This window comes from Streptococcus sp. 2579, from assembly GCF_013277195.1.
In the GTDB taxonomy this organism is placed as follows: domain Bacteria; phylum Bacillota; class Bacilli; order Lactobacillales; family Streptococcaceae; genus Streptococcus.
The window spans coordinates 1-56,776 of record NZ_VMMM01000024.1 but is presented as its reverse complement, the minus strand read 5'-3'; the positions used below and the strand labels follow the sequence as shown (position 1 = coordinate 56,776).

The 56,776-nt window shown below is 40.2% G+C and carries 40 protein-coding genes, 1 tRNA gene and 1 pseudogene; 9 read left to right on the top strand and 33 right to left on the bottom strand.

Annotated elements, in window-relative coordinates; all coding sequences use genetic code 11:
* Positions 1 to 269: 269 nt before the first annotated feature.
* The 4 genes from HT725_RS09820 to HT725_RS09805 are packed head-to-tail and all read right to left on the bottom strand — an operon-like array spanning position 270 to position 4,080.
* Positions 270 to 2,324 carry a sodium:proton antiporter gene (locus HT725_RS09820; protein WP_173233643.1) on the bottom strand — a complete coding sequence of 685 codons (2,055 nt, stop codon included), beginning with the start codon at positions 2,322 to 2,324 and terminating at the stop codon, positions 270 to 272.
* An 11-nt stretch (positions 2,325 to 2,335) separates the two neighbouring features.
* On the bottom strand, positions 2,336 to 2,590 hold the full coding sequence (locus HT725_RS09815; protein WP_000361085.1) for a hypothetical protein: 255 nt from the start codon (positions 2,588 to 2,590) through the stop codon (positions 2,336 to 2,338).
* Entirely contained in the window at positions 2,583 to 3,140 is a 558-nt protein-coding gene (locus HT725_RS09810) for a class I SAM-dependent methyltransferase (RefSeq protein WP_173253527.1), read from the bottom strand. The genes HT725_RS09815 and HT725_RS09810 overlap by 8 nt, the downstream gene beginning before the upstream one ends.
* Entirely contained in the window at positions 3,124 to 4,080 is a 957-nt protein-coding gene (locus HT725_RS09805) for a TIGR01212 family radical SAM protein (RefSeq protein ID WP_173253526.1), read from the bottom strand. The genes HT725_RS09810 and HT725_RS09805 overlap by 17 nt, the downstream gene beginning before the upstream one ends.
* Positions 4,081 to 4,171: 91 nt before the next feature.
* Between HT725_RS09805 and HT725_RS09800 the strand changes: the two genes are divergently transcribed.
* Positions 4,172 to 4,531 carry a DUF3397 domain-containing protein gene (locus HT725_RS09800; RefSeq protein WP_173253525.1) on the top strand — a complete coding sequence of 120 codons (360 nt, stop codon included), beginning with the start codon at positions 4,172 to 4,174 and terminating at the stop codon, positions 4,529 to 4,531.
* Between the two features lie 145 nt (positions 4,532 to 4,676).
* On the opposite strand, the gene HT725_RS09795 is transcribed toward HT725_RS09800, so the two are convergent.
* The 6 genes from HT725_RS09795 to HT725_RS09770 all read right to left on the bottom strand — a co-directional run bounded on the left by HT725_RS09795 (position 4,677) and on the right by HT725_RS09770 (position 15,728).
* Positions 4,677 to 5,021, bottom strand: a complete 345-nt coding sequence (locus tag HT725_RS09795; protein WP_173253524.1) for a hypothetical protein — start codon at positions 5,019 to 5,021, stop codon at positions 4,677 to 4,679.
* A 492-nt stretch (positions 5,022 to 5,513) separates the two neighbouring features.
* Positions 5,514 to 12,191 carry a S8 family serine peptidase gene (locus HT725_RS09790; RefSeq protein WP_173253523.1) on the bottom strand — a complete coding sequence of 2,226 codons (6,678 nt, stop codon included), beginning with the start codon at positions 12,189 to 12,191 and terminating at the stop codon, positions 5,514 to 5,516.
* 764 nt (positions 12,192 to 12,955) lie between these two features.
* Positions 12,956 to 13,028: transfer RNA gene (locus tag HT725_RS09785), tRNA-Thr, on the bottom strand.
* A 100-nt stretch (positions 13,029 to 13,128) separates the two neighbouring features.
* Complete coding sequence (locus HT725_RS09780; RefSeq protein ID WP_173235024.1) at positions 13,129 to 13,914, bottom strand: ABC transporter permease; 786 nt, start codon at positions 13,912 to 13,914, stop codon at positions 13,129 to 13,131.
* A 1-nt stretch (position 13,915) separates the two neighbouring features.
* Positions 13,916 to 14,734 carry an ABC-2 family transporter protein gene (locus tag HT725_RS09775; protein WP_173253522.1) on the bottom strand — a complete coding sequence of 273 codons (819 nt, stop codon included), beginning with the start codon at positions 14,732 to 14,734 and terminating at the stop codon, positions 13,916 to 13,918.
* 1 nt (position 14,735) lies between these two features.
* Entirely contained in the window at positions 14,736 to 15,728 is a 993-nt protein-coding gene (locus HT725_RS09770; RefSeq protein WP_173253521.1) for an ATP-binding cassette domain-containing protein, read from the bottom strand.
* Between the two features lie 325 nt (positions 15,729 to 16,053).
* On the opposite strand from HT725_RS09770, the gene HT725_RS09765 reads away from it, so the two are divergent.
* Positions 16,054 to 16,341: a type II toxin-antitoxin system RelB/DinJ family antitoxin gene (locus tag HT725_RS09765; RefSeq protein ID WP_173253520.1), complete on the top strand. Its 288-nt coding sequence runs from the start codon at positions 16,054 to 16,056 to the stop codon at positions 16,339 to 16,341.
* Complete coding sequence (locus HT725_RS09760) at positions 16,331 to 16,672, top strand: type II toxin-antitoxin system RelE/ParE family toxin (protein ID WP_173253519.1); 342 nt, start codon at positions 16,331 to 16,333, stop codon at positions 16,670 to 16,672. The genes HT725_RS09765 and HT725_RS09760 overlap by 11 nt, the downstream gene beginning before the upstream one ends.
* 523 nt (positions 16,673 to 17,195) lie before the next feature.
* Here the strand turns inward: HT725_RS09760 and HT725_RS09755 are convergent.
* From HT725_RS09755 to HT725_RS09705, 11 genes are all read right to left on the bottom strand, one after another.
* Positions 17,196 to 24,050: a YSIRK-type signal peptide-containing protein gene (locus tag HT725_RS09755; RefSeq protein WP_173253518.1), complete on the bottom strand. Its 6,855-nt coding sequence runs from the start codon at positions 24,048 to 24,050 to the stop codon at positions 17,196 to 17,198.
* A gap of 532 nt (positions 24,051 to 24,582) precedes the next feature.
* Complete coding sequence (gene rplA, locus HT725_RS09750) at positions 24,583 to 25,272, bottom strand: 50S ribosomal protein L1 (protein ID WP_001085675.1); 690 nt, start codon at positions 25,270 to 25,272, stop codon at positions 24,583 to 24,585.
* 206 nt (positions 25,273 to 25,478) lie between these two features.
* The gene (gene rplK, locus HT725_RS09745) at positions 25,479 to 25,904 is read right to left on the bottom strand and encodes a 50S ribosomal protein L11 (RefSeq protein ID WP_001085807.1); all 426 of its coding nucleotides are present in this window, start codon (positions 25,902 to 25,904) and stop codon (positions 25,479 to 25,481) included.
* 122 nt (positions 25,905 to 26,026) lie between these two features.
* A complete protein-coding gene (ldcB, locus tag HT725_RS09740) occupies positions 26,027 to 26,743 on the bottom strand; it encodes an LD-carboxypeptidase LdcB/DacB (RefSeq protein WP_112445097.1) in 717 nt (238 codons plus the stop codon).
* A 2-nt stretch (positions 26,744 to 26,745) separates the two neighbouring features.
* The gene (locus tag HT725_RS09735) at positions 26,746 to 27,216 is read right to left on the bottom strand and encodes an HIT family protein (RefSeq protein ID WP_173253517.1); all 471 of its coding nucleotides are present in this window, start codon (positions 27,214 to 27,216) and stop codon (positions 26,746 to 26,748) included.
* A 1-nt stretch (position 27,217) separates the two neighbouring features.
* On the bottom strand, positions 27,218 to 28,255 hold the full coding sequence (locus tag HT725_RS09730) for a M42 family metallopeptidase (protein WP_173253516.1): 1,038 nt from the start codon (positions 28,253 to 28,255) through the stop codon (positions 27,218 to 27,220).
* Positions 28,256 to 28,457: 202 nt separating this feature from the next.
* Positions 28,458 to 29,783: a branched-chain amino acid transport system II carrier protein gene (gene brnQ / locus HT725_RS09725; RefSeq protein WP_173253515.1), complete on the bottom strand. Its 1,326-nt coding sequence runs from the start codon at positions 29,781 to 29,783 to the stop codon at positions 28,458 to 28,460.
* A 171-nt stretch (positions 29,784 to 29,954) separates the two neighbouring features.
* Complete coding sequence (locus HT725_RS09720; RefSeq protein WP_173253514.1) at positions 29,955 to 30,242, bottom strand: rhodanese-like domain-containing protein; 288 nt, start codon at positions 30,240 to 30,242, stop codon at positions 29,955 to 29,957.
* 113 nt (positions 30,243 to 30,355) lie between these two features.
* Positions 30,356 to 30,934: a uracil-DNA glycosylase family protein gene (locus HT725_RS09715; protein WP_173253513.1), complete on the bottom strand. Its 579-nt coding sequence runs from the start codon at positions 30,932 to 30,934 to the stop codon at positions 30,356 to 30,358.
* Between the two features lie 53 nt (positions 30,935 to 30,987).
* Complete coding sequence (pepV, locus tag HT725_RS09710; RefSeq protein ID WP_173253512.1) at positions 30,988 to 32,388, bottom strand: dipeptidase PepV; 1,401 nt, start codon at positions 32,386 to 32,388, stop codon at positions 30,988 to 30,990.
* 12 nt (positions 32,389 to 32,400) lie between these two features.
* Positions 32,401 to 33,006, bottom strand: coding sequence for a nitroreductase family protein (locus HT725_RS09705; protein ID WP_173253511.1), 606 nt, complete (start codon positions 33,004 to 33,006; stop codon positions 32,401 to 32,403).
* Between the two features lie 170 nt (positions 33,007 to 33,176).
* On the opposite strand from HT725_RS09705, the gene HT725_RS09700 reads away from it, so the two are divergent.
* On the top strand, positions 33,177 to 33,977 hold the full coding sequence (locus tag HT725_RS09700) for an amino acid ABC transporter substrate-binding protein (protein ID WP_173253510.1): 801 nt from the start codon (positions 33,177 to 33,179) through the stop codon (positions 33,975 to 33,977).
* Positions 33,978 to 34,042: 65 nt separating this feature from the next.
* Here the strand turns inward: HT725_RS09700 and HT725_RS09695 are convergent, their stop codons facing one another.
* The 8 genes from HT725_RS09695 to recJ form a co-directional block, all read right to left on the bottom strand.
* Entirely contained in the window at positions 34,043 to 34,876 is an 834-nt protein-coding gene (locus tag HT725_RS09695) for a metallophosphoesterase family protein (RefSeq protein ID WP_173253509.1), read from the bottom strand.
* Entirely contained in the window at positions 34,866 to 36,713 is a 1,848-nt protein-coding gene (gene uvrC / locus HT725_RS09690) for an excinuclease ABC subunit UvrC (RefSeq protein WP_173253508.1), read from the bottom strand. The genes HT725_RS09695 and uvrC overlap by 11 nt, the downstream gene beginning before the upstream one ends.
* 38 nt (positions 36,714 to 36,751) lie before the next feature.
* Positions 36,752 to 37,453 (bottom strand): M57 family metalloprotease, encoded by a 702-nt coding sequence (locus HT725_RS09685; protein ID WP_119943001.1) that lies wholly within the window; start codon positions 37,451 to 37,453, stop codon positions 36,752 to 36,754.
* Positions 37,454 to 37,531: 78 nt separating this feature from the next.
* Complete coding sequence (gene murN, locus HT725_RS09680; RefSeq protein ID WP_173253507.1) at positions 37,532 to 38,764, bottom strand: peptidoglycan bridge formation alanyltransferase MurN; 1,233 nt, start codon at positions 38,762 to 38,764, stop codon at positions 37,532 to 37,534.
* Between the two features lie 4 nt (positions 38,765 to 38,768).
* The gene (locus HT725_RS09675; protein ID WP_173253506.1) at positions 38,769 to 39,989 is read right to left on the bottom strand and encodes an aminoacyltransferase; all 1,221 of its coding nucleotides are present in this window, start codon (positions 39,987 to 39,989) and stop codon (positions 38,769 to 38,771) included.
* Between the two features lie 111 nt (positions 39,990 to 40,100).
* A complete protein-coding gene (locus tag HT725_RS09670; RefSeq protein ID WP_173253505.1) occupies positions 40,101 to 40,880 on the bottom strand; it encodes an alpha/beta hydrolase family protein in 780 nt (259 codons plus the stop codon).
* Positions 40,881 to 40,947: 67 nt separating this feature from the next.
* On the bottom strand, positions 40,948 to 42,609 hold the full coding sequence (locus tag HT725_RS09665) for a ribonuclease J (RefSeq protein ID WP_000065626.1): 1,662 nt from the start codon (positions 42,607 to 42,609) through the stop codon (positions 40,948 to 40,950).
* Between the two features lie 173 nt (positions 42,610 to 42,782).
* A complete protein-coding gene (gene recJ / locus HT725_RS09660; protein WP_173253504.1) occupies positions 42,783 to 45,005 on the bottom strand; it encodes a single-stranded-DNA-specific exonuclease RecJ in 2,223 nt (740 codons plus the stop codon).
* Positions 45,006 to 45,181: 176 nt separating this feature from the next.
* On the opposite strand from recJ, the gene HT725_RS09655 reads away from it, so the two are divergent.
* The 5 genes and pseudogenes from HT725_RS09655 (at position 45,182) to HT725_RS09635 (ending at position 49,430) form a co-directional block, all read left to right on the top strand.
* On the top strand, positions 45,182 to 45,940 hold the full coding sequence (locus HT725_RS09655; protein WP_061439634.1) for an amino acid ABC transporter ATP-binding protein: 759 nt from the start codon (positions 45,182 to 45,184) through the stop codon (positions 45,938 to 45,940).
* A 10-nt stretch (positions 45,941 to 45,950) separates the two neighbouring features.
* Positions 45,951 to 46,745 (top strand): transporter substrate-binding domain-containing protein, encoded by a 795-nt coding sequence (locus HT725_RS09650; RefSeq protein WP_173253503.1) that lies wholly within the window; start codon positions 45,951 to 45,953, stop codon positions 46,743 to 46,745.
* Positions 46,746 to 46,757: 12 nt separating this feature from the next.
* Positions 46,758 to 47,435 (top strand): amino acid ABC transporter permease, encoded by a 678-nt coding sequence (locus HT725_RS09645; RefSeq protein ID WP_000131137.1) that lies wholly within the window; start codon positions 46,758 to 46,760, stop codon positions 47,433 to 47,435.
* 9 nt (positions 47,436 to 47,444) lie between these two features.
* Positions 47,445 to 48,104, top strand: coding sequence for an amino acid ABC transporter permease (locus HT725_RS09640; RefSeq protein WP_000443889.1), 660 nt, complete (start codon positions 47,445 to 47,447; stop codon positions 48,102 to 48,104).
* 146 nt (positions 48,105 to 48,250) lie between these two features.
* A pseudogene (locus tag HT725_RS09635) lies at positions 48,251 to 49,430 on the top strand (oxidoreductase).
* A gap of 321 nt (positions 49,431 to 49,751) precedes the next feature.
* Here the strand turns inward: HT725_RS09635 and HT725_RS09630 are convergent.
* The 4 genes from HT725_RS09630 to HT725_RS10335 form a co-directional block, all read right to left on the bottom strand.
* A complete protein-coding gene (locus HT725_RS09630; RefSeq protein ID WP_033684898.1) occupies positions 49,752 to 50,633 on the bottom strand; it encodes a class II fructose-bisphosphate aldolase in 882 nt (293 codons plus the stop codon).
* A gap of 140 nt (positions 50,634 to 50,773) precedes the next feature.
* Complete coding sequence (gene vncS / locus HT725_RS09625; protein ID WP_173253502.1) at positions 50,774 to 52,102, bottom strand: sensor histidine kinase VncS; 1,329 nt, start codon at positions 52,100 to 52,102, stop codon at positions 50,774 to 50,776.
* A complete protein-coding gene (gene vncR, locus HT725_RS09620) occupies positions 52,099 to 52,755 on the bottom strand; it encodes a response regulator transcription factor VncR (protein ID WP_173253501.1) in 657 nt (218 codons plus the stop codon). Before vncR ends, vncS begins: the two co-directional genes overlap by 4 nt.
* A 367-nt stretch (positions 52,756 to 53,122) precedes the next feature.
* Positions 53,123 to 56,776 (bottom strand): hypothetical protein (locus HT725_RS10335; RefSeq protein WP_240149624.1); only part of this gene is annotated, 3,654 nt, incomplete at its 5' end.

Genomic DNA, 56,776 nt, shown 5'->3' with positions numbered 1-56,776 from the left:
CGTATCGGAACATTTTAAGAGACCTAAGAGGCCGAGAATCACCAATCTCAGCCTCTTCTTCTATCGTGAGAATATGATTATTCACTATCCAGTTTGATTAAGATAGAAACAAAGTTATACTCAATGAAAATCAAAGAGCAAACTAGGAAGCTAGCCGCAGGTTGCTCAAAGCACTGCTTTGAGGTTGTAGATGAAACTGACGAAGTCAGTCACATATATAATCCAAGGCGACGCTGACGTGGTTTGAAGAGATTTTCGAAGAGTATTAACTAATTTCTTCTTACCAATTCCACCATATCATAAGGCAGGGTATTGGCAGCTTCCTTCAGAGAATAGTTCTCTAAGTTATTGACATTTTGTCGTAATTTCTTGGCATACTTGGTCGTAATCAATCGTTTCTCTTCATATTCAAAAATCAACTTGCGCTCCAAATAATAGCCCCTCAGCATCTCATCAATATTATTAGGTTTGATACGTGTAATAACCCGTTCGACAAAGGCACCACTGCTGATAATAGCTGTTTCACGAAGACGAGACTCCTGCATAAAACTAATCAAAGAGCGTCTATATACTCCCTTCAGGTTTTCCAAACTTTCAATAATCATCTCTGTATTGGCAAGATAGAGCTCTGCAATTTGGTCATAATCAAGAGCACGGAGACGGCTTTTCTCCTTGTCCTTCCAGCTACGGAAGGTCTTTCCGAGAGTAAAAACTTCATGAAGGAGAAAACGTAAAATCCGCAAAGAAACAAGGAAATAATAGGTCAATCGTGATGCAAATTTACGATTGATGCCTCGTTCTATATTTTTCAGATAACGTTGGTAAACTCGGTAAGCACGATTGCTAATGTTTCCCTCTTCATAGGCCTGTTCCAATCCATCACTTTCAATACTAAGAATCAAGAGTTTCAAAGCAGCCCAGTCTTCTTGAGCTCCCTTATTTTCTTGACTCAGGATGAGATTTTCAATACGTCCATGGTAATTGTCAATGGCTGCATAGAGAGGAAGCTTATTTCTGGTATCTTCCAACTCTTTTTCCAACTCTAGCGTTACTTCATTCAAAATGGCGATATGCATGAGATAATCCTTGCTTTCCTCCTGTTCATCAGAAAGATGAGGCAAGACCACGAGGCCTGTTAAAAAGCTGACAAGCGTCACACCTGCAACAAGGAAAAGCAAGAGAGGATACTCCTGCTCTAAATTACTTGGTATCAGAAGAATCGTAGCAATCGACACCGTTCCCTTGACACCTGAGAAGGTCAAGAGAAGCATGTCCTTCATATACTTATTTAGCTTTTTCTTGAGACGTCTAGTCCTATAGGCATAATAGCCATAGATCATGACAAAACGAATAGCAAAGAGGACAAAGGTCAGGGCGACAAGAGATCCCAATAAAAGTAAGGGATTATAGATTGGATTGGTTAAGATAGGCTCTGCTATCATTTCCAGCTCCATCCCTAAAATCATAAAGACAGAACCGTTGAGCATAAAGTTGACTGTGTGCCAGACCGTCTCGGTCACCGTATCCACTTGGGCTTCGAGGAGCGTAATTTTCTTAAAACGGCTTGCCTTTAAAATCCCAGCAACTACGACGGCAATAATCCCTGAAACATGGACTTCTTCTGCCAGGAAGAAGGTCACCAGAGGCAAACTCAATTCTAATAAAAGCTCACTAGCAATATCCGTTGCGCGCACACTTAGCAAGAAGCTATGGAGGAAACGGTTGGTCATGGCTGTTAAAAATCCAATTAAAAAACCACCTAGGATTGAAAAGATGAGCGAACTACTAGCTTGCCCAAGAGAAAAAGCTCCAGTTGTCCAAGCTGTCAAAGCTACCTGAAAAGCCACCAAACCAGAAGCATCATTCAAGAGTCCTTCACCTTTAAGAATATTGGACACGCGCTTAGGAAAGCTAAAGCGCTCAGAAAGAGAGGCAAAGGCAACCAAGTCCGTAGGGCCAAGGGCCGCCCCAACAGCCAAACAAGCTGCCAAAGGAAGGCTGAACCAAAGAAGGTGGGCCAAGCCACCCAAACTCAGAGTCGAGATAAAAATCACTGGAAATATGAGATAGATAATAATTCGCCAGTGTTTTAAAATAGCTGTAATATCCGCTTCTTCGGACTCTCGGAAAAGCAAGGGCCCGATAACCAGTGCCAAAAACAACTCCGTATTGAGGTGAAAGTCGGTATTGGGTAAAAAGAGACCAATCACAATTCCCAAAAGAATTTGCACCAAAGGGAGAGGCAAAAAGGGCAGGAGCTTATTGGTTGTACTTGAAACAATCAAGACCAGTAAAAACAGGATGAGGTAAATCAGTAATTCCACGCACGTCCTCCTTAATCTTTTTTACAACAGGATTCAAAAATCTCCTTCTGCTCTTTGATTTTTTGGTCAATCTTGGAACAATCCTTGTGCTCAATTTTTCTCTGGCACCGTTCCATTTCAAGAGCAACTAATTTTTTCTTGATTTTAAGCATTTTTTTGCTCATATGCGCTTGGTCTAGCACTCCCACTGCTCGTTCGTGGTGGGTTGATTCAACAAAATTCTGGCGCATGGCATCCAGCTTTTCACGTAGGTATTGTTTATCCATGTCTATATCTCTCTAATTTTTCAATCATTACTAAAAATGGTGGGTTGTTGACTTGGTTTAAAGTTCGGTAAATGGCAGCTGTGTACTCTTGTTGGTTCAACTGGCTAACAAAATCCAAGACAGCATCTCTCTCGAGGTCGCCTCCTTCATGACCATAGTAGATCATAATGGCAATCCGTCCACCTTTGACCAGCAAATGACATAGCTTTTCTAGTGCCTCAATCGTTGTCCGGGGTCGGGTGATGACAGACTTATCAGCTGACGGTAAATAGCCCAGATTAAAAATCCCTGCCTTGGCTTCTGTCACAAACTGGTCCAGTGTCTCATGGCCTTGCAAGATTAACTGGGCATTTGTGTAACCAGCCTGGTCCAAACGCTCTTGCGTCTTTTCCAAGGCTTGTTCCTGAATATCAAAGGCATAGACTTTCTTGGCTAGTTTGGCTAAAAAAAGCGTGTCATGACCATTTCCCATAGTCGCATCCACTACGATATCCTCTTTTGTCACTATTTCAGCCAAAAAATCATGTGCCATCTCAAGTGGTCTTTTCATTTTCAAACTCCTGCTTTACAGCCTTGCATCCTTGAACACTTCCACGACGTCGCATTTCAGTTTCAATAGCATTTAGCACTTCCCATTTATTGAGGCTCCACATAGGCCCAATCAGCATATCCCTAGGTGCATCTCCCGTGATTCGATGGATGACGATATGTTTGGGAATGATTTCCAGTTGGTCACAGATGACCTTGACATACTCGTCCTGACTCATCAACTGTAAACGTCCCTCGTGGTAATCTCGTTGCATACGCGTATTTGTCATAAGATGGAGCAAGTGCAGTTTAATCCCTTGAATATCGTTATCCGTGACACAGCGGCGGACATTTTCAATCATCATCTCATGGGTTTCACCAGGAAGTCCATTGATCAGATGGGAAACAATCTCAATCTTGGGATACTTTCTCAAACGCTTAACCGTCTCCACGTACAATTCATAGGAGTGGGCACGGTTAATCAGATCAGAGGTTGCCTCATAAGTGGTCTGCAAGCCCAATTCAACCGTCACATGCATGCGTTTCGACAACTCAGCCAAATATTCGATGGTTTCGTCGGGTAAACAGTCTGGGCGCGTTCCAATATTGATTCCTACTACACCTGGCTCATTGATAGCCTGCTCATAGCGCTCTCGGATGACTTCCACCTTTTCATGGGTGTTGGTAAAATTTTGAAAATAAACCAGATACTTCTGAACATCTGGCCATTTACGATGCATAAAGTCAATTTCCTTATAAAATTGCTCACGGATAGGCGCATCTGGTGCTACAATAGCATCTCCAGAACCTGAAACCGTACAAAAAGTACAACCTCCATGAGCTACAGTCCCATCACGATTGGGACAGTCAAATCCCGCATCAATAGGGACTTTAAAGGTCTTTTCTCCAAAGAGTTTTCGATAATAATCATTCAAGGTATTATAAGATTTCATAACTTTCATTATAACAAAAATCACCCACAATCTCAAAAGCCTGACTTTCCTATAAATTCCTCTGTTTCTCGTTTTCATTAGCCATTTTTTATGATACAATATGGGTATGATTTTAATGAAATTAGCGTCTATTTTATTATTGATACTGACCTTAGTCGTCTGCATTATCCTAACCAAACTTTTTAGATTAAAAAAACTAGGACGAAACTTTGCGGATTTGGCTTTTCCAGTCTTGGTATTTGAGTATTACTTGATTACAGCTAAAACCTTTACCCATAATTTCCTCCCTAGACTGGGGCTAGCCCTCTCGATCCTAGCCATTATTCTCGTCTTTTTCTTCCTTTTGAAAAAACGCAGCTTTTACTATCCTAAATTTATCAAATTCTTCTGGCGTGCAGGATTCTTATTAACCCTTATCATGTATATAGAAATGATTACTGAGCTTTTAGTTCAAAAATAAAATCTTAAATCGAAAACACCTCAATCAAGCTGAAATACAGTGATTGAAGTGTTTTTTCTTTATATCTTTTTTAATAATTCTTATACTCAATGAAAATCAAAAAGCAAACTAGGAAGCTAGCCGCAGGTTGCTAAAAGCACTGCTTTTAGGTTGTAGATAGAACTGACNNNGATTTTCGAAGAGTATTACTCTCTTTATCAGGAAATAGATAACCAATACCTACACAAGCCAGCACACCTGCTCCAATTACCCAGCCACTTAAAATTGGTAACAGGTCCAAAATTGCATTTGCGACGATAAAGGCAATAATTAAACACATCAGACTAGCCTTGTAGTCTTTTTTCAAAAGATTATCTAGGGCAAAATAGAGGAACAGGCCTACCGGAATCAATAACCAGAGGTTGACATCTAAACTAGGCCAGCCAACAGAACCAAAATACACTACTGTCGCTGCTGCTACTAAAAATACAATCCCTAATAATTTTTTCATTTCTTTATCTCCAATTTCTTTTTTAAGAACTTGAGTTCTCTGATAGTGATGCCTCCCGTCCCTTACAAAAATCATTATAGCAGAGGTCAGCTTCAAGAACAAGTTCTTTTGCCTATCTGGTCTCTATATCAGTCTAAGTGGTTAAATAATGGCGATAAAATAAGGAAGCAGGTGAAAAACTTCCTTCCAAATAAAAAGGAATTAAGCAACCAAACGCTACTTAATTCCTTGAAATTATCTCATCACCTCTATTAGCCTTTAAATTTTGATAGACTCTATTTTCTAATCAATGTGACCAATATTGTCAATACTAACCCTTTCAATCAATTCATTAGTTGTCGAAACTAAGTCTATTAATAAATCCAAAAAGAGTATCAATAGTAAAGTAAACTAAATAATTGAGTTATAAATGGCTATTTTCACAAAACTGTTTCATCATCACACTATCTCAGTACATAAACCATTTTTTCATCTATAGCTTTTGTCTTCATCTTAATCTTTTTTCTTTAATCCAAGAAATGTGCCTACGGTAAACAGTATTCCAGCAACGAATAATGTAAAGACTCCGCTAACTGTTCCGGTTTTTGGTGACTTATTAAGATTGTTAGTAGTTAATTTGCTATCGATATTGGTGTCTTTATTGGCTATGTTCTCTGGTTCATTAGGATAAACTTCAGTCTTATTTTCAAAGTTTTTATCATTTCTACCAGGAACTGTAGCTTTGACATCCTTAGTTAAATCAGATCTTTGACTTTCATCTAATTGACTATAATTTACTTGTACAGGAACTGTAGCTGTGACACCCTCAGTTGAATCAGATTTGTGTGAATGATTTTCTCTTTGGAAATCCTCTTTTCTGTGACTTTCATCTAATTGATTATGATTTACTTGTACAGGAACTGTAGCTTTGACACCTTCAGTTGAATCAGATTTATGGGGATGATTTTCCCTTTGTAAATCCTCTTTTCTGTGACTTTCATCTAATTGATTATGATTTACTTGCACCTTATTTTTCTTTTTGGATACATCAAAAGTAGGTTTATTTTCTTCCTCCTTTTTCTCCTCTATTTTCTTGAATACAGGTTTTATAAAGGTATCTTTTGATAAATTAAGAACATAGCCAGCATCTTTTTTCCCTTCGAAACCAGAAATTTCCCAGCCATCAAATTGATATCCTTTTTCTAATTCACCCTCATAGACAGGTAAAATGAAATCTTCTTCCGACACTATCTTAGAACTCATTTCTTTTCCATTTTGCATGGTCACAGTTACCGTATGAGGTTTTAGTTCTCTTACCTCTCCCGTATCTTTGTTTAAAATGAATTCTTTTACAGTTGTATTTCTTGCAAAATCTTTTACAAGAATCTTAATGTTTAGTGTCTTATCTGTTAGTTGTTTAATATCATCAAATGATGTGTATTCTTTTCCATTTACATAAATATGTTTGTCTTGAATCTCACCATTGAATCCATTATCTCTTTTATCATTGATATTAAAGACTACAGATTTTCCATCAGCATATTCGATACTAGTATTTCCCTTAGGATCAATGTTTACTTCGGGTTTAACATTATCATATAAAAACTGATAGTGGACTCCAACTGCTTTCGCATTCAAATCGCTATAGCCAGTTTGAAGATAAACATTTCCATCCATATCTGTTACCTTATCTGGAAATCCGTTTGCTTTATAGTCTTTCATTCCCCAGTCCATGATGTCACCGTCTTTAACATTAAGCTTAACGTTAAAATCTCTAGTGTTATCAATGTGTAAATCTCCGTAGATTAAATAATTATCTACAACCGATTCATTAACTCTCAATTCCCAGTTAAAACCACCCTTATCAGAAATCTTACCTCTTAAATAAAATTCTGGATTTCGTACATAAATTTTATTAGATTTAGATGGATTAAAGTAGTTCTTATCCATTGAAAGGTTTACTGGTTTGGTATCAATAAATAACATGGAGCCATCTTCTTTTATAGCTTCTACATTAGAATATTCCTCCCCATGATACTCTTTATCATCTTTACCAAATAATACAAGTTTAGAGGAATCTGTCACAAGATTTCCATCTTTATCGATTGCCTCCCCTTTATCGTTCATTTTAAATCTAAACACTTGAAACCTTACAATGTTAAAGCCGTCCAAAGCCGACATTAATACAGCTTGAGTACTTCTTCCATCTTCAACATTTCTACTGTCAGAATAAATTATTTTTTCTGAAAGGGCTCTTAGATTAGGATTGGAATTTTGTATTTTTGCTATATCTTCCTTGCTATAGACTCCATTTCCTTCTAACATATCCGTTTTTCCAGGATTATAGGTAGTCACTTTTAGTGCATAGCCTTTTCTCAGAATGATATTATCCTTTAATAGATATTGTTGTTTTTCTGAATCAGAATAGATTTTACCAGATTCCATTTCAGTTAAATTGTTTGGTTTGTTCTTTGAAAGATCTCCTTCTCCTAATTCGATTACATTCCCATAACTTGATGCATAGGGATATTCTGTTTTAGTTTCCTTATTTTTTTCAGGCATTCTAATTTTAGTTTTAGCTTTTGTTTCACCCTTATCTTTTACAAGGATATTCATATCACCCGTAAAGGATAGACCATCGACTACATCATTTGTGTTTGCAAATAAGTCAAAGGTTAGAGTTTTAGTTTGTGGGTCGTATTTACTTGCCTTAATTTCTATTAATTTGAAGTCATTGCCATAGTAAGCCTTGGCATTTTTAGACACATTACGTATCTTTCCAAGAATTTCAAAGTGTCCATCTTTAGACGGGCTTAGAACACCATAAATTTTTGATTTGATTTCGTCAAGTTTCTCAGTTTCATATTCTAAGGCGCTACCATCGTCATAGGCAGCTATATTTCCTTTATCGTCATATCGATAATCAAGTTCTACTGTTCTTGTACCACCATTTACAAAGTCCTCTTCTTCCCTATATTTCTTTTTAATGAGTTTCTTTAGGTCTTTATTTTCAAAGTTTCTAATTGTTGAAATAGTTTTATTTATTTCAAGGCTAGCTTCTCCCTCAACTGAACTTTCTTCATCTGGTTTTGAATCTTCATCCTTAGCTTGATTATTATTGGTATTTTCCTTTGGGCTCTTTGCATTTTTGAGTTTATCTTCAGAAATTTCACCAAGTTTTTCATATTTAGAAGCATCTTTGTCAGGATCTACTAGGTAATAAGAAATCATTCCTTTTTCATCAGCTTGGTCATCAAATTTAATTCTATGGATTTTGGTGAAGTTGCTTGCACCATCTAGGGCGATTACTTCGATGATTTTTCCTCTTAAATCTCCTGCTCCGCTAATTTCGTAGATAGTATTTCCATCTTTATCAAGCTTCCTATTTCTTCCCTCACCCTCTCCGGCGTAAGTTACATCAAGACTTTTCTCAACATCTCCATACTTATCGACAAGAGCTGCACCTGCGTACCATACTTCGTTGGCTACTTCTTCAAATTTCTCAGGATGTTCTTTTTGGTCTCTAGCAAACAAGGTTTCGTGTTTGTACTCATCCTTTACCTTGTGGTAGGTATCTTTTGCGATCAATTTAATTTTATCTGGATTAGAAAAATCAATTGAAATAATTTTTGGAGCTGTATTATCAATTTTTACTGGTATATAAGAAACTTGCCATGGATAATCCTTGGTTAATCTATATTTGAATTTGTAGAAATATTGACCCTCAGCTATTGATTCAAATTGTCCTCTTATCCTAGTAGCTGGATCTTGGTTATCCTTACTTTCTGGTTCATTTTCTTCTCTACCTCTAGGGTTATAGATGAGTCCATCCCACTTCAAATCACCCCAAACTTTTAGTTTAGATGATTTGATTCCCTTTGCATCATTGCTTTTAGAATTTAAAATTCCTCTAATAAAGTGTTCTCTCGAAATGACTTTTAAGTCTCTTTGATTTTCTCCCTCTTTATTTGTATTTACTATTGAAATCAATCCTTCTTCTGCACTTCTTAATACAAGTGGAGAAGGGGTTAATCCTCTTTCTAGTGAAACACTTTGTGGTTCTCCCTTTGAGTCAAGTGGATATACCCTAGCAACATTAGATCCACTAGTGGATTCTGCATGAATACCTTGGTTGTTAAAGGCAAATAAGTCTGGGTCTTGGTCTAGTGATGTAATATTTTTATCTTTTCTGTTTTGAATAATAGCTGCTGGATTAAATTTATCTATACCATGTTCTCCACCAATACCCTTGTTCAAGGTTCCAGGAATTTTCGGTTTACCATCATCATCATAACCTTCCATTGTTTTTGATTTTGAACCCTCTTCCCAGGCCCATTTATCAAGGATTGGTTCGTGGTTCCAATTCCCAGCAAATCCCATTAGAGGCATCGACAAAGAAGGTTGGAAGTTTATTTTCTTCCCGTTAGAGTTTAGAGCTTCCATTTCTTCCACTGACTCAAAATGAATAAATGATTCTACAAATTTATTTTTGTCTTTAGCCTCTCCAACATTTATAACCGCATTCAAATCAAAGCTAGAATTTGCGCCTATAGTGAAAGTATCATGCTCAAATGTGATATTTGCTCCTTTGATTTTTTCTGGATGGATTTCTGGAACAATTTGCTTCCCATCTGGAGATTTTTCATCTTTATATGTTTCATCCAGTTTTAATCTGTCAGTTAGAGAATCTGTAGTTATCGCTGATGCTGAAACTTTAAAGGTTAAAGGTCTGTCTGATGTATTGTGAAGCTTAACTGTAAAATATTTTTCTTCTCCTTTTATTTCTTTAAGAGAAATAGAACCATAAGAGTTTACCAAACCTTTAGAATCCTTGTTTTTGAAAGTCGCTACAACTTCATTTCTCAAAGCATTGGCAACATTAATTAGCCCTGCTCCCTGTTGTCTAGGTGATGCAAAGTATTGGCTTTTTTCTTTCCAAGACGTTGCGTCCATCATAGGTCGCGCAGTATTTTGTAAAGCAATTTTTGTAAGACTTGTAAGGTCTATTTTGTCATCTCCCTCAAGATTTTTCAATACAGGTCTTTCAAGCATTTCCTTTAACTTCGGTCTAATCAAAACAGTAGAAGCTGCTACGATTGGAGTTGCCATACTAGTTCCTGACATATAGCCATAAGTTGATTTCCCATTAATGACATTGAGAGTAGATTTAATGTTTTTACCAGGTGCTGAAACATCGGGTTTTAAAAGTAAATCTATTCTTGGCCCCCAAGATGTGGATCCTGCTGGAACGATGACATCTTCTTTATAGAGTTCTTTGTCTGTGTCAGGTGCAAACTTAAAGTCAATCTCTTTTTCGTCACCTACATTCGGTTTGTTGGAATTAAAACTTTCCATATCAATTGGATAGTATTGCTCCAATTTATCTTTAAAATCTTCTTTATTATTCCTTTTAATCTCAGTTTTTTTATCAGGATTAATCATGTTCCATAGCTTTACACCATCATCTCCTGAAATTGAAAACACTTGACTTTTAGTACCTTCATCCGCTTCATATCCCATAGCTGGAAGTTCTGTCCAATTATCTCTATTGTAGTAATTGACAGTATTTACAACCATAATGGCGCGTGCTCCCTTATTCGTTGCTCTTTTAAAAGCATCTTTTAAATCCTTGGTATAAATTCGATCCATTACTGCAATTTTGCCCTTAAGATCCAAACCTATCAACTCTTGGTCTTGGCCTTTGCCTATATATACAAATTTCAATTTATCAGGAGCTTTTGAACCATCTTCATTTGTTGTGATTTTATTCTTATCGAAAAAGGCTCCTATATTTCTGTATTTAAAACTTTTTCCTCCAATCTTAACTTTATCAAACTCAACTGTTTGATTTTTAGCAGATGCAACCGCTATCGCATCTTCATGTGCTGCTGTTCGCGTTACATTTCCAGTGTCGGTCATTTTCAGATGATTATTTGCCACTAAATCCCAAGAAGAACTTGAAGCAGAAGTCGCATAGTTACCCGTAGCTACAACCATTGGAATGCCTGCTTTTCTTAATGCTCTAATAGCTTGCCAATATTTCTCACCTACAAGACCTGTTCCTGTAAAGCCAGATGATACCGAAACAACATCGACATTGTGTTTGATCGAATCTTCAATAGCATGAAACATTGTTTCATCTCCTGCGAAGCCAGATCCTGCGTCAGAGTACATTTTATAAGAGAATATCTGTGCATTAGGAGCAATTCCATCTATTCCATTAAAGTTCTTGATGTCTTTTTCAGTATCATTTCCCGCAAGAATCCCTGCAATATGCATTCCATGTGGATCAAAATAATCACTTCCATCATCAGCTTTTTCTACAGTTATTTTACCACCATTATAATAATTGAAAGCATGAGGAATCTTATCACTCAACCAGAAATTTTTATCAGTACCTTTTAAGTCTTCTTTTTTAAATCTCATTGAGTCTTTAGCATCATCATCAATCCTCATGGCCTTATGCCTATAATCTGTCCCGGTATCGATATTTGAAATGACCATACCTCTACCATCAAAGTTTTTCCCAAATTGAGCATTAATGGCCTTTAGGTAATCGATAGCCTCCTCAACTCCAATTTCCTTTCGGGCATGATTCATCATGGGTTGGAGTTTTTGTGACCGTTCAACCGATGAAATACCTTCTATTAGTTTAATTTTATCCAGATTATCTGGAGTTGTTTCTATTGAAACACCATTAAAAATCGTATTATAGGTATATAAAACGTTTGTATCCTTAAGATTGGATAATTCCTTGATTGCTTTTTCTCCAGATTCTTTATCTTTAAATTCAGCAATATAGACAAGTTTATCCTCTTTTTTGGGACTTTCTGGGTCTTTACTTGCAGACGAGTCCGCTTTATCTTCTTTGGATTGATTGGAATCTTCTTTGATTGTTGCTTCTTCATTGCTAGTTTTGTTATCTATCACAGATTCTTTACTAACAACTTCTTTTTCCTCAATAACCGTTGTTTTCTTCTCTTCAGTATCCTTGGAAGTTTCTATATCATTATGAATATTTTCATGTTTTTCTTTATTTTCTGCTTCCTTATCTACTACTACTTTTTCTGTATCAGAGATAGTTAAAGCATCTTCAGAGCTAGATGTGTCTGCTAAGACTACCTCATTAGGGGCATAGGCTGCTAAAATAACTGCAGCTGTGGTTAATGACAATACTGTACTTTTTTTCATTTTAATTCCTTACATATTTATTTAACTTCCAATAGATAGAAAACTTTAACTTTGCTAGCCTTTGTTATAAAAAGTTTTACTAAGTATTATCTAGGAAATAGAGTAGTACATTTATATATAATTGTTAGCTCTCCATAAAAATAGTATATCATTTAAAAAATTTAAGTCAAGAAAAATTAAGGCTGGTTAATTTTATTTTTAACGCATGTTAATAAATGATGCAAAAGTTTCGTACTTAACGGGGATACATTATAAGCACATTCATACCATCAAAAATAGTAGCAATCAAATTGAACCACTACCAAAATCACAAAGTCAAACATCATTGATGAAATATCAGCGCTATTAAACAATATAAATAACCGCTAAGAATAAGGCTTAACGGTTATTTATACATATCTATTTTTTCAAATCTTCAGTCATATGTTCACCTGTGACCTAGGCTTTACGAGTGCCTTGCTCTAGCAACTAATACTCAATGAAAATCAAAAAGCAAACTAGGAAACTAGCCGTAGGCTGCTCAAAACACTGTTTTGAGGTTGCAGATAAGACTGACGAAGTCAGTCACATATAAACGGCAAGGTGAAGCTGACTTTGTTTGAAGAGATTTTCGAAGAGTATGAATACTCACGTCCCTTACAACAATCATTATAGCAGAGGAGTTTCTCAAGAACAAGTTCTTTTGCCTATCTGGTCTCTATATCAGTCTAAGTGGTCTGATTTTCTTTAAAAAGAAAAAGAAGCCTGATGAGACTTCTTCACTTTGCCGATTGCAGGGATCGAACCTGTGACCTAGGCTTTACGAGTGCCTTGCTCTACCAACTGAGCTAAATCGGCTATTACACTTACAGTATAGCACTCTGAGAATAGATGTCAAGGAATTTTCATCTCTATTAGAAAAAGCCTGTCTTGAGACAAGGCTTTGAGTTTCTTCATCTTAGGACCCAGCACTTTCGTAAGAATCCAAGCCCCTGTCCCATAGTTTCAAGGAAATAGCAAAGAAAGCGAGGGAAATCAACATCAAACCTCCGATGTTAAAGATTACACCCTTGTCCTGCAAGAAATAGCTGGCAGGATAGTAGGCCGTAAAGGCAAAAGGTACAATAAAACTGATTAACCACCGAAGAAGAGAATTGTAAATCGAAATCGGGTACTTGGCAAAATCATTGAACATATAGAAGATGTAAATCATGGCGCCTGACTGTTTGGTCCAAAAAGCGATACTAGCTGTCGCGATTTTAAGAGAAGTATAAATCAAGGTCGCAAAAGGAATACAAACTAGGAAAAGCAGGAATTTTGGAAGAGTCCAAGCAATGCTGCTCATGGTTGTTCCCAATAAAATTCCACCAACCAAAAGTTCGCCCAAGGCATCAATCTGAAAGGTCTCAACTAGGATGTGAAAGAGAGGATTGATAGGACGAGTCAGATACTTGTCAAACTCCCCTTTTCTCACCAAACGCTGTCCCAGAGCCCAGAGATTATCAAAAAAGAGATGGTCCAGCCCCTTGGGAATCAAGGAAAATCCATAGATAAAAGCAATCTCTTGAAAAGTCCAACCTTCTAGGGATGGTATGTGTTGAAAGATGACATTGAGAAACAAGAGATTTAAACCTTGAGTTAAAAAAACTCCCAGAACACCAACTACAAAATCCACCTTGTATTCCATAATTTGTTTGATGTACTGTCTGATAAAAATCAGATGCATGCGTTGATATTTTTTCATACTAACCTCCTTGAATGGTGATAAAGGACTGGACCCGTTTCCAAATCAACTGAGACAAGCCCACCATCACTAAGAGCCAGAAAAACTGCAAAGCGAGTGCTTGAAGCATCTGACTGGCATCGTATTTCCCAACAATAATCATAACTGGGGTATAAATCAAGGATGAAAAAGGCAGGAAGGAGAGAATATCTGCAACAAGCTTTGGAAAGAAAGCCAAGGGAATCAAACTTCCAGACATAAAGGCCACTATGGAAGTCTTAAGTAGGTTGGAACCCCAAAGATTTTTAAACACAAAGGCAGAAAATCCAAAGCAGATATTAAAGAAAAAGTTAATCAGATAGGCCAGTGTTAAGCTAAAAAGATATAGGAAAGTTAAACCCAACACTTCAACAACGCCTTGCCCAGATAAGATTTTCATCAAAACAATGACACTTAAAAATGGAAGGCCAACAGAGATAAAAATCAACCACTTGGAACCAAGCTCAGTGAAAAGATAAGAGGCCGCAAAATGCACTGGTCTCAGTAAGCGCATGATGATGGAACCATCCTTGACCTCCTCCCCAATCATAAAAGAGCTATCGGACCTGGTCAACAGATTGGTCACAAAACTCATGATGATGTAGAGGGTGATATCTGCCATATTAAAGCCCTGAATCAAAGACTCTTGTGAGGAATCAAAAACTGCCTTCCAGAGATAAAAAGCTACAAAAGCCCCCATGACATCGCCGATTCGATAGAGAATAAAGTTGACTCGATAGGTAATCAACTCCTGAACCCCTGCATTGATAAAGGGTTTATAACGTCTCCACAATTTGACCATCTTAGAGCTCCTTTCGATAGAAGCGACGGATAATATCCTCAATATCCGTATCCACCATCTTCAAATCGCGGACTTCAAAATCAGACAGGGTTTGCTTAATAATGTCAGCTGACTGGTAGCGGGAACTGTCAAATTCAATATTGAGGCTATTTCCTTGTCTATCAATTGTCATATCCGAAAAGCCTTCATAGTGAGAAAGGAGATGACTTTGACCTGGTAGCAGTTCAAAGGAGAGTGTCTTCATCTTACCAAAGGTCTCCTTAAGTTGGCTCACCGTTCCATCAAAAATCTCCTGCCCCTTATCTATCATAAAAATCCGATTACAGAGTTGCTCAATATCACTCAGATCGTGAGTGGTCAAAAGAATAGTTGTCTCTTCCTCTTGATTGATTTGTGTAATAGCCCGACGAATGTTATCCTTGACCGAAACGTCCAAACCAATGGTCGGCTCATCTAAAAAGAGAACCTTGGGATTGTGAAGTAAGGAAGCTGCAATGTCCGCCCGCATCCGTTGACCCAGTGAAAGAGTCCGCACGGGATCCTTGATAAAGTCCTTCAAATCCAAGACTTCATTCAAAAAATCCATGCGCTTATGGAAGAGCGAATCTGGCACATCGTAAATCTCTTTTAAGACCGTGTAGGTCTCTTGCAGGGCCAAATCCCACCATAGCTGGGTGCGTTGTCCAAAAACTACGCCAATATCTTTGACATAATCTTGACGATTGTCCTGGGGAATCTTGCCGTTAATCCGACAAAAACCAGATGTCGGTTTTAAAATCCCTGTCAGCATTTTGATTGTTGTTGACTTCCCAGCACCATTGGCCCCGATAAAACCTAAAATTTGCCCCTTTGGGACCTCAAAGGTTAAATCCTTGACCGCTTCAAAGGTCTGCTTTTCAGGATGAATAAAGGAACGTAATGCCCCCTTCAAACCCGGTTCCTTAACAGTCTTCACAAAATTTTTCTGAAGATGTTCCACTTCTATCATTGCCATATCTATCTCCCTATGGTAAGGAATTGCAACATTGTCTTTTGACTACAAATATTCTAAATCCTTACTTTCTACACCTTCTACATTTTATTATTACAGAAAGCTTTATACCAACCTATTATATTCCAATAAAAACTAGAATGCAAGCGTTTGCCTAAAATTTGTGAAATTGAAAATTTTTCACTTAAAATAATACTTTTAATCAAAAATTCTGTTTGATAGTTTAAATTACCAACCTACCACCCTCCACTACTAAAACAGCCCTTGACTTTCTCGATCTTTTTTTGTAATGTATATGTAATACAATATCATTACAAGGAGAAATGCCATGTCAAGACTTACACGAGACCGAGTTTATAACTTCCGCGTCAATACTCAACTATTTGAAGAAGCAAAAACCATCCTAGAAAGCCAAAACATCAGCCTTTCAGATGCCCTCAACCTCTTTGTAGAACAAATCGTCCTTGAAAAAGGTCTCCCAATTAAAACAGCCGACCAACTCAAAGCAGAAATCTTCCTAGGCGAACTCAAGTCAGAACTAGATAAAGGCTACCAAGACATCATCGAGGGGCGTCTCTACGACGCAGACGAGGTCTTTTCAAAGTATGGACTATAAAGTACGCTTTACAGAACAAGCCAGACAAGACTTGGACAATATTTTCATCCACTACTCCACAGACTTCAGTGAAAACATAGCCAAGAAAGTCTTCACTCGTCTACAACAAATTACCAACCTACTCACCTTCTCACCAGAGGGCGGTATTAACTTTGACCATAAAATCGGATACTCCCTCTATCCAGGAAATACTCTCAGAATGATTGTCTCTAAACAATACTTACTCTTTTACCTCATTCATGAAAAAGAAGTCCATATCCTGAGAATTATCAACTCACGCACCGACTACCTAAACCAACTCGACCACCTCTTTCAACATATTCAAGACTGAGAAGTAAGCTCTCAGTCTTTTTATCTACTGTAAATCAATGGCATATAAAAAATCATAAACAAGGATTTTTTAAAACTCCCAATCTTCTAACATATCGAGGAGCTCCCCCAACGTTCGACTCATGCACAAGCTCACGTTTGTAGAGAGCAGCAATCAAAGCATGGAAACTATTCTCTTTTTAGACTCAAAATGATGAGATTGTGGAACCTCTACAGGTACAATAACTTTTAACATTATAGTTGATTGAATCTGGAATAGTCCGCCGAGTTTTCTAAAACATTGTTAGAAATTGGTTTAAATCCCCCAATCAACTTGTCCATTTTTTATCTCATTTCACTGTACAATAAGTGAGACTGAAAAAAGTCTTTAAAATTAAAAACGCATAATATCAGGTCTTGAAAAACTTGATACTATGCGTTTTATTGTGGGAATATTTACTTCATTTTATCCTGAAATGAAGTTTTTGCCCATCCTCATTAAGGACAATCTGTTCATTGCAAACAAATTATACCCATTAGAAAGATTAGTCTTCTTTTTTCTTGCGAGCAAGAAGTCCAAATCCACCTAGGACTCCAAGAAGTCCAAGCGCAGCTAGACTAGCATTAGCTTCTGTACCTGTGTTAGGCAATTCTTTTTGACCATCAACATATTTAGGTGTTGCTGGCATTTGAGGTTTAGCTGGCTCTACCGGTTGTGCTGGTTGAGTCGGTTCAACCGGTGTTGGAGTTGGCATCTCAACTTTGCGGAAGATATGTCTAATATTTCCATTTGAATCTGTCACAGTCTTCACATATTCGTAACCTGGAATTGTTCCCGGTTCTTTAGAACCTGGCTCAGTTGGTTTCAATGGATTTCCATTCTCATCAGTCCAAGTAGTTGTATTTTGCTTACCTGGATTTGGTTGAGGAGCTGGTGGTGTTACTTTTTCATAAACATGAACAGTATCTCCATTTGACAGTTTCTTAGTCTCTACGAATCTGTATTCTGGGATGTCTTTCTTATCGACTGTTCCTGGTTCACTTGGATAGTTAGGAATCTCTTTGCCTTCTTTATCTTTGAAGAAGGTACTTACTTTTTCGTAGATATGTTCAGTATCTCCATTTGGTAATTTCTTAGTCTCTACGAATCTGTATTCTGGAATATCTTTCTTATCTACTGTACCTGGCTCACTTGGATAGTTTGGAATCTCTTTGCCTTCTTTATCTTTGAAGAAGGTACTTACTTTTTCGTAGATGTGTTCAGTATCACCATTTGGTAATTTCTCCGTTTCTACGAATCTGTATTCTGGAATATCTTTCTTATCTACTGTACCTGGCTCACTTGGATAGTTTGGAATCTCGTTTCCGTCTTTATCTTTGAATGAAGTTGTTACTTTTTCGTAGATGTGTTCGATATCTCCGTTTGGAAGTTTCTTAGTCTCTACGAATTTATAACCTGGAATCGTTTTAGCCGGAGTTTCTCCTTCTTCTGTTGATTTCACAGGGTTGTTGTCTTTATCAACAGTAATAAGATTGCCTTCCTTATCCTTGAATGTTGTTGTTACTTTTTCGTAGATGTGTTCGATATCTCCGTTTGGAAGTTTCTTAGTCTCTACAAATTTATAACCTGGGATCGTTTTAGCTGGGATTTCTCCTTTTTCCGTTGATTTCACAGGGTTGTTGTCTTTATCAACAGTAATAAGATTGCCTTCCTTATCCTTGAATGTTGTTGTTACTTTTTCATAGATATGAGTTGTATTACCCTTGTTATCAACTTTAGTTTCAACAAATCTATAACCTGGGAAGTCCTTCTTATCAACTTTGCCATCTTCTGTAGTACTTCCTGAAACAACATTCCCATCTGTATCTTTAAACTCCGTTACAGGACGCACAGTTGGAGTATAAGTTTCAGAAACTACCTTACCATTGACGTCTTTCACTTGAACTGTTACTCCAGAAGTTTTCCCTACAAAATCTTTTTCTGGTGTAAATTCAACGACTCCATCCTTGAGTACATATGTTCCTTCTCCTGGAACTACAACTTCTTTCACTTCTTTACCAGTTTTATCAACTAATGTTAGAGTAGACTTATCAAGTTCAACTTTTTCATGACCTTTATTAAAGTTTACTGTTGTATTATCTTGATCTGGCGTATCAAATACTACAGGAGATGTTTGAATAGTTCCACGAGCTCCTTCAGTAACCGATGAAGCACCTGTTGGAGTTACAGCTGTTACCGTTGGAGTGTAAGTCGTTGTTGTAATTGTTCCGTTGGCATCCTTCACTTGAACTGTTACTGGAGTTGCCTTTCCTACGAAACTTGAAAGAGGTTGGAAGGTGATGGTGTTGGTGTCTTTGTTTAGACTGTAGGTACCTTGATTTGCCACTGTGACAGTTGTAGTTTCTGCTCCATCGGCATCAAGAAGCGTTACCGTTCCCTTATCTAGCTCGACAGACTTCTCAACAGTTTCAACCATAGCACTACCTTTAGTAAAGTTCACAGTGCTAGCGTCTGTATCTGCAGTGTCATACTTAATAACTGAAGTCTGGGCTTGTCCTTGCGGTCCAGTTGTCTCTGAAGCTTCAGAGCTTGGTGTTACTGGAATAACTGTTGGGGTGTAGGTAGCTTCTTTCGTAATGCTTGCAGTTTCATTCTTGGCATTTTTAACAGTCGCAGTTGCTTCAACTTTGATGGCATCTGGTGTCCCCTTATACGCACCATCTGGTTGGAAGGTTACTTTACCTGTCGTTGAATCAATTGTATACTTACCAACTGATTGAACAACTACAGATGTTTCATCTGTCGCTTGGCCTGTAGTTGGATCCACAAGCTTATAGCCTGTGATAGTCGTTGTTGCTTCTGCTCCATTTGACAAGGCAAAGGTTGGAGTTCCTTCTTGTTCTGCCCCTTGAATATCTTTCGATGTCACATCAGTCGACGTTAGAGAAACTGGAGTAACTGTCGGAGTGTAGGTAGCGGTTGAGGTTTCACCATTTGAGTCCGTTGCTTGAACAGTAACACCTGTCCCCTTCTTTTTGTATGATGGATCTGGTACGAAGGTCACAAGACCTGTTGTTGGTTCAATTGTGTATGTTCCTTCATTTGCAATTGTAACACTAGTAGTTGGTTGCATCGTTGATGGATCAAGCAACTGACGTGTTGCAATCGTTACTGATGGATCTGATGTTTCAAATTCTGGAGTTCCACTTTGAGTAGCCCCTTGAATACCAGTCGATGTAGCATCTTCAGATGTCATGGTCACAGCTGTTACCGTTGGAGTGTAAGTCGTTGTTGTCGCTGTTCCGTTGTCATCCTTCACTTGAACTGTTACTGGAGTTGCCTTTCCTACGAAACTTGAAAGAGGTTGGAAGGTGATGGTGTTGGTGTCTTTGTTTAGACTATAGGTACCTTGATTGGCCACTGTGACAGTTGTAGTTTCTGCTCCATTGGCATCAAGAAGCGTTACCGTTCCTTTATCTAGATCGACAGACTTCTCAACAGTTTCAACCAGAGCACTACCTTTAGTAAAGTTCACAGTGCTAGCGTCTGTATCTGCAGTGTCATACTTAATAACTGAAGTCTGGGCTTGTCCTTGCGGCCCAGTTGTCTTAGAAGCTTCAGAGCTTGGAGTTACTGGAATAACTGTTGGGGTGTAGGTAGCTGTCGCAGTTGCAGTGAGTGGGTTGCCAGTAGTATCATTAGCAAATGTTACTGTCAAACGTACTGTAACTGCTGGTGCTTCCCCTGTAAAGTCTTTTTCAGGAGTGAAAGTGACCAATCCTGTATCTTTATCAATCTTGTAAGTACCTATTGTCTTACCATCTTTTGTAGCCGTTACAGAGCCATCTATCGCTCCTTCAAGGCTATAGAGTTTTGTTCCCTGATCAATCTCTGTCTCTTTCTCAGTCTCAGTTTCGGTATCTGTTTTAAACTCAAATGTTGGGTTACCTGATTGTGGACGTCCTTGAATAGCCAATGATTTCGTAGGTTGACCCTCTATATCCAGAGGAGTAACAGTAATAGTGTAGACTGTTCTTGCCGTGGATGTGTTTGCACCATGATCTGTCCCTGCTGTTGTCTCACCAACGTTTGTCTCATCAACTAGGTTAGTATTACTATCCATAACATCTACTGTAACCGTATAAACACCAACTTCTGTCAATTTTAAGCTTGTTGCATCTGGGTAATTATGAGCATCACCAGTCTTTGTGTAAGATGCAACCACCCCACCATTTGGATCAGTTACTGTAATAGTTGTTATCTTGGTATTGTGACTAGTCTTGAAAGTTTTCTCAGCATCACTTGTAGATGGAAGTGAGTCATCTTCTGCATCAGCTACTGTCACATGAGCATTAGTTGTTACCGTACTTACTCCGTCCAAACTGCGATCTACTAAGTCTACAGTTGTATTCATCTTAGTTGTATAAGAAGTCGAAGTAACAGTTGGTTTTCTATTGATAATCGTAGCTTCGTCCGTTGATTCTGCTGTAGTAGCCTTAACCACACCAGAAAATCCTGATGAAGTAGATACTTCCCAATGATCAGCATCTGTCTTTCTAGCTGTCACTACTGACTGATCCGATGACGACCATGTGTTCGTAGCTTTATCGTAAGAAACTGTTACATAGGTTCCATTCCCAACTCTTGTAGCTAAGGTATTTTCTCTCGCATAAACTGTTTCTTTACGAGTCACATCATTAACTGCTGTAACCTTTCCTGTAGCATCATAACTACGGTTATAGGCATAAATATAGAACTTGATAGAGCCATCCGCTTGCACAGAGGTGTAAACTTCTCTATTCGTTACATCATAAGTACCATCTCTGTGATCGGTTCTAACAGTCGCATATTCAGCTGGTAGTTCCCAACGTCCACTTGTTTTATTCAAGGTTGCAACATGTGACGAGTTATCATTATCTTGGAGTGTGACAGATGAACGCATCAAGGATGCTGTAACAGCTTCTGTTTTAGCATAAACAGATATCTTATTTACACCAGCTGTTGCTGTCATTTCACTTGTAACTTTTAATTTAAATTGTTCACCAACTGTTCCGACTAATTCACCAGCTGTCACTGCTGTATTTGTAGTTCCCTCCGCGGCAACATACCACTTGCCTTCTCTATTTTCAAGTGCTGTGACACTTCCATCAGGCATGGTTACCTTGGCATAGGTAGCTCCTTTAGAGATAGTCACTGGGACTTCTGTTCCATATGCAGCAATGTTGAGGACATCAATTTTCGGTGCTACCTTAACTGTGATACCTGCATGGGTTTCTTGCCCCTGGGTTGTCCAACCATTTGCACCTGTTGGCTGGTTCCAGTCCTTAGCATAGGCTGTAACATAATAAATACCAGCTTCCGTTGGAGTCCCACTAATCAAGGCCTTCCCTGTATAACCCGTAGTCACGCCATCAGGACTAGTTAGGGTTTTACTACCATCTAAGGCATAGGTCAATCCCGGAATCTCTGTATCCACGGCACGAGCTGTTCCAGTAGCTGTCACAATATTACCCGAGATTCCTGTAGTACTTGGCCCGTATTGATTACGGACTGTAACATTCGTCCCATCTGCTAGCGTATAGGTAACATTAGCACCGCCAGACATGGCACGAGAACCTGAAGTATCTGAGTAGTGGATATCAATACTATTTGTAGAGTCACCTTGTTCATTGGTAAAGCTACTTTCACCAACCTTTCCTTCAAAGACCTCTCCATTGGTTCCAATGTTTGGTGGAGTTGTGTCTTGCCAACCAATCCAACCCCCACGAAGATTTCGGTACACTGCACGCACAGTAGCATTGGTCTGTTTATTGGTATAGGTCACATACATCCGCGTATCATATACCCCATTTGCCAGACCATCTGTCACAATCTTCCCCTGAATAGTATCTGTAGCTGCATTATAGGTTAAACCTGTTGGTAAGTTTGTCGGCTCTACCTTTGAGACCACCCAGCCGGCTGTGGCTGCTTTCTCTGTCACACTAAATCGTCCCTTAATCTTTTCGATATAGACACGGTCAGTACCTTGCTCATAAACATAATGATAGATATGGGTTGCAAGGTATTCATATCCTCCTCCTGCACCAAAAACTACATTACTACCTGTTGAAATTGTTGACCCATCTGCACGGAGTTTTCCTTTCCAGAGGGGAGCTTCTGCAGCCAAGGCTTCTGCTTGTTCCTTGGTTAGAGGAAAATCCACTCGACCTTTATTATTATTTCCTTGACCTGAGTTGCCAGGATTCGTGTCGGTACCTGTCCGTTGGTGAGAGTACACGACTGCTTCCAGAGTCGTAATATCTCCACTGATTCTATCCGTTGAGACATCTCCTCTTGTAGCGGCAGTTGCACCAAAGGTATAGATATCCTTACCTGTTGCAGAGGCTTCTGTTATATCTGTTGAAACTATCTTATAAGTACCACCTCCCTGCGGAATGGATATATAATCTTTGGCATTTGGTTGTACAATTACACCACCGGCAGGAGGCGTATCAGCCAAGGAAACAGAAAATTCTTCTTTGCCTGCTTTACGGAGAGTAACATAGACAGCTTCAATAGATGACTTCAATTCTGCCATCGATTGGTTAAGGGCTTGGGCACTCGCATCACCATTTGCTAAAGCAGCCTTTGCTTCTGTAATTTTAGCAGCATTGCTGGCTATGGCAGCTCTAATAGCACTCTTGACATCTTCAGAAAGGCTTGAATCATTTGCTTCTTTTTCCAAAAAACTATTTGCTAAACGATTGGTTACATCCGCCTCTGACACTCGCTTTTCTAACTCTACTTTTTCAGATGATTGATTTGTTTCTGCTGTATCGACTTGATTAGCTTGTGCTTGACTAGACGCCTCTGCGATTACAGTAATAGCATTTGTTAGGGCTTGGACTTGCTGAGCGACCTCTTCTTGACTTGGTTTAGCTTCTAAAACTGCTTGCGCACTTGTCAATGTTTGATTAGCAAAGTCAAGAGCTAGACTGTCTGTCCCCTTAGTAGCCGACTGGATTGCAGTACGTAAGGTCAAAATTTTCGATTGTAGTTCCGTCTTATCTGCAACTGTTTCTGTAGAGGAGCTAGTTGCCGCTGCTTCGGTATTCTCATCGCTAGCTTGGGATGAGGAAGTATCTTCACCGCCGTCCCTAGTTAGGACTGGCTCTGCGTCATAAGTAGTGGGTTTAGATGAGTTAGCACCTTGATTAGCACCTTCATCGCCTATGGTCGGTGTTGGAGTCGTTGTTGAAGATGGTTCATTAACTCCTTCTACTTCTGTTGCTGATACCGCACCAGCTCCAAGAAACATCAAACCAGCCGCAATCGCCACTGATGCTGCCCCAAAACTATACTTACGAATACCATACCGAAGGTATCTTTCAGTTCTAAAATCTTGTTGACCTCTCTTCATGAGATTCAACCTCCTTGATTTATTTTATTCGTGTTGATTTAAAGCATTAGGGCAAATAAAAAGCCCCCCCCCTTAAATTTTTTAGTAATATTAAGAGAAGAACATCTTAAAAAAGATTGCTAAATAATTGTACATGCTTCAGTTCATTATAGCATTTATATTTGTAGCATTCAAGTATTCTAACTGGTAATTATTGAGTTTGAATGAGTGTTTTTTAATTTTATTAGAGATCTTTCTATTTTTCATTAACGATGATCAATGCTTTAATATAAAACCAATTTACATACGCTTAAAGAGTATTGTATTGAAACACGTGACCCTAAGAATAACAGCAGTAACTTAAATTTATACTCTTCGAAAATCTCTTCAAACCACGTCAGCTTCACCTTGCCGTACTCAAGTACAGCCTGCGGCTAGCTTCCTAGTTTGCTCTTTGATTTTCATTGAGTATTACCTTACAAGAAGATATTTTGAAATCAAAAAAAGTTGAGACATAGCGTCTTCAACTTTTTTACATTAGATTAACTACTGATTAAAGTGAGTTTACGTCAACTTTGATACCAACACCTTGAGTAGTTGTGATAGTCAAGTTTGTTACGTAAGTTCCTTTAGCTGTAGCTGGTTTTGCTTTTTGGATTGTTTCGTTGAAAGCTTTGAAGTTTTCAACCAATTTTTCAGCTTCAAATGATACTTTACCGATGATTGCTTGAACGTTACCTGCACGGTCAGCACGGTAAGTGATTTTACCACCTTTAGACTCTTCAACTGCTTTAGCAACATCCATTGTTACAGTACCAGTTTTAGGGTTTGGCATCAAGTTACGTGGTCCAAGGACACGTCCAAGACGTCCAACAAGAGCCATCATGTCAGGTGTAGCGATAACTACGTCGAAGTCCAACCAACCGTCGTTGATTTTAGCAACAAGGTCATCTTCACCAACAAAGTCTGCACCAGCAGCTTTTGCTTCTTCAGCTTTTGCACCACGTGCGAAAACAAGAACGCGTGAAGTTTTACCAGTACCGTTTGGCAATACCATTGCTCCACGGATTTGTTGGTCAGCTTTTTTAACGTCGATGTTCAAGTTGTAAGCAACTTCTACAGTTGCGTCAAATTTTGCAAAGTTAGTTTCTTTTGCAAGTGCTACAGCTTCTTCTACGCTGTATGCTTTTGTGCTGTCGATTTTCTCAAGAGCAGCACGAAGTTGTTTGCTTTTTTTAGCCATTTTCTATTCTCCTTGTAAGTGGTTCAATCGATTTTCATCTCCCACGTCACTTCTCGAAATGATGAAGTCTTGCGGGTTTTCAGTCTATTATTTTTCTCTTCCTACGGCCTTAAGCTCCTTGCTGTACCCAAGTACAAGCATCAGTCACTTGCCTAATATGAAAAGCAACTAATAGACTGCTGTGAGATTTTCTACTGTGTTATTGATTAATCAACAACAGTGAATCCCATAGAACGAGCAGTACCTTCGATCATACGCATTGCAGACTCTACGTTTGCTGCGTTCAAATCTGGCATCTTAGTTTCTGCAATTTCTTGTACTTGCGCACGAGTAACTGTAGCAACTTTAGTTTTGTTAGGTGTACCTGATCCTTTTTCAACACCTGCAGCTTTTTTCAAAAGAACAGCAGCTGGTGGTGTTTTAGTGATGAAAGTAAATGATTTATCTTCGTAAACTGAGATAACAACTGGAATGATCATACCAGCTTGGTCAGCTGTACGAGCGTTGAACTCTTTTGTGAATCCCATGATGTTGATACCAGCTTGACCAAGAGCAGGTCCAACCGGTGGAGCTGGTGTAGCTTTACCAGCAGGGATTTGCAATTTTACAAGTTTTTCGACTTTTTTAGCCATTTTTAAATCCTCCTTTGTGGTTTTGGCGGTAATTAGAGATTTTTACCTCCCACAAGTATGCTTTTCACATACCCATCTATTATACACTATTTATCTGGAATTGCAAGAGAAAAGTTTATTTTTTAATCGACGTAATCTCCGCCTTCAAAGCCATAGTATTCTTCCAAACTAAGACCACTCTCAGCAATTTCTTTAGCTTCTTTTCCTACATAACGCAAGTGCCATTCCTCAGCCATATAGCCTGTTTCCTTTTCCTTACCTTTGAGATAACGGACAACAAAGCCATAGTCAGCTGCATGGTCCAAAAGCCATTGGGCTGCTTTTTCTTCTGTCACCAAATCACCATCAGTCCCAATCACATCAAAGGCCAAGCCAGTTTGGTGTTCACTATAGCCAGGTCGAGCAGAATAACGGTCGGCAGCTTCTTTTCCATCTTGATTGACATAATCTTGATAGAGTTTGGTCTGAGTTTCATAACTTCTAAAGCCACTGTAATGATCGCTGATTGGGAAACCTGCCTCTTGCATAGCTTTGATGAGCTTGACCAACTCAGCCTTGGCTGTTGGATTTTCCCCTGGATTGTAGTCTTTTGACAATGGATAGTGTTTATTGGCTACGATGATTTCATCGTATTTGCCTTGGATGCTGTAGTAATCACCTTTATTGACCACTTCTGCTTTTTTCTGGGCAGCTCCTTGAGACTTACTTCCAACTGTTCCATCAGCTTTAGCAGTTTGTTCTGTTTTAGCTGCTCCATCTTCATTTTTTGCTTTTTCTTGTGAACAAGCTGCTAGACTCAAGGCTAGCAAGGCTGTCAAGATAAGGTATCTTTTTTTCATTTCTACTCCTTTATTTCTAATAGGTTATCTACTTCTGACGATAAACATTCGACTAATCTTTTAATCTCATCCGTTTTTACTTGGTATGTTTCTGCTGTCATTTCTTCAAAGGGAACCCACCAGACTGGACCACGACCTTTAAGACCGTGGCCATTCATATCACCTGTCCGTCGTGGAAACAGATGCCAATGAAGATGGGCATCGCCATTTCCTAGCAGTTCGATATTCATTTTCTCAGCAGCAAATGCCTTGGCAACTGCCTCTTGGACTAGACTCATTTCTTCGAGAAAACGGAGTCTTGTTTCCTTTTTCAAATGGTGCAATTCGGTGACATGTTCCTTGGCTAGAAAGAGACTATAGCCTGCAAAATACTGGTGGTCTCCAACCACAAGATAGCCTGTTTCCAACTCTTTGACAAAGTAGGGATTTTCTCCCTTCTTGATGAGGTCAATTCTCTGACAAATTAGGCACATATTAGTCTACCAATGCGCTCTTGAGATAGGCATCGACCATACGCTCAGTCGCCACTACTGAGTCAATATGGGTACGCTCATAAGAATGGCTAGACTCGATACCAGCACCTAGAAGAGCATGTTTAACCTCTGCCCCTGCAGACATGGCTGCTGAAGCATCCGAACCATAAAATGGATAGATATCCAACTTAAATGGAATATCTTGCTCTTTCGCCAATCCAACCAAGTGTTGGCGGAAATCATAGTGATAAGGACCTGATGCATCCTTGACACAAATAGACACTGTATATTCGTCTGTTTGCTGGTCGTCACCCATAGCTCCCATATCCACAGCCAGATATTCTACTACCTGAGCAGGAATATTGGAGTTAGCCCCATGCCCCACTTCTTCAAAGACTGAAAAAGCAAAATGAGTTGTTACTGGTAATTCAATCTTCTCTTCCTTATAAATGCGAAGCAGGTTAAGCAAAATCGCTGCACTGACCTTATCGTCCAAATGACGAGACTTGATAAAACCTGTCTCTGTCACGACGGTTCGTGGATCAAAACTGATAAAATCACCGACCTCAATCCCCAAGGCACGAGTTTCTTTTTCATTTGTTACTTTGGAGTCCAAACGCACTTCCATATTGTCCTGCGTGCGTTCTGCAGTTCCTGCATCCTTGTAGACATGGCAAGAAGTTTGGTGGATGAGGATGGTACCTGATAGCTTTTGACCTGTGCTAGCCACATGAACGGTACAGTTTTCTCCTTCAATCATGTTCCAAGGAAAACCACCGATACGGTCCATTTTGAGACGACCGTCTGATTTGACAGCACGGACAATAGCCCCCAGCGTATCTACATGGGCAGTCACATAGCGTTGTTGCTCATCATTTTGACCTTTAATGGTCACATTGACACCACCCTTAGCTGTGCGAACCGGCTGGTAACCAAAACCTTCTAGAGTCTTGACTAAATAGTCCGAAATCTCCCGAGTGAAGCCCGTTGGCGACGCAATGGCTGTCAGTTCTTTGATATATTCTACTGTTTGATTCATTTCTTCACCTCTTTTGCTACCTATTATAACACATTTATCATCGGATAAAAAAGAAAATCACTCCTGTAGACTTGGCTACAAAAGTGATTTTATACTCAATGAAAATCAAAGAGCAAACTAGGAAACTAGCCGCGGGCTGTACTTGAGTACGACAAGGCGACGTTGACGCGGTTTGAATTTGATTTTCGAAGAGTATTAGTGATTATTCCATTTCAAAAACATCACTTTCTTGCTTGTTTGGTAGAACCAATGAGAGCAAGATTCCGACAATGGCTGGTACCAACCATGGGAGAGATGCCTTGGCAAAAGGAAGAGTCTTGACAAGATTTGCAAGAAACTCAACTTTAAATGAGCTTCCTAGTACGCTTGCAATGGCAATAGCTGTAACAACAGCAATTGTCAACTGCATACCTGGTTTTGAAAGGGCAACAAATTTGTTGACAATGACAATCATAACGATAGCAATCGTGATTGGGTACAAAATAACCAATACTGGAATGGAGTACTTGATAATCGCATCAAGACCTAAATTAGCAATGGCAAATCCAATCAAGGTAAAGGCTGTCGCATAAACCTTATAGCTGATTTGTGGGAAACGCTCATTAAAGAACTCAGCTGTTGACACAATCAAACCAACTGTTGTTGTGAAGCAGGTTACGGTAACCATAGCTGCAAGGAAGAGTTGAGCTGTTGAACCAAAGATTTCTTGAGTGGCTTGTGACAAAATGTAAACACCTGGTGTTCCACCCTTCATCGCCTCAGCTGGTACTGGGAAATGATTTCCAAGGAAACCTAAGCCGATGTAAAGAGCGCTGAAGGCAAGGGCAACAACGATACCAACAACCCAAATAGTTGAAATGTATTCTTTCTTACTTGAAAATCCAAGTTGTTTCAAGGTTTGAACTGCGATTACGCTAAAGGCAACTGAAGCAAGGGCGTCCAAGGTATTGTAACCTTCTAGGAAACCTGTACCAAAGGCAGAAGCTTGATAAGCAGCTGAAGCAGCTTGAGGACTTGTTCCACCGTATTTGATAGCTCCTAAAACAACCAAGATAACGATCAAAATCGCAAAGACTGGCGTTAAAATACGTCCAATGCGGTCCAAGATTTTTGATGGATTAAGCGAAATCAAATAGGCTGCCGCAAAATACAGAATAGTAAAGACGATCAAACCAAGACCTTTATTTGCATCCGATAAAAGCGGGCTAATCCCTACCTCGTAAGCTGTTGTAGCTGTACGTGGGATTGCAAAGAATGGACCGATTGACAAGTAAAGAACTGAGAGGTAAAGAGTCGCAAACCAAGGCGCTATCTTTGTTGAAATCTCGTAGATATATCCTTTAGGATTTAGCGTTCCAATAATAAGAGTCAAGACAGCGATACCGACGCCTGAAAAGACAAAACCTGCGATGGCAGGAAGAAAATGTTCTCCAGATAGAGCACCTAGAGAAGGCGGAAAAATCAAGTTCCCCGCACCAAAAAATATTCCAAACAGGAGCAAACCTGTTAGGGCACCTTTTTTAGCCATGAAAATCTCCTTCATATTTATAAAATACTGACCTAGTATATCATGAATAGGAGTATGAAAAAAGCTTCACGAAGTAAATATTGAATGTTTTCAAGATTCTTAAAAATGAGAATTGTCTAAAAATAAAATTCTCCTACCGAGATCACACAAAGTAGGAGAAAATTCTAATGTTTAAAGTTCTTCAAAAGCCATCATGCCACCTTGGACATTGATAACCTCATAACCTTGTTCAGCTAGAAATTGACAAGCACGCGCCGATCTCATTCCAGATTTACAAATAACATAATGTAACTGATCCTTGTCCAATTGATCATAAGTATCAGCTAATTGACTCAGAGGAAGATTCTGAGCACCTTCTAAATGAAGAGCTTCAAACTCATCCACTTCTCTCACGTCCACTAAAGAAAGTTGGTCGTTTTGGTAAAGCTGGTAAAATGCGTCAAAGGCTATTTCTTTCATTCTTTTTCTCCTAATACTCTTCGAAAATCTCTTCAAACCACGTCAGCGTCGCCTTACCGTACTCAAGTACAGCCTGCGGCTAGCTTCCTAGTTTGCTCTTTGATTTTCATTGACTATAAAATAGTTTTAATTCTTTTTTTCAAATCCGGCACCACTTCTGACTCAAACCAAGGATTTTTGGCCATCCAGATTTGATTTCGCGGCGAGGGGTGAACTAGTGGAAAATAGGTTGGCAAGTAGTTCTGGTAATGTTTTACCCGTTCTGTCACCTTGCCACTGATTTTCTCCTTTAAATAGTAGGCCTGGGCATATTGCCCAATCAAGAGGGTCAATTGAATATCTGGTAATTCTTGCAAGAGTTGCGGATGCCATTTTTCGGCAAAACCTGCTCGCGGCGGCAGGTCGCCCGACTTTCCATGCCCTGGAAAGTAGAAATCCATAGGCAAAACAGCAAAATAACCTGAATTATAAAAGGTATCTTCATCGATACCGAGCCAGTCGCGCAAGCGGTCACCACTTTTATCTTTCCAATAAAGTCCTGCTTCTTGGGTTTTAAGCCCCGGTGCCTGACCGATGATATTGATGCGAGCAGTCTTTGGTGCTGCAAAGAGAGGCTCAATGCCACGCTCTGTATAGGTAGCATTCTGCGGATCTGCCATAATAGCCTGCTTGATTCTTTCAATTTGAGACATCTACTTTCCCTCCAAAAAGAAGTCTAAGCATACAATCTCAGACTTCTATCGTTTTATTTGATCAATTCATAAATAGCTTCGGCATAGATTGCTGCTGCTCGGAAGAGATCATCCAAGGCGATAAATTCATTGGCTTGGTGCATGGTGTCAATTGAGTCTGGGAACATGGCACCGTAGGCAACTCCGCGTTCAAGCAAACGACCAAAAGTACCACCACCAATGACTTGCTCATGACCTTGTAGACCTGTTTGTTTTTCATAGACATTCAACAAGGTTTGCACAAGTGGATCTTCCATTGGCACATAGTGAGGGGTATGACCGTGTTCAGAAAGGCTAACAGAAGCAACTGGCAAGTTTTCAAGGATTGACTTGATTTGTTCTGGACTTGTTCCTTTTGGATAGCGGATGTTAAGGGCAATGGTATTATCAGCGCTTGTTTCATCGAAGCGGAAGACGCCTGCATTCATAGAAAGGGCACCCATCTTTTCATCCACATGAGCAATCTTGAGATTTTCACCCTCATGGTCGTTCAAGAGAATTTTACCAGCGATGTCAAGATAGTCTTTGGCTGGACCAGCAAAGTCAAACTGGCTAAGGAAGAGGGCTAGGTAAGTCGCACCATTGACACCTGAAGCAGGCATAGCACCGTGGGCTGATTTACCAATGATCGTCACCTTGTAGTGACCGTTTTCTTCTTGGAGTTCTCCTCTAAGTTTGTGTTCTGCAACAAAGGCATCTAGTTTAGCTTGCAAGTCAGCCAAATCACCTGAAACGACTGCTGTTGCTGATTCAGGTACCATATTTTCACGCAAACCACCTGTGAAGCTGTGAAGACGGGCAGCACCCGCATTTTCACCTGCAAAGTGGAGGTATTCCGTGATATTTCCTTTTTCACCATTGATGATAGGGAATTCAGCGTCTGGAGAGAAACCGAAGTCTGGTTTGGCAAGACCTACGTGCTCAAAGTAGTAGTCCATGTCTGCCCAACCTGATTCTTCATCTGTTCCAACGATGAAACGGACTTTCTTAGAAGTTGGAAGACCCAATTCTTTGATGATTTTCAAACCATAGTAACAAGCTGTTGTAGGCCCCTTGTCATCTGAAGCCCCACGCGCATAAAGGCGACCGTCTTTGATAGTCGGTGTGTAAGGGTCTGTGTCCCAACCGCTACCAGCTGGCACCACGTCCATGTGAGCAAAGATTCCGAGAACTTCTTCTCCATCACCAAACTCAAAATGTCCTGCGTAGTTGTCAACATTTTTAGTTGGGTAGCCATCGCGGTCTGCGATTTCAAGGAATTTTTCCAAGGCTTTTACTGGACCAGGCCCAAATGGATGTTCAGCATCAACCTTGCTGTCATCACGTTCTGAGTTGATTTCCAAAAGGCTAAACAAGTCAGCCAAGAGGTCTTCTTTGCGTTTTTCTACTTCTGCTGTAAAATCAATTACTGTCATATTATCTTCCTTCTATCTTTTCTCGATGATTTCATCTACTGGCAAGCGGTAGCTTGGTTCTAATTTTTCATCTGTGTAACCCACTGTGATCAAGAGTTCTGGGCGGAAACGGTCTTCAATGTCCAAAACTTCATTAACTTTTGATTTGTCAAATCCAAGGATAAGATTTGATCCGATTCCCTGATCTGTAAGAGCCAGAACCAAATTCATGGCAACCAAACCTGCATTGAGGGCTAGGTAGTCACTGACCTGTTGTTCATTGTAACGGGCAAATTCCGCAGGCAAGTTCTTCATGAAATATTGAAGTTGTTCTTCTGAGAAATTCTTTGCGCCACCGACACGGGCAATCTTGCGGGCACGTTTAGCCAAATCTGTATCTGTAAACAAGGCAATGGTTACAGGCGCTGATGATACCTGTTCAAAGTTGGAACCATAAGCCAACTTTGCTAGTTCGGTATTTTTCTCACGAACCACCACAAATTTCCATGGCTGGCTGTTGTGGGCACTGGGTGCCAAGGTTGCAATTTCGATAGCCGTACGCACATCTTTTGGATCAACTGGCTTATCAGTGAAATGCTTAGTCGCATGACGTTTTTTATTTAATTCAAGAAATTTCATAATCGATTTCCTTTTCTAATTCTACTGCTTCCATTCTACCATAATTTGAAAGAGCTTGCAGGGATTTTTCATGATTAAGATTTTTTATTACAGCCATAAAAGATATATATTGGTGCATCAAGACAGTTTCTGATAAACTAGCAAGTACTTTACATTTGAATGGAGACATTATGAAAAAATTTAGCCTTTTACTAGCTATCCTACCATTTTTGGTTGCCTGTGGGAATCAAGCCACACCCAAAGCAACCAACTCTCAAAAGACAATCGTCGTTGCTACAGCTGGCGATGTGCCACCATTTGACTACGAAGACAAGGGCAATCTGACAGGATTCGATATTGAAGTCCTAAAGGCAGTGGATGAAAAACTCAGCGACTACGAGATTCAATTCCAAAGAACTGCTTGGGAAAGTATCTTCCCAGGACTTGATTCTGGTCACTATCAGGCTGCAGCCAATAACTTGAGTTACACAAAAGAGCGCGCTGAAAAATATCTCTACTCACTTCCAATTTCAAACAATCCCCTCGTCCTCGTCAGCAACAAGAAAAATCCTTTGACTTCACTTGACCAAATTGCTGGTAAAACAACACAGGAGGATACTGGAACTTCAAACGCTCAATTCATCAATAACTGGAATCAGAAACACACTGACAATCCTGCTACCATCAATTTTTCTGGCGAGGATATTGGTAAACGAATCCTAGACCTCTCTAACGGCGAATTTGATTTCCTCGTTTTTGACAAGGTATCCGTTCAAAAGATTATCAAGGACCGTGGCTTAGACCTTTCTGTGGTTGACTTGCCTTCTGCTGATAGCCCCAGCAACTATATCATTTTCTCAAGCGACCAGAAAGAGTTTAAAGAGCAATTTGATAAAGCACTCAAAGAACTCTATCAAGATGGAACACTTGAAAAACTCAGCAATACCTATCTAGGTGGCTCTTATCTTCCAGATCAATCTCGATTACAATAAGATATATTAAAAACGATTGGACCAGCCAATCGTTTTTAGTTTGCATTGGTTATTTTAGGAAACTTTTACAAAAAATCAAAAAATTTCTTCACATCCTCTACATACCCATGCTTTTCTATTAAGTTTGCTAATAATTTCAGATTGTGCCCCTGATAGTTATCTTCACGACGTAGTTCTTCATACATTTCAATAAAAGGAAGGTTCTTGGACTTGGCCAATTCCAACTCCGCTTCATAGTCATAAGCGACTTTACGAAATAGGATATTTACCAATTCCCCATCTTCAACTTCTATCACGGTATACTGGGCACGGTGATTTTTTAACGCCTCCCAATTAAAATAAGGCATACCAATCGAACCTGGATTGATGATTTGTTGCCCTTGACTGCCATAACGAAGCAACTGCTTGTGAACATGACCATAGATTGCCACGTCGGTTTCCTCATCTAGCAGTTGGTCAAATTTCTCTGTATCATTCTCAACTAGCAAGTCACGACCATAATTTTTGTCAGGTAAATTATGTGAGAGAGAAAAACGCAGTCCCTCAACTTCTTTCTTTTCCAGCATAGGCAAGCTTCGTAGCCAGACAAGCGTTACAGGATCCATTCGCTCCATCAAAAACTGGGTCAATCGCATGAGCTGGATTTCTTTTGGATGTTCCAAACCGTATTGCCCATCCAAGACCTCCAGGACACAATCATCCCAATTCCCTCGAACACTGGCTGTGATAGGAAGATCCTTTAGCAGGGCGACCAAGTCATTTGCACCTGGACCAGGAAGAAAAATATCTCCCAGAAGCCAGTATTCACTGACTCCTTGATTTTTAGCATCTGCAATCACTGCTTCTAGTGCAGTTGCATTGCCATGAATATCTGATAAAATTGCGATTTTATGGTTCATTGTGGTTTCCTTCCGTTTGGTAATCTACTCTTTCTTCCGCCACTTGAGGCAAGGTTTCTGTTTCCTGCGAGTTCAACTTCCTCTGCACAGACTCTGCGACAAGTCTCGGCACCCCGACTTCGACAATCTTATCCACACTTGCTTCCTTGATTTTGGTCAGAGACTTGAAATGCTTCATAAGATTTTGCTTGCGTTTAGGTCCCAGCCCTTCAATTCCATCCAGTTGTGATGAAAAAGAATTTTTGGAGCGCAGTTGGCGATGGAAAGTGATAGCAAAGCGGTGGACCTCGTCTTGGATACGTTGGAGCAGGAAAAATTCCTGAGAATTACGAGATAACTCCACCACCTCAAGCGGATCTCCAAAGAGCAATTCATGGGTTTGGTGCTTGTCGTTCTTTTGAAGCCCAGCAATGGGGATATCCAAGCCCAGCTCCTCTTGGATGACTTGCTTGGCGATATTGACTTGACCTTGTCCTCCATCAATGACAATCAAATCTGGAGGAGTCAAACCGTCACGCTGTACTCGACCATAGCGCCTACGAATGACTTCTCGCATACTGGCATAGTCGTCTGGCCCAACGACAGTCTTGATTTTATACTTACGATAATCCTTCTTACTTGGTTTGCCGTTGATAAAGACCACCATGGCTGAAACAGGACTGGTCCCCATGATGTTGGAGTTATCGAAAGATTCGATACGAACTGGGGTTGGGATTTGAAGCAAGCGTCCTAGATTTTCAATAGCCCCTTGGGTCTTTTCGACAGATTTCTCTAGCAGGTTGAATTTCTGCTCTAGGCTGACTCGAGCATTCTTTATAGCCAAATTGACCAGCTGCTTTTTCTCTCCACGCTGGGGCTTGAGAATCTTGGTATCTACCAAAGCCTTGACCGCTTCTTCGTCAATATCCTGTGGAATCAGTACCTCATTGGGAACTAGATGAGATTTTTCTTGATAGAATTGTCCTACATAGGTCAAAAAATCCTCATCTGGATCATTGAAGTAGGGGAATAGATTGACATCGCGCTCGATGAGCTTGCCCTGACGAACAAAGAAAACTTGCACACACATCCAGCCCTTATCCACATAGTAGCCAAAGACATCGCGATTTTGGAGATCCTTAGCCATGACCCGTTGCTTGGTTCGAAGCGTTCCAATAGCCTGAATCAGGTCACGGTATTCCGCCGCACGTTCAAACTCCATAGTCTGGGCCGCCGCTACCATTTTGCCCTTGAGGTTATCAATGATTTTGTCATCCTGCCCTTTTAAAAAGTCAGAAACCTCCTGAGCCATAGATTTGAAATAGACCTCATCTTTCTTACAGATAGTATGGGCCATGCATTGGCCGATATGGTAGTAAAAACAAACCTTAGAAGGAAGATTCGTACACTTACGAAAAGGGAAAATCCGATCCAGTAGTCGCTTGATTTCATTGGCCGCCCCCACATCTGGATAGGGACCAAAGTAGAGACCTCCGTCCTTCTTGACCTGACGAGTGATAATCAAGCGTGGATAGCGCTCATTAGTGATTTTGATGAAGGGATAGGACTTGTCATCCTTGAGCATGATATTGTATTTAGGCTTATTTTCCTTAATCAGGTTGATTTCTAGGAGAAGTGCCTCAATATTAGACTCCGTAACGATAAATTCAAAATCTACAATTTCAGACACCAAAGCCTCTGTTTTGGTATCATGACTTCCACGGAAATAGGACCGCACGCGGTTACGCAGATTTTTAGCCTTTCCTACATAGATAATGGTGCCGTTTTTATCCTTGTGAATGTAACAACCAGGGCTGGTCGGCAAGAGCTCTAGTTTTGATTTAATCAAGTTGTTCATAGTTCCATTATAGCAAAAAAGTAGGGAAAAATAGTCCCCTACTCATTGGTCTCATATAATTTTCGAAGTCTTTCAACATCCTCTTCCTGGATACCATAAAAAGAACCTGCTGGTTGCATGACAGACTTCTCATCTGTATGGTCCAAGCCAATCGCATGACCTAACTCATGTTCTGCCGTATGGACAAGGCGTTCATAGGAATAGCCATAGTATGGATTGGACAAATAATAATGATTCAGGCGCACCGTTACGGACAAGAATTGCCCTGTTAAGAGATTAGTTTGACTTTCCGCCTCTCCTGCCACAGGAGTGCCTCCGTCGTTCATCTCCGTAGCCGTAATATCCGCCTTACTAGACTCAGTCACGAGTTCAAAGTTAAAAACACCAGTTTGATTCCAGTTCTGGATTGCTTCTAAATAAGCCTCTTGAAAGCGTGAATCCATCTGCGGATCCAGGTAAATACGAGCAGAGGCCTGTGGCCACCTTCCTTCAGAATGCTGGTGACTATCTGTCTGGCTTAACTTAGGCAGTTGCCCTGTTTTCTCCCATTGGTCAATACTTTGTTGACCAATTTTTACTGACCGTTCTGCTTGCTTTAGCGCTCCTTGAAAATCCCCGTTCAGATACCAGAGAAGTCCGAAAACAAGCACACATAAGAGCACAACTATCCAAACCAGACGCCAAAACAAACGCCACACAAAAGAAAAGAAAGCCCCTATCAAACGAAAAAGCCAGCGCATGTCTCTCCATCTTTCTAGCAAATAAAAATTATTTTACTAAAAGAAGCTAAAAGAAATCTAAATACTGACTTTTTCATCTTAACGTCCTACTATTTTTTTGAGTAACTGGATAGCTTTGTATTTTAAAGGAGATGGATGGTAACGGAAAGTACCTGCTTTGCGTACAATATAGCCATTAAAATTCTGTTTAAAACGCAAAACACCATCACTTCCATCAAAAATCCCTTGAATGCCTAGGAAGTTGTATTTAGGTATTCCACGTTTTATGCTTTCCAACATAACATATTTTTGAAGCAGGGCAGGGGCATAGAACTTATTAAACTCAGTGTAGGAACCACTAAAGAGATAAGTCGTTTCCTGAGGCATATAAACAAATAAACTCCCAGCTAAAACAATATCTTCTTCTCCATATTTTTCAATCAAGTCTCGCGCTTCTACTTTTCGAACTTCAAACGTTTCAAATTGACTAGAATATTCTCTCAGTTGATTTTGTTTTTTCTCAGAATGAGGATTTTTACTCAAATCAAGTCGCAACTTGTCCAAGTTTTCTTCTAGTTTACTTTGTTCACCTTGCAATTTGCTCATATAGTCCGAAAAATTTAAGCTTGCTATGAGAAACTCCGCTTGTTCTCCAAAAGTATCATAAAAATGCTCATAATATTCTAAACTTTTATCACTATATTCTCTACGTTCAGAGGTTTCTTTTGTTATATTCTTAAAAATCGATAGTTCTTCACGTTTTAACTTTTTCAACCGAATGCCAAAGGTTTCAGCCTTTTTCACCAAGGGTTTACCCTTTTTGCTAAAACTTTTAAGCAAACTCTTTTCAGTTAATTCAGTTAAATCTTTATAGTATAACCAATCTGGTTCTCCACCTGGATAACCTGTCGTCAATCCATCAAATTGATAACCTAAATCAGTCAAACCTTGAATCATACTTTTTTTCTCAGCATCTATTGGATTACCTTGGTTATCAAAAGTTTGGTAAGTTTCATAAGGTTTTACAAGCAACTCTAATACACCATTTTGCTTGGCATATTCTTTTAACTCCGCATAAAAAACTGGAAGAGCATCTTGTTGGGTATAAATCGGCCCCGAATTGATCTCCATATGCAGACCACCCAGCATGGGCAAGCTATAAACCAGAGCTGCAACTTGAATTTCTCCTTCTTGTTTCAAAGCAAGATAAACAATTCGAGCCCCTCTTTTTTCTAACAAGTCCCCCATCTGGACAGATTGCATAAAGGAACGAGAAGAAACCTGATCAGAATAAGCCTGAAACTCTTCTTTCGTGAGTGTAATTAGTGCCATATACTTACTTTCTATGTTTTTTTCTTAATGTTTTACGGAAATCAAGAGCAAGTCTTAACAGAGGATAGAGAGGATGAGTGGGCATTGTAAATTCACCCAAGTATTCTTCAATCGTTGGATTAAAATTAGCTTTAAAACGATAGAGTCCACCATCTAAAGCATTCTCGACGCCTCCTAAATTTTGCCATAAAATGCCACGTTCAAAGGAATATCGAGCTGTCTCATACCAAGTCAAAATAGGAGCTTTATAACGTCTAAAATCTTCATCCATTCCTGCGTATAGATTGACAGAAGTTTGTCCGAATTCTAAAGTCAAGGTAGCTGCTAAAGGAACTCTTGCTTGACCTGCATCCATATATTCCTGCAGGAAAGTCAATTCCTCTAACAAACGTTCTTTTTCCTTCTTCTGCGCTTCTACTTTTGAAGTTCGAGTCGACTCAGTAAAGGTCTCTTCCAAGGCTCTGTTTTTCGCTAACTGTTCTTCTAATTCTTGCAAACGTTTAGAGACATCCAAGGTGGCCAAGGTGATATAGGCCTTGTCCTTAAAATTATCTAACAACTTTTTATAATAGGCTTCATTCCTCAAATGAATCTCTTTCCGCTTCTCGGTTTTTTTCATCAAAAAGGAAAAAGACTCCAATAATTCAGTTCCACCAAATTGAATCTCTACCCCCTTATTCCGTGCTGTTCGAATAGCCTGCTTTGTTGACTTGGAAAGTTTATCTTCTTCAAAATTTTCCTTGTATATTTTCGCCTGAATACGAGGTTGAATGGTGTCTCCCATTTCCTCTGTTTTTCCTGACCACCTTACTCCCATTCGTTGCAAACTATCAATAATAGCCAGATTTTCAGGAAATTCTGTCTTTTCCTGATTGATTAAACTTTGAGACAGGCAAATACTTGGGTCAAAAGTCACAAAAACCGCTCTCTTACTGCGAGCATAAGACTTAATGGACTGAATGACAAAACTCAAGAGTTCTGTATCTCCATAATCCAATATGGGTCCTCTTGGGATGTAAAACATTTTATAGCCTAGCGGAAGAGCTCTAATCAAAATACTAGCTGTCGCCAGTAATTTTTCTTCCCTGTAAACACCAAACTTCTCATGTTGCCAATCAGACTTAACTTCTTCCCAGGCACTACTTTGTAATACATTGGCTAATTCATGGTCTTTGACAAACTGATCATATTCTAATGTGGGAATGCCAATTTGATAACGGTACATTTCCTACTCTCTTTCCTCCAGTATCTTATTACTATTCTACTACTTTCGTTTGAAAAGTCTAGTGAAAACATATTTTATTTTAGTTCTACTCCTCTTATGCTGCAGTTCAAACTAAGTCAATCTCTCTTCTAATTTGAAATCAATTGGCAGAGCTGCTAAGAACCGTTCCAATTGTTTTTCCCAATAATACCACTCGTGAGTTCCAGCACTATGTCTATAGGTCACATCAAATCCCAGTTTTTTGAGATTTTTCACTGCTAGATTATTGGCTTCATACAAGAAATCCTGCTCGCCACACCAAGCCCAAAGCTTGGTCTTTTTGTCCGATTTTTTAGCCAGACTTTCTAGAGAATAGGGGCTAGCTGTCCAATCTTTAATCTCCCCAAACACACCTCTCCAATAAGCCGGTGTTCCCAAATTTTGGCTCTCAGGAGAAAAATCTTGAAAGCTGAGGGCACCTGAAAAACTAGCTGCATGAGAAAAACGATTTGTAGCAAGAGCCAGTTTGAAACAGCCATAGCCTCCCATAGAGAGGCCAGCGATAAAGGTCTTTTCACGCTTACTGGTCATGTTAGGGAAGAAGCGTTTTAGAACCTGTGGCAATTCCACTGCTAGAGCTGTGTAATAGTCAAAACCATACTGGGTATCGGTATACCAACCGTTGCTGGTATTGGGCATAACAACGATGATATTAGTGCCTCGAAGCAAGCGTTCTACATTGGTCCGCTTGAGCCAGCTATTATGGTTGCCAGACATCCCGTGCAAGAGGTACAAGACAGGGATATCTTTACAATCTGGTTCTTCCACTCGATTGGCATCGGGGTAGAGGACATTCACTCCCCACTCCATATCCAAGACTTGTGAGTAATACTCGATTTTCATTACTGCCATAATTTTTTCCTTTTATTTTCCGATAAGAAAAGCCGAAACTCGACTTTCTCTCTGTTTATTTCAACAATTATTTTGCTTCCATGACTACTGGTAAAATAGCTGGACGACGCTTGGTCTGGTCAAAGAGATACTTGGTCAGATTATCACGAACCTTCCCTTTAAGATCTGCCCAGTCAAAGTCATCGCCTTGAAGATAGTCTTCTACCGTCTGATTAATCAATTCTGAACTTTCACGGAGAATATCACGACTCTTCTTGAGATAAACAAACCCACGCGTGTGAACACGAGCCTTGGCCACAATTTTCTTCTCACGACGATTAACGGTAATTGCTACGATGAAAATGCCATCCTCTGACAAGACCTTACGGTCACGAAGAACCACATTTCCAACATCACCAATGGCATTCCCGTCAATCAAGACATCTCCTGCCGAAACCGCGCCAGCTGGGACAAAGTCCCCATTCTCATAAGCCATGCTGGTTCCCTTTTTAGGGATGAAAATGCGTTCTGGCAACATTCCAACCGCCATAGCAGCCTTAGCATGGGCATCCAACTCGCGGTATTCCCCTTGAATTGGGAAGAGATACTTAGGTTGCAAGAGATTAATCATCAACTGCAAATCACGCGCATTTCCGTGCCCTGATACATGTAAACTTTGGGTAATCAATTTGACAACCCCTCCTGCCTGATAAATCATATTTTCCACACGCGCAACGAAGGCTTCTTTAGCAATAGACGGAGCCGTAGCAATATAGACCAGGTCCCCATCCTTGATTTCTACATAACGATGGCGACCAATCGACATCTTACGAAGTCCATTGATAGGTTCACCCATACGACCTGTCTCAAGAATAATCAACTCATGGTCTTCAAAGCGAGACATATCTTTCGGCTTAATCAAGAGAATTTCGTTGGCTAAAGACAACTTCTTGAGACGAATCGCTGTGCGGACGATATTTTCAATATCAAATCCTGTCAAGACGATACGTCGACCTGTTTTATCCGCAGCGTCAAAAATCTGCTGGATACGAGAAAGGTTACTGGAAACAGCTGCAACGATGATACGACCTTCCCAGTCAGCAATGGTTTGGGTAATTTCATCTCTAACTTCACTTTCACTAGCCACCTGAATATTGCTGTCCGCATTGGCCGAATCACTGAGGAGAGCCAGGACGCCGTCACGACCGATTTCTGCCAAACGAGCGAAGTCTGTCGCATAGGATTCACTAGCTGTCTGGTCAAATTTGAAGTCACCTGTATAAACGATGCTACCTTCAGCTGTCTTCAAGACAATTCCCAGGCTCTCTGGAACGGAGTAAGTCGTAGGGAAGAAGGAAACCACTGTCCCACCAAAATCAATCTCCGTATCTTCATCAATAACATGAAAATCATTAAATTTCTTGACTGCGTCATTTCCTTTGACAAAGAGTTTTGCCAACTCAATGGTCAACTCAGAGCCAAATACAGGTACCTTGGCTTCAGCCAAGAGATAAGGCAGAGCACCAATAGCATCTGCATGTCCGTGAGTTAAAAATACCCCAGCAATTCGATCTTTATTTTCAAAAAGGTAGTCCATCTTTGGAATCACCACATCGACCCCTAATTGTTCATTTTCGGGATATTTTAACCCTGCATTCAAAACAAAAATGGACTCTCCAATTTCAGCAATGTACATATTTTTCCCATTTTCACGTACACCACCAAGTGTTGTTAAACTAATATTACTCATTTTTCCTCCAAAATCTTAGTTTATCTTGATTATAGGGTTGCTTACCCTCTTATTCTAAAAGCACTATTACTGTTAGCCGAATCTTTTCCTACCATTATACCATTTTTTTGATGATTTTCAAAATGAAGATTTGTTTTCAAAAAAGAGCTGGTTTCCCAACTCTTTCCTATGATCTACTCTTTTTCCATTAAAAAGTCATAAATTTCTTGCACGGTACCCAGCGCCATCATTTCTTGGTCTTTGACGGTTTGTTTGAGATTTTGGTAAATCTGACTTTCTCCGATTTCTCTCTTTGGCGCTTCTTTATTGACTGTCATAACCCCATCTTTGATCGTCACAAAGTCTAGCTCTTCAAATACTTGAATCATCTTGACCAGCAAGATTTGTTGAATATTAAGATAAGCTGCCAAATCCTTCAGTTTATAGCGAATATCAAACTCAGGAAACTGGTAGATAGTCTTGTACAATTTTGCAAACTGTTCTCTGGTCCCATAGCCTGTTAGATAGTAGGCCTTGTCAATATCATTTTTGAAATAGACAGCAGAGAAATTCTGTTCCTGAAAAATGGTCTTCAGCAGGGTAATATCCTCAGGAATGGTTTTTACGACAACAGCTTCACTAGTCGCTATATCTGGCAATTCTCCAGCAAAATCCAAGACTGGAACTCCCTCTGGCAAGACTGCATTCTTCCCACGGATATTAAAAAGTTGAACACCCTCCACACGCGCATCCACCATCATCAACTGGAGGGCAGTTTGACCATTCCATTGGTTGACAGACAATTTGACTGCCAGCTCTAGATTCTTGGTTTGAGCAAATTCTGTTGCCCATCTACCTTGGCCAAAGGCCACCACTTCAAAACTAGCCTCACCCTTAGAAATTTTCAGTTTGAGATGGGCATTGCCTGCCCCCATGGTACGGGCACTTTCGACCTGAAAATCCTTGATATAAAAGACAGGTTTCTGATTATCCATGCCAAAAGGAGCTAAACGTTCAAAGTTCTTGACTGTTTCAAGACTCAAAGCCTCCAAATCCAACTCTTCATCTAGGTTTAACTTGTTCTTGCCAGTAGCATCTGCACCTTTTTCACGGACATAATCTTCCAAAACCTGAGATAAATCTGAGAGTTTCTCCACTTCCAGCGTCATCCCTGCTGCACCAGCATGGCCACCAAAGGCGATGAAGAGGTCTCGATGAGGATCCAGAGCCTCAAAAATATCGACCGCTTCCACACTACGAGCACTGCCCTTGGCACGACCGTCTTCTATATTGAGAACGATAACTGTCTGCCCTAGTTCTTCCAACAAACGACCAGCCACGATTCCTAGAACCCCAGGATTCCAACCTTCCTTAGCCAAGACTTGGACCTTCTTCTCAGGGTCCACCATGGTCTTAGCTTCTTCATAGATAGACTGAACGATTTCCTTGCGCTCTTCATTTTTCTGGTGAATCATAAGGGCAATCTCGTGCGCTTCCTCATCATCAAACCCAGTCAGCAAATCAATGGCAGGATTGGGATCGTCCAAGCGACCCAAGGCATTCAAACGAGGAGCAATCTGGAAACCAACCGTTTCTTCTGTTACTTCGTTGGCAGCAATCCCAGCCATGTCTAGCATTTCTTGTAGACCAATACGCTGAGTGTGTCCCAACATTTCCAGACCATACTGAACCAAGATACGGTTCTCATCTGTCAAACTAACCATATCAGCAATGGTACCAATAGCGACCAAATCAAGCAATTCCACTTGTACTTCTTCTAAAAGGGCACAAGCCAGCTTGAAAGCAACTCCACAACCAGCCAAATATTTGAAAGGATAGTTCGCATCCGGATGTTCAGGATGGACAATAGCATAGGCATCTGGTAAGGTTTCAGGCATGGAATGGTGATCTGTGACAATGACATCCACTCCCATAGACTGGGCCAATTCAATAGCCTCATGACCAGCAACCCCATTATCCACCGTCACAATCAAGGAAATCCCTTCTTGCTCGATAAAGTATTTATAGACACTTGCATTAGGTCCATAGCCATCGGTAAAACGATTAGGCAAGTAAACACGGCATTCGGCGCCAAGCTGTTCCAAACTTTCCTTCACAATCGAAGCCGAAGTCATGCCATCCGCATCATAATCACCGTAAACGAGGATATTTTCCCCTTCTTCAATGGCCTGACGAATCCGTTCCACTGCCTTATCCATATCATGGAGTAGATAAGGGTCGTGCAAGTCCTCCAAGGAAGGTTCTAAAAACTTCTTCAGACTTTCTTGGTCCTGAATTCCTCTTTCAAATAATAACCGAGCCACATCAGGACCCAGTCCAGCCTTCTTGGCTATTTTTGTAAAATCCGCATCTTCTACCTGCGGGGCAAACTGCCATTCATAAGTAGGTGTTATCAAAAAGACATCCACTCTTTCTAAGAATTCTATTGCTTCATTATAACATGATTTAGACGTTTTCTCTATCCAGATTGCTTTTTTATAAAATTTTAGTGAATTTTTTCAGATATGATTTGACAAGACAAATCTTTTGGTGTAGAATCATGTTATAAAATCTAACACAAAGGAGATTCCTTATGGCTTTAGTAGAATTTGAACACGTCGAAAAATATTACGGAGACTACCACGCACTCCGCGACATCAATCTCCGTTTTGAAAAAGGACAAGTCGTTGTCCTACTCGGACCATCTGGTTCTGGGAAATCCACTCTTATCCGCACCATCAATGGTTTGGAGGCTGTTGACAAAGGAAGCCTTCTAGTAAATGGTCACCAAGTTGCTGGTGCCAACCAGAAAGATTTGGTACCTCTACGTAAGGAAGTCGGCATGGTTTTCCAGCATTTTAACCTCTACCCTCACAAAACAGTGTTAGAAAACGTAACACTTGCACCCATAAAAGTTCTAGGAATTGATAAAAAAGAAGCTGAAAAAACAGCTCAAAAATATCTGGAATTTGTAAATATGTGGGACAAGAAAGATTCATATCCAGCCATGCTATCTGGTGGACAAAAGCAACGGATTGCCATTGCACGTGGACTCGCTATGCATCCAGAGCTCCTTCTCTTTGATGAGCCAACATCTGCTCTTGACCCTGAAACCATCGGCGATGTTCTAGCAGTTATGCAAAAATTGGCCCACGATGGTATGAATATGATTGTCGTTACCCATGAAATGGGCTTTGCCCGTGAAGTTGCGGACCGCATCATCTTTATGGCTGACGGAGAAGTTTTGGTGGATACTACAGATGTTGATGACTTTTTCGATAATCCAAGCGAACCTCGTGCCCAACAATTTCTCAGTAAAATCATCAACCACGAAAGTGACAAAGTCAAATAAGGAGGCGCCTATGAAAAAGAAATTCTTTTTATCCGCATTATTGATTAGCCTTTTCGGCCTTGCTGCTACAAAACCAGTTCAGGCTGATACCACTGTCGCAGACATTCAAAAGAGAGGCGAGCTAGTTGTTGGTGTGAAACAAGACGTTCCCAATTTCGGTTACAAGGATCCCAAGACAGGGACCTTTTCTGGTATCGAAACGGACTTGGCCAAGATGGTAGCTGATGAGCTCAAGGTCAAGGTTCGTTATGTGCCTGTTACAGCGCAAACTCGTGGACCCCTTCTAGACAATGAACAGGTCGATATGGATATCGCAACCTTCACCATTACAGACGAACGCAAAAAACTCTACAACTTTACCAGTCCCTACTACACGGACGCATCTGGATTTTTGGTCAATAAATCTGCCAAAATCAAAAAGATTGAGGACCTAAACGGCAAAACCATCGGAGTCGCCCAAGGTTCCATCACCCAACGCCTGATTACTGAACTGGGTAAAAAGAAAGGTCTGAAGTTTAAATTCGTCGAACTTGGTTCCTACCCAGAATTGATTACTTCCCTGCACGCTCATCGTATCGATGCCTTTTCCGTTGACCGCTCGATTCTGTCTGGCTACATCAGCAAGCGCACAGTGCTACTAGATGATAGTTTCAAGCCATCTGACTACGGTATCGTTACCAAGAAATCAAATACCGAACTCAACGACTATCTTGATAACTTGGTTACTAAATGGAGCAAGGATGGTAGTTTGCAGAAACTTTATGACCGTTACAAGCTCAAACCATCTAGCCATACTGCAGATTAAGGAGGATACCCCATGACAGATTTATCATCTTGGACAGCCTATTTTCAGGATTTTGGACAATTTTTCAATGGTTTCCTCTTCACTCTTGCACTAGCTATCGGATCTTTTATCCTAGCCATGGTTTTGGGCATCTTCTTTGGAGCCATGTCAACCAGCAAGCGTCCAATATTGAGAATTTTAGCTCGCATCTTTGTCGAATTTTACCAAAATACTCCCCTCTTGGTGCAGTTTGTTATCGTTTTTTATGGCCTACCTCTTATCAGTGACCATATCATCATGATTCCAATTTATTGGACAGCCGTTCTCTGCGTGGGTCTCTATCACGGCGCCTATATCGCTGAGGTGATTCGCTCAGGTATTCAGTCTATTCCTAGCGGTCAGATGGAGGCCGCCTTGTCGCAAGGTTTTACCTATATCAGCGCCATGCGCTTGATTATCTTGCCTCAGGCCTTTCGTATCATTCTCCCTCCTTTGACCAACCAAATCGTCAACCTCATCAAAAATACCTCCACAGTCGCTATCATTTCTGGAGTCGACTTGATGTTTGTGACCAAGTCTTGGTCAGCACTTAACGGAAACTACATTCCAGCCTTTTTAGGCGCTGCCCTGCTCTACTTCTCTCTATGCTTTCCTGTTGCCCAGTTTGGTCGCAAGATGGAGCAAGCCAACAAAAAAGCCTATTCACTTTAGGAGGTTACTATGGAATCCATTTTAGAAGTTTTGACCCCAGATAACCTAGTCTTTATCTTTAAAGGATTTGGCTTGACCCTCTATATTTCTCTGATTGCCATCGTCCTCTCTACCCTTATCGGAACGGTGCTAGCCGTCATGAGAAATGGGAAAAATCCTGTCTTACGTATCATCTCCAGCATTTATATCGAGTTTGTACGTAACGTTCCCAACCTCCTCTGGATTTTCACTATCTTTTTAGTTTTCAAGATGAAATCCACACCAGCAGGAATCACTGCCTTTACCCTCTTTACATCAGCAGCCTTGGCTGAGATTATCCGAGGTGGTCTCAATGCCGTAGACAAGGGACAGTACGAAGCAGGAATGTCACAAGGATTTACTTCTGCACAAATCCTCTACCACATCATTCTCCCACAAGCCATTCGTAAAATGCTGCCAGCCATCATTTCTCAGTTTGTTACCGTGATTAAGGATACCAGCCTTCTCTACTCTGTTATCGCCCTACAAGAACTCTTTGGAGCCAGCCAAATTCTCATGGGCCGTTATTTCGAACCAGAGCAAGTCTTCAGTCTGTATATCCTGATTGCCCTCATCTACTTCAGCTTTAACCTAGCCATTTCTAGCCTGTCTCATATGCTAGCAAAACGTTGGCAACAAGCTGCAGAATAAAAAAAAACAGCTCTCCAGTTCAATTGGAGAGTTTTTTGATGAGAGTAGATATTTATAGACCTCAATTTGACACCATACTTTTTCTATGATAAAATGTAACAAATTTGTTTACAACAAATCAAAATCTTAATGAAATGGAATTTTCTATGAAATCACTCAAAGGACTACTCTTTATCATAGCTAGTTTTGTCTTGACTATTTTGACTTGGATGAACACTTCTCCCCAATTCATGATTCCAGGACTAGCTTTAACAAGCCTATCTCTGACTTTTATCCTAGCCACTCGTCTCCCACTGGTTTCACGGTTTAGAGAAGGTCTATACTGTCCATAAATTCACAGCCTTTCTCTCCATCATCCTACTCATCTTTCATAACTTCAGTATGGGCGGTTTGTGGGGCTCTCGATTAGCTGCTCAGTTTGGCAATCTTGCAATCTATATCTTTGTCAGTATCATCCTGGTCGCCTATTTAGGCAAATACATCCAATACGAAGCTTGGCGATGGATTCACCGTCTGGTTTATCTAGCTTATATTTTCGGACTCTTTCATGTCTATATGATGATGGGCAATCGCCTCCTTACATTTAATCTTCTAAGTTTTCTTGTTGGTAGCTATGCCCTTTTAGGCTTGCTAGCTGGTTTTTATATCATTTTTCTATATCAAAAGATTGGTTTCCCCTATCTAGGGAAAATCACCAATCTCAAACACTTAAATCACGATACTAGAGAAATTCAAATCCATCTTAGCAGACCTTTCAACTATCAATCAGGACAATTTGCCTTTCTGAAGATTTTCCAAGAAGGCTTTGAAAGTGCTCCACATCCCTTTTCTATCTCAGGAGGTCATGGTCAAACTCTTTACTTTACTGTTAAAAATTCAGGCGACCATACCAAGAATATCTATGACAATCTTCAAGTCGGCAGCAAAGTAAGCGTAGACAGAGCTTACGGGCACATGATTATAGAAGAAGGACGAGGAAATCAGGTTTGGATTGCTGGGGGTATTGGGATCACCCCCTTCATCTCTTACATCCGTGAACATCCTATTTTAGATAAACAGGTTCACTTCTACTATAGCTTCCGTGGAGGTGAAAATGCAGTTTATCTAGATTTACTCCGTGACTATGCTCAGAAAAATCCTAATTTTGAACTCCATCTAGTCGACAGTACAAAAAACGGCTATCTTAATTTTGAACAAAAAGAAGTACCCGAACAGGCAACCGTCTATATGTGTGGTCCTCTTTCTATGATGAAGTCACTTGCCAAACAGATTAAGAAACAAAATCCAAAAGCAGAGCTTATTTACGAAGGATTCAAGTTCAAATAACCACTCATACTCTCCTGAAATTTCCCAGGAGAGTTTTTTATAGCCAAATGAAATAAGACCGGAGCGATGGAATTTTGGCATTCAAATCAATTGATAAGAATATTTTATAGTGGAATGAAATAGGATACGAACAAATTGATTAGGAAAATCAAATGAATTTACAGAAATCTTTTAGCAGTCATGGCATCCTATTCCAGTTTCAAAACGCTATAGAAGCAGCATTGTGCTAGTCTAGTTTCAGTTTACTATACTAAAACGAGTAGCTTGAAACACCAAAAAACCCACCCAATGGGTAGGTTTCATCTGTATTATTCAGCTAGATTATGCTTTACCTTCTGAACCGAATACGTCGATACGTTCTTCAACTGATGCTTGGATAGCTTTTACACCGTCAGCCAAGAATTTACGTGGGTCGAAGAGTTTTTTCTTGTCGTATTCTGCTTCGTTTGCTTCGTAGTCACGAGCAAATTTACGAGTTGCGTTAGCGAATGCGATTTGGCATTCAGTGTTAACGTTAACTTTCGCAACACCAAGTTTGATAGCCTCTTGGATTTGCTCATCAGGAATACCTGAACCACCGTGCAATACGATTGGGAATCCTGGAACAGCTTCAGTCAATTTTTGCAAGTGATCAAGGTGAAGACCTTTCCAGTTTTCTGGGTAAGGACCGTGGATGTTACCGATACCAGCTGCCAAGAAGTCGATACCAGTTTCAACCATTGCTTTAGCGTCTTCGATTGGAGCCAATTCACCATCACCGATGATTCCGTCTTCTTCACCACCGATAGTACCAACTTCAGCTTCCACTGATACACCATTTGCATGAGCAAATTCTACAACTTTACGAGCTTTTTCAAGGTTTTCTTCAACTGGAAGGTGTGAACCATCAAACATAACTGAAGTATAACCAACTCGGATACACTCAAGTGCATCTTCGTAGTGACCGTGGTCAAGGTGGATAGCTACTGGTACAGTGATACCCATTGATTCAACAAGGTTAGCGATCAAGTTGCGAGCAACTTTGTAACCACCCATGTATTTAGCAGCACCCATTGAAGTTTGGATCAAAACTGGAGCTTTTTTAGCTTCTGCTGCGCGCAAGATAGCTTGAGTCCACTCAAGGTTGTTTGTGTTAAATCCACCAACTGCATAACCGTTGTCACGAGCTGCTTGGACAAATTTTTCTGCTGAAACGATTGCCATTTTATCAGGCCTCCTGTATATTTTTATGGGACTTCCCATTTACATTGTTCATTTTATCACTTTTTGACAAAAAAATCTAGTTTTTCCCGCAGTTTCGATTGAATTTCTTCTAGCTCCATCTATGTAAACCCTTTCTATCCCTAGTCTTGGGCGACTTTTGGAAAAGCTATGTAGAAGGTTAAACGATTCTCCGCCATCTCGAAACGATAGGGTAATTTTTCATGTTCCAATAGACTCTTGACCACAAAGAGCCCCATCCCAGACCCCTTGGCCTTGCGACTAGCATTGTCAGAAAAAGATTGGGTTAGTTTTTCTTGTTCTTCTGGACTGCAGCTATTTTCTATAAAGAATTCCCCTTCTCTTTCTCCAATGCCAACCAAGCCGCCTGGAACAGAGTGTTTAATAGCATTACTGATGAGGTTAGACAGAATCAACTTCATAACTGATGGGTTTAGATAAACCTGCTGATGAGTCAAACTATTGTCTATCTGGAGCTCTCTTTCCTTGGCTAGTAAGGCATAATCCTTAACCAGACTTTGCGTCATCTGGTATAAGTCAATTTGTTCCCTATCATCTCGCAATTCTTGCACAGACGAGAGAGAAAGTATCTGGAGAACGTGGTGATTGAGCTCATCCACAATCCCCAAGGCAACTCCAAGATAGTGGTCTCTATCCTTATAACGACCGACATTTTCTTTCATGTTTTCGATCAGGATTTTCAAACTAGCCAGCGGTGTTTTCAACTCATGAGAAGCCCCTCGTAGGAATTCGACCTTCATCTTTTCCAGCTGGAGAATAGCTTCATTCTTGTCATGCAAGTCCGCAATGACAGTCAAAAGATGCTGGTAGAGGCTATTGATTTGTTCCTTGAGATCACCAATCTCATCCTTCGAATCCACGCGCAATCGCACTTGGGCATCCAAATCCATCATCCGTCGGGTCACCCGCTTGATTTCCAAAATCGGGGCAACGATAGTCCGAGCATAGATATAGGCTACCAAAAGTGAAATCAGAAATGATGCCAACAAGGTATAGGGAAGAAACTGGAGACTGATTTGCTCTGCTTCCTTTTGCAAATCCATGGACGCTAAAAACTGGAGAGTCATGGTACCACCGTCCTGCGTTTTCACCTCACGCTCCTCGATAAAGAGAGAGGTGGTCTGGCGGTCTGTGTCCAGAGGAAGATTGTCCTTGACTTCTAACTTGTCCTCGGTCATCTCACCCTTGACCGCCCCCTTAATCTCACTAGTCTGGGAATACAGCTCTAACACTTGCTCGATACTCTGCCTATCCTTCCCTTCTAGGGACTGAGCAATGGCTGTCGCTTTCTGGCCAATGGTTTCCTGACGATGGCTCAGATAAGTCGAAGGAAAAAGAAAATAAATGGCTAAATGGAGACAGACGACTAGAACACTAAAAATCGAGAAGGTATAGATAAATATCTTTGTAAATAAACCTGTTCGTTTCATTTTCGCTCCAATTTATAACCAACATTGCGCACAGTGAGGATGCAGTCCAGGTCTAGCTTTTTCCGCAGTTCCTTGATATAAACATCAATGACTCGGTCAAAGGGAACCTCATCTGTCGCCTTCCAGACTGCATCGATAATCTGAGAACGAGTCAAGGCTCTTCCTTCATTTTTCACCAAATAATCAAGAATTTCTAACTCTTTGGCATTGATAGCTACTTCCTCACCTGCGAGGCTTGCACTGTAGCTTTCAAAGTCCACCTTGGCATCCTTGTAAGAAAAGATTCTTCCCGTATCATAATAGCGCTTGAAAATCGCATCCACCCTCACTTTTAAGAGGGAGAGGGAGAAGGGCTTTTCCAGATAGCCATCTGCTAGCGAAGCAAAGGCACTCATCTTGTATTCTTCATCCTGAAAGGCTGTCAGCATCAAGACAGGGACTTGGCTGGTTTTGCGAATCTCTGCTAGCACTTCTAGACCATTGAGCTTGGGCATCTGGATATCCAGTAAAACCAAGGCTACTTCATAGCTGGAAAATTTTTCTAAGGCTTCTTGCCCATCTGCAACCTCAATGGTTTCATAACCACAATCCGTCAAATAATCACTGATCCCCTCACGAATCATCTCTTCATCTTCTACAATTAAAATTTTCATACTTTAACTGCTCTCTATTTTTTATTTTTCTTAGAATAATACTCAATGAAAATCAAAGAGCAAACTAGGAAGCTAGCCGCAGGTTGCTCAAAGCACTATTTGAGGTTGCAGATAAGACTGATGAAGTCAGCTCAAAACACGGTTTTGAGGTTGTGGATAAGACTGACGAAGTCAGTTACCTATACCTATGATATCTACGGAAAGGTAAAGCTGGCGTAGTTTGAAGAGATTTTCGAAGAGTATAAATACCTACTCTATTTATTATAATCTCTTATTGGCATTTTGTCTTTAAGAAACTTGCTACTAGATAAAACAAAGAGAGCCTATCGCTCTCTCTGCTCATATTTCACTCCCTATGGAATGAAAATTATTTAGCTGCTTTTGAAAATGTTACAACGTAGTTATAATCTTTCCCATTAGCTTGATAGACATAGTCCTCTTTGAAAGTATAGCCACGTTCACGTAGTTTATCTTTCATAGCATCAACTTGAGTCTTGACAGCTTCTTTCACCTGTTCGTTAGTTGAACCAGCTGCGACTTCAAGAGGGGTTCCATTGATATCTCCTAGAAAACCTGCAATATCCTTCATTTTATCAAAGTTATAAAATACATTTACTTTGACCTTTTGAGGAGCTGGCTGTTCTAGACTTCTACGATTTCTACTAGCGCGTGGTTGAACTGCTGGAGCCATTCTGAAACCTGTGGTTCCTACTGGCTGTGTTTTGGATTCTTTTGTGAATTCTACAACATAATCATAGCTATCTCCACCCTCAACGATTTGATCCAAGTCTGTTGTGGACTTAACTGTAAAGCCTTGTTTTTTCAGTTTCTCAATTTGTGCTTTTGTTTTTTCTACAACAGCTTTTTTAATATCTTCTTTAGTTGCATTACCTGGTAAAGTTAAAAGATTATTTTCTCCTACTTCACCTAATGCTCCAGCTATATCTTTAAGAGCTGTTAAATTATAGTAGATATTTATTTTTTTAGTTTTATTAGATAAATCTCTTTTTACAACTTTTTTAGCTCTAACTTGAACTTTTGGTGCAATTCTGAATGTTGATGTCCCTTGAGTTTCTTTTGAAAATACTACTATATAGTTATAATTTTTCACTTGCGTATTTTCTTCAAAAATTATCTCATTCTTAACATTGTAACCGTGTTTTTTCAAATCAGCTATTTTCGCATCTATTTTTGCTTTTACCAGTTGTTTAGCTTGTTCTTCTGTGGCATTGTTTGGAATTTTTACTGTATTATTTTCCCCTGGATCAGCGAAAAAACCATTTATATCTGGCATCCCAGCAAAATTATAACTAATATTTACTGTACCCTCTTGTTCTCCTGCTGCACGAGCTACTCTTCTTGCTCTTGGTTGATATGAAGGAGCATTTCTGAAACTTGTATTTTCTGTTGTTGGCTGAGTAGTTTCTGAGTTTTCTGTTGTAGTTGCGTTTGCTGAAGTCGCTGGCTGTGTAGCTTCTGTTCCTGCTTCTGGTTGCGTTACTCCTGAAGATACTTCTCCTGAACCATGCCCTATTACCGTACTTCCATTATCAATTGTAGTTCCATCATTACGTCCATTTGATAAGCCATCCTTGTTATAGTTAGGAGATGTAATTTCCTCACCAGGAACTTCTAAAGCGAGAATCTCATTCTGATATTTATCTGTAATCTCTGATGCAGTTTCATCATCTGGCGCTGCTTGGATTTCTGCAATAGCCTTTGTTTTCAACTCTTCTAATTTCGCTTTAAAAGAAGTTTTATCAGATTCATCTGCAACTTTTTCAATCGCAGCTAATTTATCAGCATAAATAGAGTCAATATTTGTCAAATTTTCTTTCTTAGCTTCCTCTAATGCTGTATTCAACTCTTTTTCTTCCTCCGTTGCAGCTGCTGATTCTGTTTCTTTCGATGTTTCTGTTCCAGCTGGTTGTGTAACTGTTGTATCTCCAGCCGAATCTTCTGCTTTCGGAGCTGAAATTCCAGGTTGTTCTGTAGTTTCATCATTTGAAGGAGTAGCGTCTGTTGATGGATTATTTGAAGGGACATTGTCCGTTACTGGAGTTGATTCTGCTTCTTTTGTTTCTGAAGATTCTTCTACTGGTTGACCTTGATTTCCTGAAGTTGTAGCCTCTGACTCTTCAACTTTCGGAGTTTCTGCTTTCTGTTCAGATTCTACATTAGCTCCGTCTGTTTCTTCAGTTCCATTTACTACTTCTTCTCTTTTTGCTTTATCAGAAGTTGATGTTGTTGATTCTGAGTTTCCGTCTCCAGTTGAGGCTTCAGCATTTTGTGAATTTGTTTCTTCTTTATTGCCTTCTGTTACTGAATGTGATGACTCTGAATCGCTTGAATCATTTGTAGCATCTACAGATGGAGTAGTTGAAGTTTCTGACGTTACTTCTGGAGTTTTTTGCTCAGCTTCTTCTGTTTCATCAGAAGTCAACGTTGAAGGAGTTGAATTGCCATCCTCATTTGACTCACTTGTAGATGATACTGAATCTCCAGCTGGTTTGGCAACCTCTGAATCTGGCTCTGTTGATTCTGCTCCCTCATTCGATACTTCTGGAGCTGATGGTTGTTCCTCTACTTTCGGTTCTTTTTCAGATTTACCTTCTTCTCTAGCTGGTTGTGTAGCTGGCGACCCACCTTCAGAAACAGTTGATGGTTCTGTTGAATCCCCTGATTGCTCATCAGCTTCTTTCTCTTCTTTTCCTTCATCTCCTGCTGTTGTTCCCACTTCTTTTGGAGCTGGTTGTTCTTCTTTATTTTCCGAAGTTGTACCCTCTACCACTGGTGTTTCTGAAACTTCTGCTTTCGGAGCTGAACTTCCTGATTGTTCTGTAGTTTCATCATTTGAAGGAGTAGCGTCTGTTACCTTAGTGGATCCACCTGAATCAGTACTAGTTGTAGCACCTGTTGATGGATTATTTGATGTTTCGACGTTACCTTCTTCTCCTGCTGGCGCTGTCTCCTCAACTTTCGGAGTTACTCCTTCTGTTCCTTCAGCTCCATTTGCCGCTGATTCTGTTGAAGCTGGTGCTGATTCCACAGTTGCAGATGTTCCTGGTTCTGCTTTTGCTTCTTTTTCTGTTACTTCTGGTGTTGTTTCTGAAGCTTCTCCTGTTCCCTCTGGAGTTACGTCTGAAGTTCCTTCTTCTGCTGTTGCACCTGGTGTAGTTCCTTCTGTTTCATCTTCTTTAGGTGTTGTTTCTGCTGAAGTTCCTGAAGCTTCTGTTGATTCTGTTGGAGCTTCTACTTTTGGTTCAGTTGGTTTCGCTGCCTCTGGCTCTGTTACTTCAGCTTCCTTTGCTACTTCTTCTGTTGAAGATGGTGTTTCTGGTTTTGATGGTGCTGGGGTTTCTTCTGCTGGTTGATCTTGTTCTCCTGAAGTGCCTTCCTCTACCACTGGCGCTGGTTCTGTTGGTTCAGCTGACGCCTCTGGTTGTTCAACTTTCGGCGCTTCTATTTTTCCTTCAGTTGCATCTTCTTTAGGTGTTGGAGTAGTTGGCGCTTCTACTTTCGGAGTTGGAGTTTCTGCGTTTGGTTCAGCTGGTTTCGCTACCTCTGACTCTGTTACTTCTGGTTCCGGTGCTTCTGTTGCACCTGGTTGTTCTTCTTTATTTTCCGGAGTTGTCGGTGCTTCTGTTTTTGGTTCAGATGATTCTGTTGGCTCTTCCACTTTTGTCGCTGGAGTCGCTGGCTTCTCTTCTTTCGGCGCTGGTGTTACCACCTCTGGTGCTGTTTCTTTTGGTGCTACTGGAGCTTCTGTTTCTTCTTTAACTTCTGGGCTTGTCACAGCTGGTGCTTCTGAAGCAGGTTCTTCACCTAATTCTTCCGATCTTTCCACTACTGGTGCTGATACAGGCTGATAGACTGGGCTATAGTTCACAGTCATTTTTTCAACTTTCTCAGTGACATCTGTTAATTCAAAGGTAACAGCTTTTGTTTCTTGGTCTTTCTTGAGCAAGACTTCATAAGTACGAACTTCGCCACTTGCACCGCTTTCTTTGATGACAATCTT

Excerpts from the sequence above, each read along its gene's own strand:
- HT725_RS09670 (WP_173253505.1), bottom strand. The coding sequence starts at position 40,880 with ATGGCAGTAATGAAAATCGAGTATTACTCACAAGTCTTGGATATGGAG.
- HT725_RS09805 (WP_173253526.1), bottom strand. The coding sequence starts at position 4,080 with ATGAAAGTTATGAAATCTTATAATACCTTGAATGATTATTATCGAAAA.
- brnQ (WP_173253515.1), bottom strand. The coding sequence starts at position 29,783 with ATGGCTAAAAAAGGTGCCCTAACAGGTTTGCTCCTGTTTGGAATATTT.
- HT725_RS09810 (WP_173253527.1), bottom strand. The coding sequence starts at position 3,140 with ATGAAAAGACCACTTGAGATGGCACATGATTTTTTGGCTGAAATAGTG.
- HT725_RS09700 (WP_173253510.1), top strand. The coding sequence starts at position 33,177 with ATGAAAAAATTTAGCCTTTTACTAGCTATCCTACCATTTTTGGTTGCC.
- HT725_RS09755 (WP_173253518.1), bottom strand. The coding sequence starts at position 24,050 with ATGAAGAGAGGTCAACAAGATTTTAGAACTGAAAGATACCTTCGGTAT.
- rplA (WP_001085675.1), bottom strand. The coding sequence starts at position 25,272 with ATGGCTAAAAAAAGCAAACAACTTCGTGCTGCTCTTGAGAAAATCGAC.
- HT725_RS09645 (WP_000131137.1), top strand. The coding sequence starts at position 46,758 with ATGACAGATTTATCATCTTGGACAGCCTATTTTCAGGATTTTGGACAA.
- HT725_RS09650 (WP_173253503.1), top strand. The coding sequence starts at position 45,951 with ATGAAAAAGAAATTCTTTTTATCCGCATTATTGATTAGCCTTTTCGGC.
- HT725_RS09775 (WP_173253522.1), bottom strand. The coding sequence starts at position 14,734 with ATGGTCAAATTGTGGAGACGTTATAAACCCTTTATCAATGCAGGGGTT.
- HT725_RS09720 (WP_173253514.1), bottom strand. The coding sequence starts at position 30,242 with ATGAAAGAAATAGCCTTTGACGCATTTTACCAGCTTTACCAAAACGAC.
- HT725_RS09800 (WP_173253525.1), top strand. The coding sequence starts at position 4,172 with ATGGGTATGATTTTAATGAAATTAGCGTCTATTTTATTATTGATACTG.
- HT725_RS09760 (WP_173253519.1), top strand. The coding sequence starts at position 16,331 with ATGGACTATAAAGTACGCTTTACAGAACAAGCCAGACAAGACTTGGAC.
- HT725_RS09685 (WP_119943001.1), bottom strand. The coding sequence starts at position 37,453 with ATGCGCTGGCTTTTTCGTTTGATAGGGGCTTTCTTTTCTTTTGTGTGG.
- HT725_RS09815 (WP_000361085.1), bottom strand. The coding sequence starts at position 2,590 with ATGGATAAACAATACCTACGTGAAAAGCTGGATGCCATGCGCCAGAAT.
- HT725_RS09695 (WP_173253509.1), bottom strand. The coding sequence starts at position 34,876 with ATGAACCATAAAATCGCAATTTTATCAGATATTCATGGCAATGCAACT.
- HT725_RS09715 (WP_173253513.1), bottom strand. The coding sequence starts at position 30,934 with ATGTCTCAAATTGAAAGAATCAAGCAGGCTATTATGGCAGATCCGCAG.
- HT725_RS09655 (WP_061439634.1), top strand. The coding sequence starts at position 45,182 with ATGGCTTTAGTAGAATTTGAACACGTCGAAAAATATTACGGAGACTAC.
- vncR (WP_173253501.1), bottom strand. The coding sequence starts at position 52,755 with ATGAAAATTTTAATTGTAGAAGATGAAGAGATGATTCGTGAGGGGATC.
- HT725_RS09705 (WP_173253511.1), bottom strand. The coding sequence starts at position 33,006 with ATGAAATTTCTTGAATTAAATAAAAAACGTCATGCGACTAAGCATTTC.
- HT725_RS09665 (WP_000065626.1), bottom strand. The coding sequence starts at position 42,609 with ATGAGTAATATTAGTTTAACAACACTTGGTGGTGTACGTGAAAATGGG.
- HT725_RS09630 (WP_033684898.1), bottom strand. The coding sequence starts at position 50,633 with ATGGCAATCGTTTCAGCAGAAAAATTTGTCCAAGCAGCTCGTGACAAC.
- uvrC (WP_173253508.1), bottom strand. The coding sequence starts at position 36,713 with ATGAACAACTTGATTAAATCAAAACTAGAGCTCTTGCCGACCAGCCCT.
- HT725_RS09765 (WP_173253520.1), top strand. The coding sequence starts at position 16,054 with ATGTCAAGACTTACACGAGACCGAGTTTATAACTTCCGCGTCAATACT.
- HT725_RS09640 (WP_000443889.1), top strand. The coding sequence starts at position 47,445 with ATGGAATCCATTTTAGAAGTTTTGACCCCAGATAACCTAGTCTTTATC.
- HT725_RS09790 (WP_173253523.1), bottom strand. The coding sequence starts at position 12,191 with ATGAAAAAAAGTACAGTATTGTCATTAACCACAGCTGCAGTTATTTTA.
- HT725_RS09735 (WP_173253517.1), bottom strand. The coding sequence starts at position 27,216 with ATGTGCCTAATTTGTCAGAGAATTGACCTCATCAAGAAGGGAGAAAAT.
- murN (WP_173253507.1), bottom strand. The coding sequence starts at position 38,764 with ATGGCACTAATTACACTCACGAAAGAAGAGTTTCAGGCTTATTCTGAT.
- HT725_RS09675 (WP_173253506.1), bottom strand. The coding sequence starts at position 39,989 with ATGTACCGTTATCAAATTGGCATTCCCACATTAGAATATGATCAGTTT.
- HT725_RS09730 (WP_173253516.1), bottom strand. The coding sequence starts at position 28,255 with ATGAATCAAACAGTAGAATATATCAAAGAACTGACAGCCATTGCGTCG.
- HT725_RS09770 (WP_173253521.1), bottom strand. The coding sequence starts at position 15,728 with ATGGCAATGATAGAAGTGGAACATCTTCAGAAAAATTTTGTGAAGACT.
- HT725_RS09780 (WP_173235024.1), bottom strand. The coding sequence starts at position 13,914 with ATGAAAAAATATCAACGCATGCATCTGATTTTTATCAGACAGTACATC.
- ldcB (WP_112445097.1), bottom strand. The coding sequence starts at position 26,743 with ATGAAAAAAAGATACCTTATCTTGACAGCCTTGCTAGCCTTGAGTCTA.
- vncS (WP_173253502.1), bottom strand. The coding sequence starts at position 52,102 with ATGAAACGAACAGGTTTATTTACAAAGATATTTATCTATACCTTCTCG.
- rplK (WP_001085807.1), bottom strand. The coding sequence starts at position 25,904 with ATGGCTAAAAAAGTCGAAAAACTTGTAAAATTGCAAATCCCTGCTGGT.
- pepV (WP_173253512.1), bottom strand. The coding sequence starts at position 32,388 with ATGACAGTAATTGATTTTACAGCAGAAGTAGAAAAACGCAAAGAAGAC.